55 protein-coding genes (1 of these 55 running past the window's edge) are annotated in these 57,671 nt (G+C 42.0%); 14 read left to right on the plus strand and 41 right to left on the minus strand.

The genetic code is table 11. From position 1 onward, the window contains the following. On the minus strand, window positions 1-1,135 hold the 5' portion of the coding sequence (locus tag V6W81_RS16095) for a Gfo/Idh/MocA family oxidoreductase (RefSeq protein WP_338539719.1). It extends 302 nt beyond the left edge of the window; 1,135 of the gene's 1,437 nt are visible here — the first part of the coding sequence; the start codon lies at window positions 1,133-1,135; its stop codon lies off the left edge, out of view. A 255-nt stretch (window positions 1,136-1,390) separates the two neighbouring features. Between V6W81_RS16095 and V6W81_RS16100 the strand changes: the two genes are divergently transcribed. Further along, a complete protein-coding gene (locus V6W81_RS16100) occupies window positions 1,391-1,909 on the plus strand; it encodes a hypothetical protein (protein ID WP_338539720.1) in 519 nt (172 codons plus the stop codon). A 113-nt stretch (window positions 1,910-2,022) separates the two neighbouring features. On the opposite strand, the gene V6W81_RS16105 is transcribed toward V6W81_RS16100, so the two are convergent. From V6W81_RS16105 to V6W81_RS16120, 4 genes are all read right to left on the minus strand, one after another. Then, window positions 2,023-2,907, minus strand: a complete 885-nt coding sequence (locus V6W81_RS16105) for an AraC family transcriptional regulator (protein ID WP_338539721.1) — start codon at window positions 2,905-2,907, stop codon at window positions 2,023-2,025. 79 nt (window positions 2,908-2,986) lie between these two features. Beyond that, on the minus strand, window positions 2,987-3,904 hold the full coding sequence (locus tag V6W81_RS16110) for an alpha/beta hydrolase (RefSeq protein ID WP_338539722.1): 918 nt from the start codon (window positions 3,902-3,904) through the stop codon (window positions 2,987-2,989). A gap of 66 nt (window positions 3,905-3,970) precedes the next feature. Beyond that, complete coding sequence (locus V6W81_RS16115) at window positions 3,971-4,312, minus strand: hypothetical protein (protein ID WP_338539723.1); 342 nt, start codon at window positions 4,310-4,312, stop codon at window positions 3,971-3,973. A gap of 40 nt (window positions 4,313-4,352) precedes the next feature. Then, complete coding sequence (locus V6W81_RS16120; protein ID WP_338539724.1) at window positions 4,353-4,991, minus strand: hypothetical protein; 639 nt, start codon at window positions 4,989-4,991, stop codon at window positions 4,353-4,355. 327 nt (window positions 4,992-5,318) lie between these two features. Between V6W81_RS16120 and V6W81_RS16125 the strand changes: the two genes are divergently transcribed. From V6W81_RS16125 to V6W81_RS16135, 3 genes are all read left to right on the plus strand, one after another. After that, a complete protein-coding gene (locus V6W81_RS16125) occupies window positions 5,319-5,765 on the plus strand; it encodes a hypothetical protein (RefSeq protein WP_145048954.1) in 447 nt (148 codons plus the stop codon). A gap of 35 nt (window positions 5,766-5,800) precedes the next feature. Beyond that, window positions 5,801-6,253: a hypothetical protein gene (locus tag V6W81_RS16130; RefSeq protein WP_145048952.1), complete on the plus strand. Its 453-nt coding sequence runs from the start codon at window positions 5,801-5,803 to the stop codon at window positions 6,251-6,253. Window positions 6,254-6,603: 350 nt separating this feature from the next. Then, window positions 6,604-7,755 (plus strand): MBL fold metallo-hydrolase, encoded by a 1,152-nt coding sequence (locus tag V6W81_RS16135; RefSeq protein WP_260985438.1) that lies wholly within the window; start codon window positions 6,604-6,606, stop codon window positions 7,753-7,755. Between the two features lie 91 nt (window positions 7,756-7,846). Here V6W81_RS16135 and V6W81_RS16140 read toward each other — a convergent pair whose 3' ends face one another. From V6W81_RS16140 to V6W81_RS16155, 4 genes are all read right to left on the minus strand, one after another. After that, a complete protein-coding gene (locus V6W81_RS16140; protein WP_338539725.1) occupies window positions 7,847-9,019 on the minus strand; it encodes an FAD-dependent oxidoreductase in 1,173 nt (390 codons plus the stop codon). 433 nt (window positions 9,020-9,452) lie between these two features. After that, a complete protein-coding gene (locus V6W81_RS16145; protein WP_338539726.1) occupies window positions 9,453-10,694 on the minus strand; it encodes a DUF418 domain-containing protein in 1,242 nt (413 codons plus the stop codon). A gap of 188 nt (window positions 10,695-10,882) precedes the next feature. Then, window positions 10,883-11,773 (minus strand): UDP-N-acetylmuramate dehydrogenase, encoded by an 891-nt coding sequence (gene murB / locus V6W81_RS16150; protein ID WP_338539727.1) that lies wholly within the window; start codon window positions 11,771-11,773, stop codon window positions 10,883-10,885. Window positions 11,774-12,172: 399 nt separating this feature from the next. Beyond that, a complete protein-coding gene (locus V6W81_RS16155) occupies window positions 12,173-13,030 on the minus strand; it encodes an aldo/keto reductase (RefSeq protein WP_338539728.1) in 858 nt (285 codons plus the stop codon). Window positions 13,031-13,306: 276 nt separating this feature from the next. On the opposite strand from V6W81_RS16155, the gene V6W81_RS16160 reads away from it, so the two are divergent. Further along, complete coding sequence (locus V6W81_RS16160) at window positions 13,307-14,203, plus strand: LysR family transcriptional regulator (RefSeq protein WP_145048946.1); 897 nt, start codon at window positions 13,307-13,309, stop codon at window positions 14,201-14,203. Between the two features lie 63 nt (window positions 14,204-14,266). Here V6W81_RS16160 and V6W81_RS16165 read toward each other — a convergent pair whose 3' ends face one another. Then, complete coding sequence (locus V6W81_RS16165; protein WP_338539729.1) at window positions 14,267-15,445, minus strand: MFS transporter; 1,179 nt, start codon at window positions 15,443-15,445, stop codon at window positions 14,267-14,269. A 698-nt stretch (window positions 15,446-16,143) separates the two neighbouring features. Next, a complete protein-coding gene (locus V6W81_RS16170; protein WP_338539730.1) occupies window positions 16,144-17,028 on the minus strand; it encodes an SDR family oxidoreductase in 885 nt (294 codons plus the stop codon). A gap of 145 nt (window positions 17,029-17,173) precedes the next feature. Here V6W81_RS16170 and V6W81_RS16175 point away from each other — a divergent pair, with 145 nt between their 5' ends. Then, window positions 17,174-17,521: a winged helix-turn-helix transcriptional regulator gene (locus tag V6W81_RS16175; protein ID WP_338539731.1), complete on the plus strand. Its 348-nt coding sequence runs from the start codon at window positions 17,174-17,176 to the stop codon at window positions 17,519-17,521. A gap of 175 nt (window positions 17,522-17,696) precedes the next feature. Here V6W81_RS16175 and V6W81_RS16180 read toward each other — a convergent pair whose 3' ends face one another. Continuing rightward, window positions 17,697-18,473 carry an IclR family transcriptional regulator gene (locus tag V6W81_RS16180; RefSeq protein ID WP_145048940.1) on the minus strand — a complete coding sequence of 259 codons (777 nt, stop codon included), beginning with the start codon at window positions 18,471-18,473 and terminating at the stop codon, window positions 17,697-17,699. A gap of 202 nt (window positions 18,474-18,675) precedes the next feature. On the opposite strand from V6W81_RS16180, the gene V6W81_RS16185 reads away from it, so the two are divergent. The 3 genes from V6W81_RS16185 to V6W81_RS16195 all read left to right on the plus strand — a co-directional run bounded on the left by V6W81_RS16185 (window position 18,676) and on the right by V6W81_RS16195 (window position 22,650). Next, window positions 18,676-19,911 carry an MFS transporter gene (locus V6W81_RS16185; RefSeq protein ID WP_338539732.1) on the plus strand — a complete coding sequence of 412 codons (1,236 nt, stop codon included), beginning with the start codon at window positions 18,676-18,678 and terminating at the stop codon, window positions 19,909-19,911. Window positions 19,912-19,940: 29 nt separating this feature from the next. Continuing rightward, window positions 19,941-21,647 (plus strand): CocE/NonD family hydrolase, encoded by a 1,707-nt coding sequence (locus tag V6W81_RS16190; protein WP_338539733.1) that lies wholly within the window; start codon window positions 19,941-19,943, stop codon window positions 21,645-21,647. Window positions 21,648-21,738: 91 nt separating this feature from the next. Continuing rightward, window positions 21,739-22,650: an ROK family protein gene (locus V6W81_RS16195; RefSeq protein WP_338539734.1), complete on the plus strand. Its 912-nt coding sequence runs from the start codon at window positions 21,739-21,741 to the stop codon at window positions 22,648-22,650. A gap of 65 nt (window positions 22,651-22,715) precedes the next feature. On the opposite strand, the gene V6W81_RS16200 is transcribed toward V6W81_RS16195, so the two are convergent. The 6 genes from V6W81_RS16200 to V6W81_RS16225 all read right to left on the minus strand — a co-directional run bounded on the left by V6W81_RS16200 (window position 22,716) and on the right by V6W81_RS16225 (window position 30,252). Beyond that, on the minus strand, window positions 22,716-23,357 hold the full coding sequence (locus V6W81_RS16200) for a YdcF family protein (RefSeq protein WP_338539735.1): 642 nt from the start codon (window positions 23,355-23,357) through the stop codon (window positions 22,716-22,718). 104 nt (window positions 23,358-23,461) lie between these two features. Beyond that, window positions 23,462-24,655, minus strand: coding sequence for a chromate transporter (locus tag V6W81_RS16205; RefSeq protein WP_338539736.1), 1,194 nt, complete (start codon window positions 24,653-24,655; stop codon window positions 23,462-23,464). 205 nt (window positions 24,656-24,860) lie between these two features. After that, window positions 24,861-25,406, minus strand: a complete 546-nt coding sequence (locus tag V6W81_RS16210; RefSeq protein ID WP_338539737.1) for a GNAT family N-acetyltransferase — start codon at window positions 25,404-25,406, stop codon at window positions 24,861-24,863. Window positions 25,407-25,441: 35 nt separating this feature from the next. Next, window positions 25,442-26,428: an AraC family transcriptional regulator gene (locus V6W81_RS16215; protein ID WP_310135712.1), complete on the minus strand. Its 987-nt coding sequence runs from the start codon at window positions 26,426-26,428 to the stop codon at window positions 25,442-25,444. Between the two features lie 176 nt (window positions 26,429-26,604). Further along, window positions 26,605-28,821, minus strand: coding sequence for a beta-glucosidase BglX (gene bglX, locus V6W81_RS16220; protein WP_338539738.1), 2,217 nt, complete (start codon window positions 28,819-28,821; stop codon window positions 26,605-26,607). Window positions 28,822-28,842: 21 nt separating this feature from the next. Further along, on the minus strand, window positions 28,843-30,252 hold the full coding sequence (locus tag V6W81_RS16225) for a PTS transporter subunit EIIC (RefSeq protein ID WP_145048921.1): 1,410 nt from the start codon (window positions 30,250-30,252) through the stop codon (window positions 28,843-28,845). Window positions 30,253-30,425: 173 nt separating this feature from the next. Here V6W81_RS16225 and V6W81_RS16230 point away from each other — a divergent pair, with 173 nt between their 5' ends. Then, window positions 30,426-31,949, plus strand: a complete 1,524-nt coding sequence (locus V6W81_RS16230) for a glycoside hydrolase family 43 protein (RefSeq protein ID WP_338539739.1) — start codon at window positions 30,426-30,428, stop codon at window positions 31,947-31,949. Window positions 31,950-32,006: 57 nt separating this feature from the next. Here V6W81_RS16230 and V6W81_RS16235 read toward each other — a convergent pair whose 3' ends face one another. The 14 genes from V6W81_RS16235 to V6W81_RS16300 form a co-directional block, all read right to left on the minus strand. Then, window positions 32,007-32,507, minus strand: coding sequence for a PTS sugar transporter subunit IIA (locus V6W81_RS16235; RefSeq protein ID WP_260985433.1), 501 nt, complete (start codon window positions 32,505-32,507; stop codon window positions 32,007-32,009). An 89-nt stretch (window positions 32,508-32,596) separates the two neighbouring features. Then, a complete protein-coding gene (locus V6W81_RS16240) occupies window positions 32,597-33,022 on the minus strand; it encodes a VOC family protein (RefSeq protein ID WP_338539740.1) in 426 nt (141 codons plus the stop codon). 48 nt (window positions 33,023-33,070) lie between these two features. Continuing rightward, complete coding sequence (locus V6W81_RS16245) at window positions 33,071-34,207, minus strand: Gfo/Idh/MocA family protein (RefSeq protein ID WP_338539741.1); 1,137 nt, start codon at window positions 34,205-34,207, stop codon at window positions 33,071-33,073. An 18-nt stretch (window positions 34,208-34,225) separates the two neighbouring features. Beyond that, window positions 34,226-34,711 (minus strand): heme-binding protein, encoded by a 486-nt coding sequence (locus V6W81_RS16250; RefSeq protein WP_338539742.1) that lies wholly within the window; start codon window positions 34,709-34,711, stop codon window positions 34,226-34,228. Window positions 34,712-35,001: 290 nt separating this feature from the next. Further along, window positions 35,002-35,880, minus strand: coding sequence for an EamA family transporter RarD (gene rarD, locus V6W81_RS16255; RefSeq protein WP_338539743.1), 879 nt, complete (start codon window positions 35,878-35,880; stop codon window positions 35,002-35,004). Between the two features lie 461 nt (window positions 35,881-36,341). Further along, a complete protein-coding gene (locus V6W81_RS16260; protein WP_056690678.1) occupies window positions 36,342-37,553 on the minus strand; it encodes a multidrug effflux MFS transporter in 1,212 nt (403 codons plus the stop codon). A 199-nt stretch (window positions 37,554-37,752) separates the two neighbouring features. After that, window positions 37,753-38,748, minus strand: coding sequence for an alpha/beta fold hydrolase (locus tag V6W81_RS16265; RefSeq protein ID WP_430700881.1), 996 nt, complete (start codon window positions 38,746-38,748; stop codon window positions 37,753-37,755). A 206-nt stretch (window positions 38,749-38,954) separates the two neighbouring features. Beyond that, window positions 38,955-39,938 carry an alpha/beta hydrolase gene (locus tag V6W81_RS16270; RefSeq protein ID WP_430700882.1) on the minus strand — a complete coding sequence of 328 codons (984 nt, stop codon included), beginning with the start codon at window positions 39,936-39,938 and terminating at the stop codon, window positions 38,955-38,957. Between the two features lie 281 nt (window positions 39,939-40,219). After that, complete coding sequence (locus tag V6W81_RS16275; protein WP_145048902.1) at window positions 40,220-41,518, minus strand: NCS2 family permease; 1,299 nt, start codon at window positions 41,516-41,518, stop codon at window positions 40,220-40,222. A 279-nt stretch (window positions 41,519-41,797) separates the two neighbouring features. After that, window positions 41,798-42,808 (minus strand): alpha/beta hydrolase family protein, encoded by a 1,011-nt coding sequence (locus V6W81_RS16280; RefSeq protein ID WP_338539746.1) that lies wholly within the window; start codon window positions 42,806-42,808, stop codon window positions 41,798-41,800. 4 nt (window positions 42,809-42,812) lie between these two features. Next, a complete protein-coding gene (locus V6W81_RS16285) occupies window positions 42,813-43,469 on the minus strand; it encodes a GNAT family N-acetyltransferase (protein ID WP_338539747.1) in 657 nt (218 codons plus the stop codon). Window positions 43,470-43,471: 2 nt separating this feature from the next. Continuing rightward, entirely contained in the window at window positions 43,472-44,272 is an 801-nt protein-coding gene (locus V6W81_RS16290) for a MerR family transcriptional regulator (protein ID WP_338539748.1), read from the minus strand. A gap of 212 nt (window positions 44,273-44,484) precedes the next feature. Next, the gene (locus tag V6W81_RS16295; RefSeq protein ID WP_338544012.1) at window positions 44,485-44,949 is read right to left on the minus strand and encodes a GNAT family N-acetyltransferase; all 465 of its coding nucleotides are present in this window, start codon (window positions 44,947-44,949) and stop codon (window positions 44,485-44,487) included. A 131-nt stretch (window positions 44,950-45,080) separates the two neighbouring features. Further along, the gene (locus tag V6W81_RS16300; protein WP_338539749.1) at window positions 45,081-45,686 is read right to left on the minus strand and encodes an acetylglutamate kinase; all 606 of its coding nucleotides are present in this window, start codon (window positions 45,684-45,686) and stop codon (window positions 45,081-45,083) included. A gap of 264 nt (window positions 45,687-45,950) precedes the next feature. On the opposite strand from V6W81_RS16300, the gene V6W81_RS16305 reads away from it, so the two are divergent. The 3 genes from V6W81_RS16305 (at window position 45,951) to V6W81_RS16315 (ending at window position 48,947) form a co-directional block, all read left to right on the plus strand. Then, complete coding sequence (locus V6W81_RS16305; protein WP_338539750.1) at window positions 45,951-46,388, plus strand: CPBP family intramembrane glutamic endopeptidase; 438 nt, start codon at window positions 45,951-45,953, stop codon at window positions 46,386-46,388. A gap of 111 nt (window positions 46,389-46,499) precedes the next feature. Then, complete coding sequence (locus tag V6W81_RS16310; protein ID WP_338539751.1) at window positions 46,500-47,639, plus strand: GerAB/ArcD/ProY family transporter; 1,140 nt, start codon at window positions 46,500-46,502, stop codon at window positions 47,637-47,639. 90 nt (window positions 47,640-47,729) lie between these two features. Continuing rightward, window positions 47,730-48,947, plus strand: a complete 1,218-nt coding sequence (locus V6W81_RS16315; protein ID WP_338539752.1) for an NAD(P)/FAD-dependent oxidoreductase — start codon at window positions 47,730-47,732, stop codon at window positions 48,945-48,947. A 68-nt stretch (window positions 48,948-49,015) separates the two neighbouring features. Here V6W81_RS16315 and V6W81_RS16320 read toward each other — a convergent pair whose 3' ends face one another. Then, window positions 49,016-49,780 carry an alpha/beta hydrolase gene (locus V6W81_RS16320; protein ID WP_338539753.1) on the minus strand — a complete coding sequence of 255 codons (765 nt, stop codon included), beginning with the start codon at window positions 49,778-49,780 and terminating at the stop codon, window positions 49,016-49,018. 130 nt (window positions 49,781-49,910) lie between these two features. Here V6W81_RS16320 and V6W81_RS16325 point away from each other — a divergent pair, with 130 nt between their 5' ends. After that, complete coding sequence (locus V6W81_RS16325; RefSeq protein ID WP_338539754.1) at window positions 49,911-50,528, plus strand: TetR/AcrR family transcriptional regulator; 618 nt, start codon at window positions 49,911-49,913, stop codon at window positions 50,526-50,528. A gap of 289 nt (window positions 50,529-50,817) precedes the next feature. On the opposite strand, the gene V6W81_RS16330 is transcribed toward V6W81_RS16325, so the two are convergent. The 8 genes from V6W81_RS16330 to V6W81_RS16365 all read right to left on the minus strand — a co-directional run bounded on the left by V6W81_RS16330 (window position 50,818) and on the right by V6W81_RS16365 (window position 57,520). Then, window positions 50,818-51,006, minus strand: coding sequence for a hypothetical protein (locus V6W81_RS16330; protein ID WP_056690632.1), 189 nt, complete (start codon window positions 51,004-51,006; stop codon window positions 50,818-50,820). 66 nt (window positions 51,007-51,072) lie between these two features. Then, entirely contained in the window at window positions 51,073-52,032 is a 960-nt protein-coding gene (locus V6W81_RS16335) for a helix-turn-helix transcriptional regulator (RefSeq protein ID WP_338539755.1), read from the minus strand. A 44-nt stretch (window positions 52,033-52,076) separates the two neighbouring features. Continuing rightward, the gene (locus V6W81_RS16340) at window positions 52,077-52,517 is read right to left on the minus strand and encodes a hypothetical protein (RefSeq protein ID WP_338539756.1); all 441 of its coding nucleotides are present in this window, start codon (window positions 52,515-52,517) and stop codon (window positions 52,077-52,079) included. A 233-nt stretch (window positions 52,518-52,750) separates the two neighbouring features. After that, the gene (locus V6W81_RS16345; protein ID WP_338539757.1) at window positions 52,751-54,019 is read right to left on the minus strand and encodes a cytosine deaminase; all 1,269 of its coding nucleotides are present in this window, start codon (window positions 54,017-54,019) and stop codon (window positions 52,751-52,753) included. Then, window positions 53,988-55,265 carry a cytosine permease gene (gene codB, locus V6W81_RS16350; protein WP_338539758.1) on the minus strand — a complete coding sequence of 426 codons (1,278 nt, stop codon included), beginning with the start codon at window positions 55,263-55,265 and terminating at the stop codon, window positions 53,988-53,990. The genes V6W81_RS16345 and codB overlap by 32 nt, the downstream gene beginning before the upstream one ends. A 307-nt stretch (window positions 55,266-55,572) precedes the next feature. Then, window positions 55,573-55,956 (minus strand): hypothetical protein, encoded by a 384-nt coding sequence (locus V6W81_RS16355; RefSeq protein WP_338539759.1) that lies wholly within the window; start codon window positions 55,954-55,956, stop codon window positions 55,573-55,575. Next, window positions 55,953-56,831, minus strand: coding sequence for an aminoglycoside phosphotransferase family protein (locus V6W81_RS16360; protein ID WP_338539760.1), 879 nt, complete (start codon window positions 56,829-56,831; stop codon window positions 55,953-55,955). Before V6W81_RS16360 ends, V6W81_RS16355 begins: the two co-directional genes overlap by 4 nt. 38 nt (window positions 56,832-56,869) lie before the next feature. Next, window positions 56,870-57,520, minus strand: a complete 651-nt coding sequence (locus V6W81_RS16365) for a hypothetical protein (protein ID WP_338539761.1) — start codon at window positions 57,518-57,520, stop codon at window positions 56,870-56,872. Window positions 57,521-57,671 lie beyond the last annotated feature (151 nt).

Below are 57,671 nucleotides of genomic sequence, written 5' to 3' on the forward strand. Positions count from 1 at the left end.
TATCCATCATATATTGGAACAAGACAAGTTCGTCACTCTCTCTAATAATCGAAACAGCAATCTCACGATCGTATTCTTTAGCTAGTTCTGCAATGATATTCCCCAGTTTTAAAGCCTCTGCAGCTCCAAAATGGTCATATCGAAGCGTCTCTTCTTGCTCCTTTAATACGTCTAAGCATTCTGGAGTGTACGACAGACCCGCACGGATGGTATCCAGAATTTCAGCACAGCGCAGAGAAGCGGTCAGTGACATGATGTCACTTTCAGTCCGTCCATTCTTAAGACATTCTACGAAATGATGGATCTCACTGTAGAAATCATCAAACTCATAAGGAATTTCAACCTTCTCCGGTTCATAACCATCCCGAAGAACGAGCATTCTGACAGGTCGATGGAGATCTTCGACAACAATACTGCCACGTTCTCCCTGTAGCACAACTTTTCGTTCCTTTTGGCGATCAAATGCACACTCTAATTGCGCTTTGACATGACCTACATGGAGCTTCGCATCAATATAATAATCTATTGAATCCTTCTGAGATGCTGCCACAGTTTCAAGTTTAATGCTACCTTTGGAGAAATCTTCAATCCAACTTGCACAATACGTGCCAACATCTAACAATGAACCTCCAGGACCTGGCTGAACATGATATGTGTTCATTCCTTCAGGCATTTGGTTGCATAAGCTCGCTTGTATAGAAGTGATCGTGCCAATTTCACCCGCTTCCACTCTTCGACGCAGATCTATGTATAGTGGCACAAAGCGTTGCTTCATAGCTTCCATAAAAAGAACGTTTTCGCTTCTAGCTGTTTCTGCAATATCTTGCATTTCTTTCAAACTCAACGATGCAGGCTTTTCACATAATACGGCCTTTCCTGCATGCAGCGCTTTAATTGCCCACTCATGGTGCAAGTGATGGGGTAATGCGAGATAGATCGCATCCACATTAGGGTCTAATAACATCTCATCATGTGATACATACTGTCGATCTGTTGCGTATTTATCTGCAAAGTCTTCTAACTTCGATTCACTGCGGCCACTAATAGCATATAGTTTGCTGCTAGGTTCGTGTTGTAGTGCAGTGGCAAATCGAGTTGCGATATACCCTGCGCCGAGAATTCCCCATCGTATCATCCTGTAATCCCCCATTATTGTAGTTTCACTCTTTGGTGCGCGTTCAGCTTACTAAAGAATATAAGAACTGCGCCTGCAAATGCAAGCACGGTTCCTCTTAGCTGTAGTAAAGGTGCCGAGAAGCTTGCATAGAACAAACTTCTCTATATATATCATTTATTCGAGCAAGCAGATTGGTAAATTGTACCTATAGAACAATCCCTTTACGTCATGGTAATATCGCTACTTACACATACGTCAACTGGGGGCAATTTTATGAAGAAAAGATATACTAAACTCATCACCTGGGCTGCTGTTATACTGTCAATTGCCACAATTGTTGTACTCATTAATAATTATAACAACAATAAAAACGCTGAGATCAATTCACGGTATTATCAAGGTCTCGTTTCGAGAGTACAGAAGCTGGATCAGACACTGGATAAGATCAAAGAGTCAGAGGCAAACGGTAATGCTGTGCCGGAATTTGATGTGCTTCTTGATATTAATTTTGTAAATGACTTTTTCACTACTATAAAAGAACAAACAAGAGGTTTTCCTGATGTAGATGTTCTACGAAATGATTTTACATTATTCAGATTTGAATACGCCAATGTTGTGAGAAAACAGTTAGAAAGTAATGAACAAGATACGGAGATACAATTAAAAGTAGCCCATCAGATCAAGCTTTTTCTAGACGAATTACTTGAAGAATATGAGGATTCTATACTATTCTCGGATCAATTTAATGCAGCAGCTCAGCATATCAAACCACTAATCCATCTTAACTTTTGATCATCATCCGTTCCCATCGTTTATAGGTTATATTCAACTCATACATTTGACGCTCAGTTTAATGCAAACGCAAAAAGCCGCTGGATTTCAGCGGCATTCAATCTCAATGCAAATTATGATAATTTTCTAACAGCAAACCACAGCTCTACAAAGTTCAAACCATCCTTCTCACCCGTAATTTCGAACTCCAATCCATCCACTTGTTCATACCCTGTAGTAGGAAGCCACTCTGAGTAGAATCGTTTGTATAGCGTTTCAATCGTGTCATTGAATTGATCCCATGTAAAGAGATCGGATGAGAAAATTGCCCATGTATGAGCTGGAATCATAACGCTAGCGTAGCCTTCCGTTTTACTCATTTCGTTTTTGAAGGCACATAACATGTATGGAAAGGTATCTTCTCCGGTTTTTTGATAGCTACAAGCAGCGTGTACTTTATGATAATGCTCATTCAAGAAATCAGGATGGTCACCCGCATTCGCAGCGAGCTTCTCAACCTCCCCGTTCTCGTGGCTGTGCTTCCATAGGTTCGCCGGAGTGTCTACTCCGTTTACTTGAAACACCTTCGCTATTCCGAATATTTGAAAGGCCTCTTTGGTTTCGATACGATAGTTCATAGCCGTCTCCCCTTTAATTGAAATAAGGAAGGATAACCGAGGATAGGCTTTGAGGGCAGTTCCTTCTTCACGAGCCATTGCTGGATTAACACCGTGTAGTGACTGAAACGCCCGCGCGAATGAAACCGGAGATTCATAACCATACTTTAAGGCAATGTCTACAACTTTTGTTTTGCTATTCTGCAATTCAATGGCAGCGAGCGTAAGCCGTCTTCTTCTGATATACTCTGCAAGTGATACATTGGTAATAAATGAGAACATTCGCTGAAACTGATGTGAAGAACAACAAGCCTGCTCAGCAACTTCCTTCAGTTCAATCTCGCCGCTTAAATTGACTTCAATGTAATCTAGTGCCCGATTCATGCGCATAAGCCAATCCATCTGATCCCTCCTCTTATCCAAAGTATAGGTGTACCAACGTTTCGCATCGCAACCATCTGTGCACAAAAAAGTTTCGTCTTTACAACGAAGCCGTCATATTCGCTTGTTCAACATGCTGCCAATTGGTATTGTGCATCATCTCCGCCGCATCTCCATGAAATGCCTGCATGGCTTGCTGATCATTGAGAAGACGATATCTCATCCAAGCCGTCAAATACCCCCTGTGATTGCCACCATTACCTTCAATCGCTGTATGCGCTGCCCCTTTTGCCATTCCCATCATCACAGGTGTGTTGCTCGCCGTATGTTGTAAAGCCAATTGATTCGTTGATACGGGTGAAATTAGAAAATCTCGTGTGCCACCCATGATGAAGAAGGGTACTGTAATCTGCGATGTATCGTATACATCTTCTGGATCACAATGTTTCAAGTCCGGGAGAGCGATAGATACAATCGTCTTGATCTTTGAACCACTTGTATAGTTGGTATGAGCATTAATAACTCCCGTAGAACCTTGCGAATGTCCAGCAACACCTATTTGTTCTTTTTGTATTTTCTCGTAAAAGATACTGCCCGACCGTTCGTTCTCCTGTGTTAAATAATCAATCGCTTCCACAATCTCTTGGCCTGTTCCTGTGGTCCTGCTATAAGAGTCGATGACAACAAAACCCCAGCTAGCAAGATGAGTTAAGAGCTCATTGTAATGATCTGGAGTAGCGCCTGTTCCATTCCCCCACGAAATGATAGGATAGGATTCATCTTTTTGAAATGCTGGATAGTAGATTCGGTATACAGGGTCATCCGTAGGACTCATCACTTCTTCGACCTGGACAAGATGACTCCCGGGCTGCGCATAATGCTGTTCAATGCTTCCCTCTGAAAGATTCGGTACATTAGAGTGTGTAATTATCTGTAAGAAAACTGTCACTGACACAGCAATGATAAGAACGATCGCTAACAACCATACCAACCACGTTCGTTTTCTCCGAATCATCATATACATGACCTCTACATTCATGAATAGGCTAATAATAAGTTATGTTGTCTTTTAACATCTTGGGGGTTACAGCATTAATATAAAAACAAGGGACGAGATAAAGCTTATTAACGCAGTGGTAATAAGCAGACAACTGAATAAGATTTTCTCAAGCAAGTTTCCCCGAAGTTTTCTCCGAATCAGGTACAAGTAAATTAACACCATAATCACAACCGGTAGATATTGATGAAGATCCGATCCGTCTGTACTTGGTAATACAGTAGAAATAATACCTCTCATCGTGTCATTATCAATCATTAGTCCATATGAGACGCCGAATAGTGCTGAAACCAAAAAATGAGATACGACCTGAACTCGTTTGTGCGTCAGAAAATAAAAGCGTGGTTTACGGTACAATTCGTTGACCATGAATACTGTACCTCCTCAAATTTTAGAGAATGTAAAGTATCTATTTAAGCGGATATCTGATCTGAATGTTATGTACGGATTGTAATCCCTCGTAAAGTGCATGGTTATGATCAGCCCCCACAATACATAGAATTCGTGCATTTGTATTGTCTTTGATGGCATTTTTGATCCGTTGCAGCATGATTTCATGCCTGCATTCCCATCTCACCGCATGCGATCTCGAATCCAATTGAGCGATCCACTGATACTTAAGCTTCGTGACATCATCAAACGCTTGATTATTAAACGGGATTCCCCCTTCACTTGATGCTGCGAGCTGTTTCTGCCACCAATTCTCCAATTCATGATCTAACTCTTCTTTTTGAGCGTCTGTATAACTCCGCAATGGATCAAAATCGTTCCAGATATCCAGTTCAACCCAATCGATGGGAACAAATTTGTAGTTTTGCTCCTCGCACAGTGTAAATATAAGATCATAATATTCGCTTGGAGGTTCTCCCCAGTACCCTCTTTCTATTGGATTTATTGTGTATTTCTCAAAACTAGAAGGTAGTACCTCACCACATATGACGTCTGGTTTAAAATCCAAAATCAACTCCTTCAGGATATCCAGTGTTAAATGATGCTGAATTCGCAATGCATTATCGTGCACAACGCCTAAGATCCCTACAACTGTCATACATACATCCCCTTCAAATCATAGTACTTATGCCTTTTTTTCGTTTTACAGTAACAACATCCATACTTTGTATATCGTATCACATATATTATGTTATCTCTTAAATTAGGAGGTGAAGCAACAACATTTTCGAGATTACGAGTACACACAGATTGGAAGTTTGGCCAACTCTAGTTCTGTGCAGATTGAAGTTTATGAACAAGTCTCAACTGCTCCGCTAGTTCAGGCTATGGACTGTAGAGATTGGGACAAACTCTTGTGCCATTGTATTTGTTATTCTCGTCGGATTAAATCAAGAAAATAGGATGATAGATTGGAGGAATCATCATGGTACGTACGTTAGATGCCCGTACTTCGCTTGGATCAAACGGTGTTGCTCCACTTAACATTAATCTACCTGCCAATACACCTACGCTCGTTGGTATCCTCGGACTTAACATCATCAATCCAGGACTATTAATCCGCACACAGTTTAATGGAACCTATCGCATCTCTGTGGCTAACTTGTCCTCGATCCCTTCTGCTGTTCGATTCGAAATCTATAGAGGCTCCACGAATACAGGTACACCGATCTACGTTGTCCAAAATCCGGTATTTCCTTCGGTAGGGAGCATTATAGCCAGTTTTGAAGGTTCGGATTACAATGTGCCTCCTCCTCCTTCAGGACAATTAATCTATTCATGTTATGTGACATTTGTTCCGGCATCGCCTACAGAAGTAGCTACGCGTGTAGGGCCGGAATGTTTCAATGCTGTCACATACAGTGATGACTAAATCCCAACTCTGATGAATTAGAAAGGAGGATGACTATGGTCAGAACGTTAGACGCACGGACATCTCAAGGTTCTAATGGACTGTACAGCCTAACTCCCAGCTTCACGAATGGTGTTCCGATCTTATTTGCTCAGGTTGCATTACAAGTTAATAATCCAGGTCCATTCGTGCGGACACTTTTCGCTGGAATAGTCGAACTTACTGCCAATGTGCTGCCTGTGAATGGGGATTTGGTTATCGAAGTATACCGAGGATTGGGTGCTTCGCAGCAATTGGTTTATCGTGCAGGCACTATTGTAGTAGCGGATCAATTTTTCAGCCCATGTGTATTCAGTTTTACCGGCTCTGAGTATAATGTGCCAACCGCAGGTAGTAGTCAGATTATCTATTCCGTATATGCTACGTTCAGCTATAATCCTTTGTATAATGTGAGTGGTATTAGATTAGGGCCTGAAAGCTTTAACGCAACCCTCTACTCCGATGATTAGAAGGTTCGCATCGACTTGGAAATTCCGTTTGAGTTAAACACAAAAACAGCCAGACACCTGAACTATCCCTTCGTTGTAGAGGTTTATAAGCAATGGGGTTCGTTTTATAGGCTGAATGGCTGTTTTTGTTGTTCGTGAAGCGTTAAGCTAGCGTCTCTCAAAAATTAGTCTTTCAGTTTAAATAATGATCAAAAATCTATAGATCACTTCACCCTTTGGGAGATAGTATATATCGTTCATTGAATATCGTTTACTACTCGTCCATCTAAGTGTATGCTAAGATCACTTCCGATCTATCTTTCTGAGGAAAAACAAGGTTAGGAGTATTATCGCTACGTCAGGAGGCGAATATGAAAAGAAAAGGAAGATTGAAGAAAATGGTAATCTACATAGTAAGTTCTCTACTCATGGTCATCGTTGGAGCTCTATTATTTATGCTACTTTACCCGAGCTTTGGCGGTAATCCATCCAAAGAACAAAAGGAAACCTATAAGCAGCTTGAAAATTATACAAACGGAAAGTTTGTGAACGAAGTATCAGGCAAGTCTGACTTAGATTCCTGGAAAACCTTGTTCGAAGGTACAACAGATGGCGCGACGCGGAAAGAGAAAAAGCCTTCCAGCCCACAACCCGTTGCAGAGATCGATTGGAATAAGGTTAACAACGATGAAGACAGCATCACTTGGTTGGGACATTCCACATACCTGCTAAGTATGGATAACCGCAAAATGTTGGTAGACCCTATGTTGGAGTCGGTCGCGTCCCCTGTTTCATTTGTAGGTTCGAAGCGATATCCGTATAGTACAGACATTTACAGCACCATTGTTTCTGAAATGCCCACCATCGATGCGGTATTAATCACACATGATCACTACGACCATTTAGATTACGCAACGGTTGTTGAACTGAAAGACAAGGTGTCACGCTTCATTGTTCCTCTTGGAGTTAGTGGTCATCTTGTACGTTGGGGAGTCCCTGCAAGTCAAATAACGGAATTAAACTGGTGGGACGAAATAGAATTCGAAGGAATGACCCTTGCGTTAGGACCTGCCCGACATTTTTCTGGTAGAAGCTTGTTCAATATGAACAGTACGTTATGGGGAAGTTGGGTTATCTCAGGTACTGAGAATCGCTTGTTTATTAGTGGTGACGGAGGATATGGAGCACATTTCGAGGAAATTGGCCGCAAGTATGGACCGTTCGACTTAGCTGTAATTGAGGGAGGACAGTATGACAAGAAATGGTCTGATATTCATATGATTCCCGAACAATCTATTCAAGCTAGCCTAGACGTTAACACGACCAAAATGATGCTTAGTCACTGGGGCGCATTCACGCTAGCCAGTCATGACTGGAGAGATCCGATTCAACGAGCTATTAAGGCGGCAAAAGAAAAAGACGTCGATATTGTCGTTCCTCAAATAGGCGAAACCCTCTCGATCTCAGCGCTTAAACCTGCGTTACCTTCCTGGTGGGATGAAAACTCGGAAATAGAAGGTTAAACAAAACGTAACATAATTATTCCAATAGATACACCCCATTGATTAGAACATTTCTATACCAATGGGGTGTTTTTTCTTTATTTCTTTCTTTTTATAGACACTCTGTTTCCCAATGAATCGTATAATTGGCATCAATCTTCGATCCGCTAAATAGTCCAATATCAAAACCATTACTGAAATCAAATCCTTTACTCACGTCAAAAATATCTAAACTGCCCAGAATAGCTCGAATACGTTCTTTACGATCAGCTTCCAAATAATATAGCGCATCTGTATAATGATGTTTCTTTAACATTTTAGCTAAGTACATCGCGTCTTCCAGCGCAACAGAGCAGCCATATCCAGTGTTCGGGTTGATCGTGTGCGCGGCATCTCCAATGACAACCGCTCGTCCTTTAGACCAGCTAGGGATGGGATCCACGCTATATATTTGTTTCGGAATAATATGAGCAGAATTTCGGATGATCTCTGATAACGCTCCATTCCCACCATATTCCTGAATGAGATCAGATTTAATTTCATCCAGCGTTCTGAACTCAAATTCCTCTTTTGAACGTTTTCTTTCCTGATATCCAGAAGCTTGCCATGAGAGATTAAGTTCATGCGTAGGATTGCTTTTGGAAACGAGAAAATTCGCATTTTGTGTAAAATAAAACAGTTCATCGCCATCCATCAGATGACGGATTGGATCACTATTCATATCCTTAAATGAGGCAAGTCCATATAATCCCCAGGATTTAGCATAACTCAACACATGGCTAGGGAATAGTTGGTTTCTTACCGTTGAATGTAAACCATCTGCACCAACTAATAACGTGCCCGTCTCCTGATGACCATCTTCAAAGTAGGCCGTGATGTTCGAAGCATCCTGGGTGAAGTGGGTAAGCTTTTTATTATAATGAATTTCAACACCATCCAATTCAGCTTGTCTCATCAGTATTTCAACTAAGTCCGACCGTTGCATGTATATAGATCGTCTGCTAAAAACAGAATCCTGCATCAGATTGATTGAAGCAATCTCCATATCGTCAGTCGTCAAGATCCGCATGCGATCAGCAGAGTGACTGTTCTGTTGAGCCTGATCTTCTATTCCTAACTCCTTCATTACGTGCACACCGCTCTTGTTAATACGGAAGCTGGATCCTTCCACTCTTTTGTATGGGAAATTCTCATATACCGCACAATCCATTCCTGCCTTTTTCAAGAACATAGCTAATGTAAGACCACTAATACCTGCTCCGATAATCATGACTTTTTGATTCATAAACCTTCCTCCTCATATTTCACTAATTTTTTAGTAGGGCTGACCACTCTGAAAAAATGCATTAAAGGATAGAAATTGTATTTCCTCCAACTGGAGAAACCTCATCGCGACTTTATTTTGTTTCTGTAGAAAACATTCATATTAATCACCTCCTCTATTAAAATATAGATTTTTATATCTTTTGATAGTATAATATATCATAAATACACTCAAATCAAATTTCTAATTTTTATTATCAGAGCGCGCTTCACTTCTCTTAACTAGTTCACATGGCTGTAACAATGTCTAACCTTCTCGCCTTATGGCCTTATAGCCAGCACAACAAAAAAACCGCGATCATTATGATCAGCGGTTTTAGGCTACTAAAGTTTATGGCATTCCAATTTGTTAATCGTACATCTTCACACGTGATGATCTTGTAGATTTAATTCATTCAGTTTATACCCGGTGCATTATCTGAAGTCATTTGCTTAGAGCTTTTCTTCTTTCGTGGCTGCCCTTTCCATGAAAGGTATGTCCATATCCGTAGAATGTGTTCCACAGGACCGCTACGAAACCTCTTGAGATAAAGTGGACTGATCCACAATTGTAACCCATAGACCGCAAGCGCAATAAGCGCACCCACAAATACGCCAGCACGGCCAAAGAGCCCTAGACCGTATCCATAAAAAATCATCGTGCAAATGACGCTCTGCATCAGGTAATTTGTTAGTGACAGACGACCCACGGCTTCGAACCTACTGAGCAGATTCACGCGGCTATCTCTCGTATATAATAGTGCAAAAGCGTAAATATAACCAAGGGCTAACAAAGAGCCCCCAATCGCTTCCCCAATTCCGATCGCGAACCATTCCTCTTCCCCACGAATGAGTTGCACGATTACACTGTAGGCTTTGAGCACCAAACCAACAGGTATGAGCAACTTAGCACGACGAATATAAACTTGTCGCATAGCTTGTGGATCGTCAAAAGTCCCCCTTCTTGCAGCGTGCATACCTAGAAGAAACATCGGGACAGTCATAAGTGGAGTAAACACCAGAAGCAGGAGAATCGAAGCCGGATTCAATTCATCGCCAAACGGATCACCATGATTATTGAAATCCTTAATCTCTGCATAACTTCCACTTCCGAAAACTTCTTGACTCTGAATAATATAAGTTTCCATCTGCGAGGTTGGGTTAGCTAGCGGATTCATGGGATTGGAACCTGGCAGACCCGATAAACCAGCTACAACCAGTAGCATAATCGCCCAGATTAGCAATGTCTTCGGCTTTCGATTCAGAAACATTAATAAGAAGAATCCAAGTACACCGTAAAACGCAAGGATGTCTCCTTCCCAGACATAATTGATATGTAACAATCCGATACCAAACAAGAGCAAAAAACGGCGAGACAGATGACACTTTGGTCGTAATTCTCGGGATTGCAGGCTTTCTGTCAGTTTAATCATACCGAAGCCAAACATAAATGCAAAAATTGGCATGAAGCTGCCCACCACAGCAATCTTTAACAATGAGTAGACAGCTCGATCTATGCCTTCAACACCGAACAATTGAAGTTCATTCTGACCATATACCCCGTATTGGAACGCCAACATATTGGCCATTAATATGCCAGCCAAACTAAAACCACGCAATCCATCAATGAGCCTGATGCGCGTTGGAGATGTATTCAATCCGTTACCACCTACCTTTTTCCATATTAGTAAAAAAGTAATTCTAGCACATCTTTTCTAAAGAGTCATCTTAACTTTTCATGCTGGAAAAGTACAAAAAAAAGGATGCTCCGTAGCGTTATGCTAGGATACATCCTATTTATACGTTGAAACGCACTTCCTCTTTTCACTTTTTGGAAAATAATTATTTACTCCCCTAAAAAGATAACTTCTGTTTCTAATTGGACATTAAATTTAGCGTAAACTGTCTCTTTGATCAAGTTAATTAATTCTTGATAATCCTGAGCAGTCGCGTGATCAGCATTAATAATAAAACCCGCATGCTTCAATGAAATCTCTGCGCCTCCTATGCGAGTTCCTTGTAAGTTGCAGTCTTGAATAAGCTTACCGACAAAATGACCCTCTGGACGTTTAAACACGCTACCACAAGAAGGATATTCAAGAGGCTGTTTGGCTTCTCTCAACATCGTTAGTTCCTTCATCTTCGCAGCAATAGCTTCTTTATCGCCCTTTTGCAGTTTAAAGGTAACCTCAAGAATAATATATTCATTATCCTTAAAGATACTGTTACGATAACTCAGCTTCATCTCTTCGCGAGACATCGTCATCCGCTGTCCATCTCGCGTAATGACATCTGCACTTTCGACCACATCATCCACCTGGCCACCATAAGCACCTGCATTCATATATATGGCACCCCCTGTACTACCAGGGATTCCACATGCAAACTCTAGACCGGTGAAGCCGTGATCCAATGCAGTTCGTGAGACATCGATAATATTGGCACCACTTTGTGCAATAATGGTGTCCTCGTGCACTTTAATTTGATCAAAATGACTTAAAGACATAGTTATGCCTCGAATGCCCTTATCTTTTATGATTACATTCGACCCTTTTCCAATAATCGTGAGGGGAATCTGATGTGATTTGGCAATTTGTACAACGTTTACGATTTCTTCTGTCGTTGTTGGATGGATCAGTGTATCCGCATAACCACCTACTTTTACATAAGTGTGGTCTTTCAAAGGTTCATTTGATCTAAGTTTTTCTCTAGGTATTACATTTTCAAAAATGTCCATTTAACGTTCTCCCTACTACTGACTGGTTTTTAGATAAGACTTTAAGCATGCAGTGTACATGTATAGCAACAACTGTATTCCCTCATATTTCAGTATGAAATTTTATCGATAAATATACCGCGCGCATTACAATTCATCTGAAGAAGTTTATGATCGAATCCACAGTTGCTGCAGCTCCAGCTACCAAAATAACACGATACGTGTAATTACGCTATAATCTTAACCATCGTTTACATTCTGAAGTCGCATAACCATTATACAAAAATGTTTATAATACTTAAAATTAATTCTGAATATTAATTATTTCAGGTCGTAATGCTGACTCAAACAAAAAAAGCCGCGTGGTAGCGGCTTGGAAATATTCACGTATATTGTATACGATAATTGATAAAACGACTTTTATTTCCCACTGAATACAGGGAAGTAACTATGCTCACCATAGTCCTGAATGTGTGCTACATGTTTAAGATCGTCCATATCAGCATCAGTGATAACAAAATCAAGCTCAGCGTTCATTCTCATATGTTCTGGGTTGGCTGTCTTCGGAATTACGACAAGACCAAGCTGAATACAGTAACGTAGACAGAGCTGGGCAACAGATACGCCGTACTTTTCAGATATGACTTTGACCTCTGGATGATGAAGAACGGCCCCGTGGGCAATGGGAGAATACGCTTCGATCAGGATGTCATGTTGCTGACAGAACTCAATAAGCTCCAGTGGTGTGTTACTTACATGTGCTAAGATTTGGTTAACCATAGGCTTGATCTTACAGCTGGCAAGAATATTCTCGATATCATCCTGAAGAAAGTTAGAGAGGCCGATCGCTTTTACTTTTCCTGCTTGATATGCGTCCTCTAATGCTCTCCACACGTCTCTATTCTCATCAAAATAACGCTTTTGTTCACGGAATTCCTTCCACGGCTGCGGGCTATGAATAATCATGAGATCAAGGTAATCGAGTCCCATTTTGGCTAAGGATTCATCGATTGAATGCATAGCTTCATCATAGGTTTTGGCTTCAGCTATAATTTTCGTTGTGATGAACAGCTCTTCTCTTGCGACACCAGAGGCACGAATGCCTTCCCCTACACCCGTCTCATTGTTATATGCCTGAGCTGTATCAATATGACGATACCCGATTGATATTGCGTCATGTACAGCCTGCTGAGCTTGCTCATCAGTAAGTAACCAAGTCCCGAGCCCTAATTGATGAATGGATAAGCCGTTGGATAATTGGAACGTTTCTTTGTACATCGTATATTCTCCTTTTCTAGATGATTCTTACTTGCTTGCATCAACTTAAGATGCGTCACTTATAATGAATGAATTCAATTTCATTTGTTTAATCAACTCACGTCTATTATTATATAAGTTAGAAATTCATATTCAATAGTTAAAGCATTGCGATTTGTCGATTTATTAACAGATCCATTGGAGTTGTTCATTATCTCTATCGATATGAAGTATTCGCAGAAAATCCCGTTAAGATAATCTAGGTACATGCCATTGAGTCACCCAAAGGAGAATACTATGGACATTCGAGTACTACGCTATTTTCTAGCCATCGCTAGAGAAGGCAATATGACTAAGGCAGCGACACTGCTTCACCTGACACAGCCTACACTCTCCAGACAGATCAAGGAGCTTGAGCTACAACTGGGAAAGAAACTCTTTGTCAGAAGTAGTCACAGTATCCTTCTTACTGAGGAGGGTCAGCTACTCCGCAAAAGAGCCGAAGAAATCGTCGAAATGATGGAAAAGCTGGAGTCCGAATTTCATTCCATGGAAGAAACGATTCGTGGAGACGTCTATATTGGCGGCGGTGAGACTGATGCAATGAAGCAGATTGCCCGGATCGTGCGAAAAATACAAGCATCCTATCCCGAGATTCGATACCATCTCTATAGCGGAAATGAAGAAGATGTTACCGAGAGACTAGATAAAGGTTTAATCGACTTTGGAATCTTAATTCAACCGGCTGATCTATCTAAATACAATTACGTCAATATTCCGGCCAAGGATGTCTGGGGTGTAGTCATGAGAAAAGACAGCTCTCTGGCTGAGAAATCGAGTATCCAAGTGGAAGACCTACTGGATCTGCCTCTCATCTGCTCACGTCAGGCGATGAAACAGACCTTTACCACCAATGAATTTCGTAACTGGTTTGGTGAACATTTCGATAAGCTGAATGTGGTTACCACGTTTAATCTTGCGTATAATGCAGCGATTATGGTTGAAGAAGGTGTCGGTTATGCCATAACACTACATAAGATTGTGAACACCTCTTCCGACAGTAACCTATGCTTTAGACCGTTAACGCCGAAGCTTGAGTCTGGTTTAAATATTGTGTGGAAAAAACATCAACTATTCTCTGCTGCCGCTGGACAATTTCTGGAAGAAATTCAGTCAAGCTTCTCCGAATCTTAATGCGCAGCACAACGTAGAACAACCACCCCGTCAGAACTCGCGTGCAGACGAGGTGGTTGACTGTTATATGGAAGCCGATGTTTGCGCGGCCGAGCTCTTCAAGGTGCTTCTAATTACAATCAGGACTAAACCTAATACAACACTAAAGATACCGACCAATATGATGTATTGAACACCCATCGTGGAGATGAACACGCCACCCAGAGCTGATCCTACAGTGGTGCCTACATTACATGATGTTACAAATAAACCATTCGCAAAATCAGGTGCCTCAAGCGCCACGGATGAGATCAGGTATTGATTCACATTCGCCATAATTCCTCCAGCCAAGATTCCCCATACAATGGTCAGCAACATCACAGGCACTTGATACTCACCAATCGTGAAAAGCACGATGTAAACTACACCTAGCAACAGGGGGAACAACAAGATTGACTTGGCTGGATAATCTGTCAGTACTTTACCAGCAATAATGTTCCCCAGCATATTAGCGCCACCAAATAGTAATAGCGTTGTGCTAGTCCATTGTGGCGTCATCTGAGTCACTGTGTATAAATATTCAGATACATAACTGTACACGCCAAATACAGATGCATTTAGCAACAACACCGCGAACATCGAAACCCACAATACTGGTTTTCTCAGCACCGAGAATTGAGAACCATATGATTGTTTTTCCTTCACAGGCATAGAAGGTACAAATATCAACGTGGCCACAAACACAATTATATTTACGACTGCGATAAACGTCATGGCCATTTCATAAGAGAACGCTGTGTCAATAAAACTTACGATAGGTACACCAGCTACCATGCCGGCTGAAACGCCAATAAATACTTTGGCTACCGCTTTTGGTGCTTCTTCTTGACTGACAGATGATCCTGCGACGGTAAATGCCAGTGACATATAGATCGGGTGGAACAAAGCCGGTATAATCCGGGCGATCAGCAACACTGTGAAGCTGGTAGTGAATATGGAAACTACATTTCCTATCACGAAAATACCTAATACAAGTAACATCACGTTTCTTCGGTTCATACCCGAGAATACTAACGGTAGAATAGGCCCCGAGACAGCAATACCTAGTGCAAATAAGCTTACAAGCAAGCCAGCTTGTGTAACACTTACACCAAAGTTCTCAGCAATGGTAGGTAATATCCCTATCACCCCCATTTCCGTGTTCAGTATCCCAAAAACACCTACGGTAAGTATGAATATTAATAATTTATTATTTTTAAGCAAAAAAACCTCTCCTGTCGTTATTGTTAAGTTGTTAATTCAGGCAATAAGCCAACCTTTCTATCAAATACAGTGAAATATCAATGCAAATCATTTGTAACATTTCACTTGTTTTCAAAAATGGCAGCTCAAAACCGAGCTGAGTTCCTCTCCCCCAGCTAAAGTACTCATTATTAGAGACATCAACCTTCAAAACTAAACAAAGTGATCAGCATGTATGATGGAAGTATCTTGTTATGAATTCGTTGCTGTACAGCCGAATAACGTTCCTCCTGTATCTCTATTTTATGAAAAATTTCTTATATTTCAAATACCTATAACTGATATCATGATATACCCCAGAAGCATTTCATGAATACCGAACACTCATCATTTGACTCAAAAGTATGCCTTCTTATGTTTGTTGACTAAAAAGTACTCTTCCTCATCTAACTAATAATCAATCTTGTTTGATTAATCAACATATGTATATAATAATCAAATTTGAATTTGATTCAATCGTTAATTGTTGTTGATCCGTCGATTAGACAACACACCTATTTAAACTGTTCATTAATTCGAAAGTTCGGATGATTTCACTGACAAGGTAGATCCTTCTGCTAAAAAAAGACCCACTCGTACACCATCATGAGCCACGCTAATTCAAGCATAACTATGTGATCTACAAGCAGGTCAATTTTATTTCGGTCCAACCACCATTACTAATTCTTCAAAAAGGAAACACGAATCCAGTCCGATATCGTAGAAAGGTTCACATTGTTTTGTAGGTTTTCATCTACTTCGTTAAAGGTAGGAAGCTTGTCAATATTGCTGCTTATCCATTGATAAAGCCCCTTTAGTCCTTCTGCATTTTGTGATCCTAACATCGGACTAATCGCTGCCTCAAAGTGCTCAAAAGGCAAGGAGACAAATTGAATCTCTTGACCAAGCACTTCGCTAAATTTCGCTGCAATTTCATTCCCTGTGTAGCCTTCGAGACCCGGAGCACCGTAAATGCTTCCCGCTAATTCAGGATGAGTCAATGCATACACATGATACTGCGCAGCATCATCTAAGCTAATCCAGCTTATTTTTTGATCTGCAGGCACTGGATAAGCCAATACCCCTTCGTTTAGCACGCCAGGGATCATGAAGTTCTCCAGATAAACAATCGGTTCTACAATGATGTAAGGTAATCCACTTCCCTTAACCTCTCCAATTAATTTGCGATTAAGTTCTACGGCTAATGTATTCGTTATATCATCTTGAGGGACAAATCCTCCGGTGTTTACGACAAGTAATTCTACTTTTGCGTTAACCGCTGCTTCGATGGCATGATCAATATACATTTGAACTTTGGCTGTATCAAACTCAACCGGAATGTTTAAGAACACACGATCCACACCTTCGTGAGCCTGAGCCAGAACTTCAGTATCAGACATGTCGCCTACTACAGCTTCAATTCCTTTACTCTGTAGCAGATCTGCTGCTTCAGGGTTACGTGTAATGCTTCTTACCTTCTTGCCACTTACAAGTAAACGATTCGCTACGGCTCCTCCTTGTGCGCCCGATGCCCCATATACTAAATATAGATGATCTTGTTTCATTATGGTGAGTCCCCTTTGTGGTCAAATTAGAATTGAACCATTAGACTTTCTAATGATACTATCAATATAGCAAATCAGATTAGACCGCATAAGTACGCACATTTGAGATATTAAGTATCCCATAAGATACTTAAGGAGGGACGAAATGAAACATCACGTTGACGCTTCTGATGACAGGTGTCCAGTCGAGGCCAGTATTAATCTAATCGGTGGTAAATGGAAAATCCTAATCTTGTATCACTTGATCTCGGATAAGTCGAAACGATTTAATGAACTTCAAAAAACACTTTCAACCATTACTCATCGAACATTAACACGACAATTGCGTGAGCTTGAGGAAGATCGATTGATCCGCCGGATCATCCATCCTGAGGTTCCACCCAAAGTTGAATATATGCTAACAGATACGGGCAGAAGTTTGGTGCCGATTCTAATGGAATTGCAGAATTGGGGAACGAACTACTTACAAAACTCAGATTTAGATCAGGCTTAATTGCCAAACTGCTCCCAATGCTTTCAACATTTGTGCTTGCTCTCTAGACATTAGTAACAGTTAAAATGCAAAGTGAAAAGGAGCAGTCTGCTGGCTAGCAGATTGCTCCTTTTTTGCACCAGTTAGATTCTAGGTTAAATACTTGGTAAGATACCGCATCCCAAAAATTCACAAGTTATTTATCCTGTTTAGCTGCTCCAGAAGGGTGATTCAAACCAAGGTGGTAAGAGATTTCTCTTGCGGTCTCTAAGATTTTATCAATAGTTCCTTGTTTATTTTCCTCCTTATAGAGGCTTAGTGGAATTGCACAGATAATACTCCCCACAACCTGATTCGTTGCATCAAATATGGGTGCACCGAAACCGATGGATTCGTTCTTGCGTTCACTGAAGGTATATGAATATCCCACACTTCTTATTTTCTCCACATCAGACCAGATATGCTGTACATCCGTGGGTTGAACTTCTTCTTGTTCAAGAACCTCTCCAATCTTCTCATCGGACAAAAAGGCCAAAATCGCCTTTCCACTCGCACCAATATGAATCGGTTGAAGAACGCCTAATTCTAGGCGGTATTGAAGTATATTGGAGCTATGAATGCCCAGAATAAAGGATAACTTCCGATATTGCTCCTGGTACTGTGCCAAATATACCGATTGTCCGACGTCTTGAGATAACTTCTTCAGATAGGGTTCAGCCACGGATTTTAATCCGAAGTTAGCGCTGATAAAGGAAGAAAGCCTAACCCACTCGTTTCCAATCGTATATTTATTGGTCTCCGGAATGATGTGTAAAATGTTCTCTTCTCTTAATGTCTTCAAGATGCGGTGAATGGAACTAGGTGGGCTATTTAAATAACGCGCTAGGTCATTAACACCCCATACTGCCTGTTGATCAATAAAAGCCTTCATAATCGTTAATGTCTTTAAAGTTACGTTCGATTTGTTTGTCATTAAATTGCACCCTTCTTCATTTACGATCCTATCTTGATTATAATGTAAGCGTGTGCTATGATTCCAATCATATAACACATCCGTTCCACATTCAAGAATAACATTCCATTATTCGGAATGATTTTTTTATTCCACAATAGTTGAATGCCATTCCGTATAGTGGAATGATCATCGACGGGTGAATAACATCAGGGGGAAAAGTATGAAACTTCATTATGCTTGGATTATTTTTATCGGTTGCTGCATTATCTCGTTTGTTGGTTTTGGCTTAACCATCAATACCGCGGGTTTATTTTGGGGCGGAATGAGCGAGGACTTAAATTTGACTCGTGCTGAAATCGCTCTCAATGCTACTTTCAATGGTATTGCAGGTGCCGTATCATTATTATTTGCGGGTACGGTTTTCAAGAAGATCAACACTAAACTTTTACTCAGTCTCTCCTTTGGTCTAACCGGACTCTGCTTTATTGCTTGCTCTTTCATTCAGACCATCGGTCCTTTCTATGGTATCAAGGTGATTTTAGGTGTCGTTCAGAATATATCCATCGTGATCTCCATTCCTATTCTGCTCGGAAACTGGTTCGAAAAGAAATTGGGTATGTTATTCGGTATTACAGGTGCGTTAACCGCGGTAGGCGGCTCGTTCTTTAATCCGTTGATCAGCCACTTCATTCTCGAATACGGCTGGAGAACCACATACATCATCGTTGGTGTGATCTGCCTGGTTGTTCTTGTACCCGTTGCACTTCTTATGAAATTCAAACCGGAAAATGGAATGCTCCCATATGGTGCAGAAAGCACTGTTACAGTCTCCGAGGCAAATCAAGCAACACCGAGCGGTGTTTTGAAAGGGCTTACTATGAAAGATGCAATTCGTACGCCCATGTTCTACTGTTTTATCATAGCCATTATTTGTTTCCAATCCGCAGGATCCTTGGCACAGCATGTCCCGGCACTAATTCAAAGTCTTAACTTCAGCTTACAAGTGGGCGCAAGTGTAATGTCTGCCCTTCTCATTGGAGCTGCAGCAGGTAAATTGTTGATGGGTTTCATGCTAGACCATGTTAAACCAACGGTTGTTCTGCTAATCTTTACGATTGTTGGCGCTTCTGGGTGGTATAGTACCGGAGTGTTCAACGACACACTATTCCTAAATGGTTCTGGATTCTTTAGCGGTTTGGGACAAGCAATCGTACTAACTGCGATTCCTTTGTTAATTCGAGGATCTTTTGGAACGAAAGATTACAGTCAGATTCTCTCCATTATTCTCATGTTCGGCGCATTTTCAAACGCGATTTCTGTATATGTACACGGTTCCATTTTTGATCACACAAGTTCCTACTCTGCTTCGTTGATCTTAAACGTCACGACTTATGTGATCGGATTCCTTTGTCTCATCTTCGCAATTAAAATGAGCAATAAAATGAAAACGATATAATGAATTACGTTATAGGAAGGTGTTAGACGATGAAAGCATTCCACATTCAACCCCAATTCGAAGGTATAGCTTCAACTATAGAACAGGAAAACGCTGCGGGCGAGTTCGACATCCATGGTGTAAGCGAAATAATGGTGCCTATGCGAGACGGAGTTCATCTCCATACCCAAGTTTATCTACCGAACCACGGTGAGTCGTGGCCTTGCATTTTGGTGCGTAACCCTTATCCCAACAATCAAGCCATTCTTGAAGCTAGTTACACTCATTTTGTAAAACATGGTTATGTTCTAGTTATTCAATCCTGTAGAGGAACCGGTCTTTCTGAGGGGGACTGGTCTCCTTTCGTGAATGAACGTGAAGATGGCATTGATACATTGGATTGGTTGGTTAAACAACATTTCCAAGATGGAAACATAGCACTCTTTGGTCAATCCTACTGTTCGTTCACTACATGGATTATCGCTGATTCTTTTCCTAAGGAAGTGAAAACCGTCTTTTTGGATCTCTTCGGTGTAGATCGGTATGGACAGATGTATATGAATGGCATGTTCCGTCATGACATCTATACGTCTTGGGCTTTTGCCAATTCCGGAATCGAAACGTCCTCAGATCCAGGTAAGCTATATCAAGAGGCATTGCACGTTGTACCTCATGAACAAGCTGATGAGAAGCTCTTTGGTAGGAAGATGCCTTTCTACCAGAGCTATATTTCTGAGACAGATCGAAATTCAGCGTATTGGCAACAAGGATTATGGTCCGATCTACTCCGTATGCCCACCAAAATCAATATTCCAGTCTTCATGGTAGAAGGCTGGTTTGACCACCATCTAGAAGGAGCCTTCAAAGGCTATGAACTGCTTCCTGAACCAGTTAAGAAGAAGAGTAGATTTGTTGTTGGCCCTTGGGATCATGTCGGGAATTCACCTGGTGAACGTGCTTATCCTGATTCCAATCTGCTAGGTTCCTTTCGGATTAAAGCTGCTCTGGAATGGTTTGATATGCATCTTAAAGGGCAGGAATATACATTTCCTCCTGTCTCCTATTACCGGATCGGTTCTTCTCGCTGGGAGAAACGGGATACGACAGTGAATGAGGCTAAGCCATGGCGTTTGTATTTCGTGAATGACTTGGAGAAAAAGCTAACGGAGACACCATCCGTTTCTTCTCCTGTACAATACGTGTATGATCCAAATTCACCTATCCCCACCCATGGTGGAAGTGCTCTACTTGCTTGGATTATGCCTTCATTCAACGGGGCACCGCATGGCAGTCTATCCCAACCTAAGTATCCAGAGCGTCAGGATATTATCCAATTCGACTCTCCCGTGTTGGAAAAAGGGAAATCGATTACGGGTGGGATCAAGGTGAGCTTGGAAGTTAGCAGCGATGTGGAGGATACTGCGTTTAGCGTGAAAATTTGCGAAGTATTCCCTGATGGTCGCAGTTTTAACATTGTGGATGGTATTACTTCTTTAAGTTACCGAAATAACAGCGATACTCCGATGAGTTACACTCCGAATCAACCCGTTCAAGTCATTATTGAAATGTGGCCAACGGCTTGGGAGATTCAACCTGGTTCTTTTATTAGGGCAGAAGTTTCCTCTTCTAACTTTCCTGCCTATCATGTTCACGCGAATGCCAAAGGCCCATGGGCATCTATGAAGGAATATTGTGTTGCGACCCAAACCATATATACGGGTTCGGATCGTTGTAGTTATATTGATTTTCCTGAATAATGAAACGCAAATTATTTGCAGTTATGCACGACAAAAGCTATTTTAAATAGAGATCTAAGATAGATGAATTTTATGTTTAGGAGAAGGTAATATGTATTTGGTTATTGATATTGGTGGTACATTTGTGAAATATGCTTTGATGGATTCAGGCGGGGAAATCAGCTACAAAGATAAATCACCCGTAGGGAAGGCAAGTCTGCAAGAGATGTTAACTGGGCTATACGCGATTATAGATAAACAGGATCTTTCTGATATCAAAGGTATTGCTATAAGCTGTCCCGGAACAGTTGACGTTAGCACTGGCATGATATATCACGGTGGGTCTTTCCCTTTCTTACATGAAGTCAATCTAACTCAATTGATTCGGGATCGCTACGGTAAAGAGGTTTCGATTGAGAATGATGGAAAATGTGCTGCACTCGCTGAGTTGTGGTTAGGTAGTGTGAAGCATGCGCAAAGCTCAATTGTTATGGTACTCGGCACTGCTGTAGGTGCCGGCATTATTGTAGATGGGAAGCTTATGCGCGGAGTCAACTTATCTGCCGGAGAAGTTAGCTATGTGATGAGTCATGTGAACTCTATAACGGGTGAGGCGAATTTCTTCGGTCTAGACTGCTCAGCTGTAGCCATGGTTCAGAAGATAGGTGAAATGAAACAACTGGAAGATCCATCAGACGGTGAAGCGGTCTTCAATATGATTAATGCAGGCGATATAGAAGCCAACCAAGTGTTCGATGAGTACTGTCTTATGGTAGCTGCGCAAATTATGAACCTTCAGTATATTCTTGATCCAGAATTATTCGCCATTGGTGGCGGCATTAGTGCTCAACCATTACTCATTGAAAGGCTTCAGCAGGCTATAGAAAAGATTAAACGGATCAATCCACTTCATATGGCTCATCCGATCATTACACCATGTACTTTCCGAAGCGACGCTAATCTATACGGCGCGTTGTATAACTTCTTTGTTGAACAAGAAAAAATGCTGCGTGTTAAACACTAATGGGTAGCTAATGATAAAGAGAAGGAAACCTCAATAAGGTTTACCTTCTCTTATTACTTTCCTTTTTAGATCCGAAGACGTTCTTCTAACATTTCAATATCGCCTCGATCACCGTACTTACAGATTCGCAGATACTCCCCGTATACACGAGACCTTCCAATCTCTGTTTCTGCCCAATTTTGTCTATTGATCTCGACGTTCTTGTATACTGTGTCAAAAAGTGCGGGCATATAGACAACGTCAGGATGAAGGTGCTTTTTCAACGTACGATATTGCCTTCCAGCGGCATGACTCTTACATACCATGAGTATTGAGCGAGTGTTGGTGAAATCGAATACTTCCTTCGCGAACAATACGTTCTCTAACGTATTAACGGACTTACTTTCTACATAAATGACGTCGGACGGGATGCCTGCTTCTATCAAATGCTGCCTAATTACATGTGACTCTGGAACTTGGTTCTCTCTTGCCTGCTGAAGACTAACCCAACTGCACCTGCCTGTCACAACAATCTGTTTGCCTAAGCCTAGTCTATACGCAGCGATCGTTCTCGTCCAGTGACCAGCATGTGTACCTCCAAAAACAAAAATAACATCACACGAAATATCCTCGTCAACGCTATGCATGAACACCGCTTCTGTTATTCTATTGATTTGATCCTGAGTTAGGTTCGGAACAGCCGGCTCTTTCGCAATTTCACTATTCATGTTCGCTTCTGCTCCCTTACTTTCAGATCAAGTTACTTGTAAAATCTCCCTCAAGTATACCATCTGATCCACATATAACGGGAGACTTAAACTTGTACCAATACCTAGAGTAAAGAAATCAGAGCTCCGCCAATTGCGCCTGTCAACACGATCAGCCATGGTGGCAACTTCCAGTAGACTAACATGCTAAATAAGATTGCTGCAAACGCAAAATCAAGCGGATTCACAATTGTACTTGTCCATATGGGCTGATAAAATGCAGCAATTAAGATGCCGACTACCGCTGCGTTTACGCCCATAAAAGCCGCTTTGGCTTTGGGATTACGACGCACTACATCCCAGAAAGGAAGGGTTCCTACAATTAATAAGAATGCAGGTAGGAAAATTGCAAAGGTTGCTAATACGCCTCCACCCCATCCATACATCACTGCACCTAGATAAGAAGCAAAGGTAAATAACGGTCCGGGAACGGCTTGAGTTGCCCCATATCCTGCGAGAAATGCCTCTTCGCTAAGCCAGCCAGTGGATACAAATTCACGTTCAAGTAAGGGTAGGACAACGTGCCCTCCACCAAATACGAGAGAGCCAGAACGGTAGAAGCTGTCAAACATCGCAATCCATTGTATGGAAGTTATTTCTCTTAGAATAGGAAGTAAAATTAATAAGCCTATAAATGACACTAAACAGACCACGGCAATACTACGTTTAACCGGAAAACGAACCTGATCATCTGACTCCACTTCATGTTGAATATGATCCCGATATAATAGGAAACCCATAATTGCCGCGCCAACAATCATTACGACTTGAGAATACGCGGTTTGCCACAATAATGTAATGACCATAGCGAGTATGGCAATGGCTTTTCTTCTTAGATCCGGAGTTAATTTCTGTGCCATGCCTATGATCGCGTGTGCAACGACGGCAACAGCAACAATTTTCAACCCATGAATCCAACCGGCTCCGCTCACATCCACACCTTGGAGGATCAAGGCAAATAGAATTAACACTAAGACAGAGGGTAAGGTGAAACCAAGAAATGAAACAATGCCTCCCAACACGCCAGCTCGCATAACCCCCATCCCAATTCCCACTTGGCTACTGGCAGGCCCGGGCAAGAATTGGCACAAAGCAACGAGGTCAGCATAACTCTTTTCGTCCATCCATTTTCGCTTTCGGACATATTCTTCATGAAAGTAACCTAAGTGAGCAACAGGCCCACCAAATGACGTAAAACCTAACTTCGTCGATACCCATAGAATTTCAAGTAATGCTGTAAATAAACCTCGCTCGTTCATGGTTGGTCCACGCACTCTTTCTATACGTATTTCATGTCTATATGGGATGCTAACATATACCGATAAGCGCTCTCAACACATCTTCAAAAAAATTACAATGCGATAACATTTCTTATACAAGGTAATGGATTTCAAGAAGAAAAATATAAAAAACAGCCATTCCGATGTTGGAACGACTGTACTGTGTATTCCGCTTAAGCGCCTGTTACTGGAACAACTTATACCAGTATAACGTGGTTTCAATATTAGGAGTATAGGACTGCTTAAGTGTGTCAACTCCTCCGAGTATGAATCCTTGTTTCACATAAAATCGGCATGCACCAAGATTATCATCTTGTGCTTCCAAGGACATACCTATCAGTTTTCTCTCTTTTGCCCACTCTTCTGCTTGATTTAAGAGCAACTTTCCGACTCCACTGCCTCTATAATCTTTTTTGGTAGCAATGTTTTCAATATAACAAAAGCGATTCCAATCCTTAATAATTCTAATTTGTCCTATACAAGTATTGTCCATGTACGCCAAAAACAAAGCTTTATCGTCTTGATTTATATATTGGCTCCAATCGAGCTTCTCATCTGGAAAACGTATTTCTCTGGCTTCGTCAAAAAGAACTTCTGTATAAGACCATTTTCCTGATTGGAAGCTGGGGACAACTCTACCATATAATTCAAAGTAATCATTTGTCGTATTGATATCCTCTATGAAGTCATTATTTAATGGTGAAATAATGATGTTATTTTCATGACTCAATATTACACACTTCCTTTTATAAAAGATTGCTTCCATTATATAGTGCGATATTCCTTCGGCGAACACCCGCATATAGAGTTGAATTTCTTATAAAAGAAACTAACATTCTCGTAACCCACATAATTAGCTACTTCCGTGACGCTCATATTACTGCTAATCAGTAGTGTTTTGGCAAAACGAATCTTCTGTTGATGAAGCAATCCCATAAACGACATACCTGTATGCTTTTTCAGTTGTGAGGAGAGATAGTTAGCATTGATATTGAAATGAGCTGCAGTCGAACTTAACGTGCAGTTTTTGTAATTCTCTTCAATATAACGCAAGATCGGCACAATGGGACTTTTCTTTAGGCGATTGTCCTGCTTATCCGAATCGTTCTCGTAGACATGGATCAGCTCCATCATAATTAATGAGAAAAGAGAGTCCAGCATCTCGCCAGAACGAGAGCATGGGTCGAACCATTCACAGAAAAACTCGTTCATAAACACGGGGAGTCTTCTACTATTCTCCGAGGGAAACAGAATAAAGCTGTCATGCGCATTGCCTTCAGTTATGGAATTAATAAAAAAGCTAGACAATGGACTATCAGCTGAGATTCGATTAAAAAAATTACTGTTGAAATATTCTTTACGAATAATAATATTGATCAGGATATCCGACTCTCCAAGGGGTTCGATCCGATGGACAGTGTCCGAATCTACAAGTAGAATCTGCCCCTTTTGTAAAGAGTAAATATTGTTGTTAATAATCTGAGTGCAAGATCCATCATACATATAGTTGATTTCAATCCAGTCATGAAAATGTAAGGGATAGGACTGAAACCGCGAGTGCTTCTTCACAACGATATCTGGCGAAATCGTAAACAACTCGGTATGGTCTTTAATTAATAGCTTGGCAACTCGCTTACGATCTTTGAACATATATAGAAACTCAAGCGGTTTAGGAGAAGGGATGCCCTGACGATACAACTCTTCACTTGGGGTCAATGCCCGCAAAGATGTATCTAAGTCTTGTGGAGTCATAGCCAGTTTCTCCTTTCATGATGAATTACAATACGAACTACGATGTAAAAAACCTATTTCGTTCGTGCTTTTACGATTATAAAATGCTTTAGTTCAATTTGTATATAATGAAATACGATAAACGAAGAAGCAGTCGTTTTGTTATCGTCACAAAACCCTGCTTCTTCAGATTGCCTCTATTCTAATTGAAATTGAGCACACATGTCACTGTCCGAGCTATTTCCAATATAAACTTCAAAATAACCCGGTTCTGCCTCATACCTCATACTCTTGGTATGGAATTTCAGCAGTTCTTCTGTGATTATAAAGCTGATCTGTTTGGTCTCACCAGGGAGCAGATGAATCTTCTGAAAGCCTCGCAATTCCTTGACCGGTCGCACGACACTTCCTACAAGATCACGAATGTAGAGCTGAACCACTTCTTCTCCTTCAACATCACTCGTGTTGTGAACCTCAATCGTAGCTTCAATTTCTTGATCGGCTCGCATATTCGTATGACTTAGCTTCAAGTTAGTGTACTCCGCAACGTGGTATGACAAGCCGAACCCAAAAGGATATAACGGTTCATTCGGACTGTCCAAATAACGCGAAGTAAAGCGAAGGCTGTGTGTAGAGCCTTTTGGCGGTCTTCCCGTGTTAAATCCGTTGTAATAGACTGGAACCTGACCTACGGTATAGGGAAAACTCATCGTTAATCGGCCCGATGGATTCACATGCCCCATGACCAAATCTACAATAGCATGTCCGCCTTCTGTACCCGGGAACCAGCATTCCAGTATCGCATCTACTCGATCTTTGATGTCCGTGAGCACTAAAGGTCTGCCATTGAAGAGCAGAAGTACGGAACGTTTAACCCATGGCAGCACTTCATTGATAAAATCGGTTTGAATTTTAGGTAAAGTTAGATCCGTTCTGCTTCCCGCCTCACCGCTTTGCAAGGTATGTTCTCCCATCGCAAAAATGACAACATCAGCCCATTTTGTAAGTTCGATAGCCTTGTTTTTTTCCGCTTCTCTAGCCTCGTCGGTATTCAGTGCATTCGCTTCGGAAGCAAAGAAACCAAAATCACCAAGTCCATCCAAACTCTCTAGTACGGCACATCCTTGTGTATACTTGAAGCAATCTGAAGGCATGATTTCTTCAAAAGCCTTTTTCACCGTAATGACCTGACTTTTGTCTCCATACACGGCCCATAATCCATTTAATTCCTGACTATTCGCATACGGCCCAATTAGAGCCACTTTAGTTGCTTTAGTGAGTGGTAATGTGTTCTTCGAATTCTGAAGCAAGACAAGAGATTCGGTTGCTGCTTTTCTGGACAAGCTTTTGCTTTCATAACTTTCCTTCAGCTCTTGTTCTTTCGCTATGCTGGCACCTCTGAAAGGATCCTCGAACAATCCTAGCTTATTTTTCAATTTTAATACACGAAGTACAGCTTCATCTAGCTTCTGCTGACTAATTGCTCCGTCCTCCAGCAAAGGCTTAAGCTGATTAGCATAACAGGATGTCTTCATATCAATATCCACGCTAGCCTCCATCGCTAGTCTGGCAGCGTGCTTCTCGTTCTCCGCTACACCATGGGCAATGAGTTCAGATATGGCTGCATAATCTGTGATCAAAACCCTATCGAAGCCCCATTCCTGGCGTAACACTTCGTCCATTAACCATTGATTCGCGGTAGCTGGAATCTCGTCAACGGTGTTAAAGGAGGTCATAACCAATTCACAGCCTGCATCTACCGCGGCTTTATATGGCGGTAGATACTCTTCACGGAGCCTTCTTTCGGACATATCCACTGTGTTATAGTCACGTCCACCTTCAGGAGCCCCATACGCAGCATAATGCTTCACACAGGAAGCTAAGCTCTCGCCAGGTGTAAAATCACCTTGGAATCCTTCAACCATGGCCTTGGCAAATACACTATTCAAATAAGTATCTTCTCCAGTAGACTCCATGCTCCGTCCCCATCTTGCATCACGAACCACATCTACCATTGGCGCAAAGGTTACATGCGCACCTGCTGCGCATGCTTCCTTTGCTGTAAGGCGATTACACCCTTTCACAAGCTCAGGATTCCAACTACTCCCTAATGCCAGTGGGATGGGAAAAACCGTTTTGTAACCATATACGATATCAGCCATAAATAATAAAGGGATCTTGTGACGACTTTTTTCCATATAATCGCGTTGTATGGTAGTAACCTTCTCTGCCCCTAATACATTGAGTACAGACCCAGTCAGTTGAACCATCTCTTGCGTGATTCCCAGCTTCTCCATCGGCCCCACTGCCATTGCTCCTGCATTGAAGAAGTCTCCGGAAAGCTGAATAAGTTGTCCTATCTTTTCTTCTATGGTCAGTGTATTCAATAAATTCAGTAATTGCGTATTATCCATTTTTTTGTGTTCCCCATATCTTTAGTTTTCATCAAGCATCCGGTCGTTGTAGCCAAAGAGGTATGTTCCAGCGAATGCTCCAACAAAGCCAACGATTGCGGCAATCAGCATGGAGATGCCACCTTTCAGGACAGCGATAGCCGGAAGGGTCAACGCTGATACCGTGAACATCGCAGGATACTGGGCAGAAGCCAGACCTACAATAATGCCTCCTAGTCCAATGCTAGCGCAAGCAATATAGAAAGGTTTTTTGTACTTCAGATTGACGCCATAGATGGCAGGTTCGGTTACGCCTCCGACGATCGCTGAGAATGAAGATGATCCTGCAAATTCCTTCAATGTTCTATTCTTCGTTTTCAAGAATACAGCGAGAGCCGCTCCACCCATTGCAAAGTTGGTACCGATTGTAACCGGAAGCAACGTATCGTAGCCATAGACTGCAAAGTTGTTCATAACAATTGGCACGAGTCCCCAGTGTGCGCCGAAAATCACTAGGATTGGCCATAATACAGCCAAGATCAGACCTGCCACAGCTGGCATAAATTCATATAATGCTGTGTATCCGGCTGCCACCGAATCGCCTAGCAGACTTGTTAATGGCCCAATAACTATCAATGAAGCCGGTACCATAATGGCAATACACAGTACAGGCACGAAAATACCTTTAACTAACTGAGGCATAATTTTGTTCAAAAACTTCTCTAGCTTAGATAAGATATATACCGCCGCTATCACTGGAATAACGGATGATCCATAGTTAATGAGTTTGACTGGAATACCTATGAAAGAAATGGAGCTGCCTGCCGCTTGTAGAGCTACTAAGTTTGGATACAGGAATGCACCTGCAATCGCCAATGCGACCGATTGGTTAGCTCCGAATTTTTTAGCAGAAGTAACCGCCAATATCACTGGAAGGAAATAAAAGAATGCATCGGCAGCAGCATACAGAACGGCATACGTACCACTCTCTGCTGACATCCAACCCAAGGTGGTGCACATAACAAGTATTCCTTTGAGGATACCGGCACCCATCATACCTGCCATAATCGGTAGGAATATGCTTGAGATTGTATCTAGTAATAGAGACAATCCTTTTTTCTCGTTTTGTTCCGGTTGCTCGCTCTTTTCATTATTCTCGTTCTGACGAGGTGCAGCTTCTCCCTTCGAACCCCTAACATTCTCCACAGCATTAAATACATGCTCTACATGCGTCCCCACAATAACCTGATATTGTCCTCCAGACTGCAATACGTTTAGTACACCTTCGGTCTTCTTCAATTTCTCTGTTTCGGCCACGCTTTCATCTCTAAGTACAAAACGAAGTCTGGTCATGCAGTGAGTCAAGGACTGTATATTCTCTTCTCCACCTACCCCATCATATATCGTTTTGGCAAGGGTGCTGTAATCCCTTACATTTTGTTTATCTGCCATGTTGCTTCCCCCTACTTCTCAATATCAAAACTGTTAATATGTTTGATTGTATCGATATAGCGCGATCGGAATAATAACCAAATCACATGATTTCATTGACCATTTCACTGTATTTTATTTAAGCCATTTCAGTTATTCTAGGTGATATTCAATTTAATTCTAGGAGAACATATATGAAATTTAACAATCCCGTTATTTCAGGTTTCTATCCTGATCCCAGCATTTGTAGCGTAGGCGAAGATTATTATTTAGTGAACAGTTCGTTTCATTACTTTCCCGGTGTGCCTATTTTTCATAGTCGAGACTTGGTGAATTGGCAACAGATTGGTTATTGCTTAACTCGTCCAGAGCAGTTGAATCTCTCGAATCTCGAAAGCTCGATGGGCATTTTTGCCCCAACGATTCGTTATCACGAAGGAACCTTTTATATGGTTACGACACTAGTGTCAGGTAAAGGTGATGATGGCTTTCGGAATTTCTATGTCCATGCAAGCGATCCTTCAGGACCATGGTCTGAACCCATTTGGTTAGATTGGCAGGGCATAGATCCCTCTCTATTGTTTGATGGAGATGGACGTGTGTATATTACGGGAACCAATGCCTTTACTAATGAGGAACCAGGTATTTACCAAGCAGAAATCAACCTACAGACAGGAAAGTTATTGTCGGCTCGTCAACTCATATGGCGAGGAACCGGTGGGAAATCCCCGGAAGGCCCTCACCTTTACCATATCCATGATCAATACTATTTGATGATCTCCGAGGGGGGCACAGAGTATGGGCATATGGTTACCGTTGCACGTAGCGATACTCCATTTGGGCCTTACGAGAGTGCCCCTACCAATCCGGTGTTAAGCCATCGCAGCACTGGACATCCGATTCAGGCTACAGGTCATGCCGATCTGATCCAGGCTCATGACGGGAGCTGGTGGGCTGTTCTGCTGGGTATTCGCCCGATTTCAAGAAGACATCATTTGGGGAGAGAGACTATGCTGGCTCCAGTAACCTGGTCTGAGGATGGTTGGCCAATAATCGGAATAGATGGGCAGCTCCAAGCCAACATGACGGGTCCTGCTTTTGCCACAGAACAACTCCAAGTTCTTGAACCACTCGACCATTTTACTACACCCGAATTAAGTTATCGATGGAACTTCCTGCGTAATCCCGATTCTTCAGATTGGTCACTTACGTATCGTCCAGGTTGGTTAACATTAAACGGCTCTCCGCAAACATTGAATGATATAGATTCATCGGCATTTATTGGTTGTCGCCAAAAGCATTTTGATTGCACTGTATCTACGCTACTTGAGTTTGACCCGCAAGCGAATGAAGAAGCTGGACTTACCGTGTATATGAATGAAAAGCATCATTACGAATTGGCGCTCGCACATGTGAATGGTAAGCGCTCCGTCCTGCTTCGAACAAGAGCAGGTTCCATCTGTATGGTCGCAGCGATGCAAGAATATGTTGGAAAAGAGATTGTCTTAGAGATCCAGGCTACAAAAGCACAATATACATTCTCGTATCGCGCGCCTCATGATAAGCAATCCACACTACTAGGACATGCAGAAACCAGCTTGTTATCCACTGAGGTTACTGGCGGATTCACTGGTGTCTATTTCGGTCTCTATGCAACTGGAAACGGCAAAACATCCGAATCCTCAGCCTATTTTGATTGGTTTGAATATCAAGCTTAGATTGAACTTGAACGAAAAAAACAACGAATGGCAGACATTCGTTGTTTTTTCGTATGCTTACAGTTGGATACGCAGTAACTCACTGCTCAACTGTGTTTCTTGATCACTTTCTAGTAGAATATCGACTTGTTTAACCGAATCTTGCCCGACAGATACTACGATCGGAGTTATTATTGAAATGCCTTCTTGCTGAATTTGTTCGATATCAAACTCAAGCAATAGCTGACCCTTTTTAATTTTTGCTCCGGTAGCCACATGTAATGTAAATCCTTTTCCCTTAAGAGAAACCGTATTCATTCCGACATGTATCAACATCTGGACGCCTGACTTGTGCTCAAGCAGCATGGCATGCTTGCTCTTATCCATTATATAAGCCACAGTCCCGTCAAATGGCGCGAATACCTTCCCCTCACTCGGTAGAATTGCGACACCGTCACCCATCGATCTGGTAGCAAACGCTTCGTCTTCTACTTGCTCTAGCGGAACGATCTTTCCGATAATAGGTGCACCAACCAACACTTCGTTTACATTGTTTTTCTTTTTCCATCCCCAAAACACAGGCAACTTCTCCTTTAATCTGACTCATAATGATGAAGCTATGATATGAAGCACCAACTAATTTACAGTGATTGGCTCTTATCCATTGCTTATGTACCAACCAACTGAAATGACTTCTCCGTATATTGCATAATCTCTAGCTCATTTCCATCGGGATCCACAATCCATAACTGCCACGTGTGATCAGGTCCTAGTAAAGGCTCGCTTTTAAGGGGAATGCCTTTGGCTCTGAATTGCTGAGCAGCTTCATGAATATCGTCAACGACTAGTGCAAGATGATACATCGCATAGTACGCTTTCAGATTAGGACGTTCTTTTCTCTCCTCATAGCTATAGAACAGTTCTACAAACTGTTTGTCTCCGAATTCAAGATACTCAATCCATGGCTGGGATTGTTCTTCATCTCGATACAATGTGAATTTACGTTTAAATCCTAATCCATCACAATAAAATTGCAGTGATCTTTCCATATCTTTTACCTTCATTCCAGCATGAGCAATACTTAACACGTTCATCTACTTCTCTCCTTTCATGTGTGAATTAAGATAGATTAGAGGGGAAGATCACATTAAAGCAGCCTCTTGGCTTCTCCCCAAATAATGATCGAGATAGCCCTCTGGCAATCCTGGCAACCGCTCGAATTCCGTTTCCATCGTCTGGGTCACACCTGTCTCCGAAGATTGAACGATACCATTCAAAATTTCAACGGCGTGACAAGCCATATCCATACTTGCCCGATGGGGTCTTCCCTGCCTGATAGCCCATGCCATTTCTGCGACACCAAGACCTCTGGAATTCTCACTGTATCCGTACATGTGTGGAATCTCGATGGGCTCTGACATTCCTTTCTTCTGTAACAGAACTTTGCCTCCGAATCGATCTGGATCAGGCAGATACAATATACCCTCTGTTCCGTAGATCGTTAAGACAGGGACTTGCGGCCATATGGTATTGGCATTAAAATTCACTGTTCCATACACACCATTCTTATATCTCATGCTTGCAATCATGATATTCTCGTTCTGGGTCTCCAAGGTTTCACCAAAATGAGGTGATGATGGGTTCTCAACAACATATGTTGATTGCATATTATCAGCGAATCCGCTTACCTTTTCAACTGGGCCAAGAATACTTAGGAGTGCTGTGATATAGTAGATGCCTACATCAAAACCGATACCACCGCCAGGCTTCGTTGTAAAAGCTCCTGGTTCATATAAGAAGCCCATATCGCGGTTAACTGCGGCATGACATGTCATCACTTTGCCAATCCCACCATGATCAATCACATGACGAGCCGTTTGGATCGCAGCTCCGAGGAATGTATCTGGGGCACATCCGAGTCTCAGGTTTTGTCTCTCGGCAAGTGCCTTTAATTCGAGGGCTTCCGCTAGACTCGGGGTCACAATTTTCTCTGTATAGACATGCTTGCCTGCTTCTAATGCCTGCTTAATAATCCCATAATGAGCTGTTGCAGGGGTTAGATTAACAACCATCTCAATCTCCGGGTCCTGTAAAATCTCATCCATATGCATCCCTTTTATCCCATAAGAGCTTGCCTTCTCTTCAGCCTTCTGAATGTCGGTTCCGCCACAACTGACGACATCCAAGATTTCGAATTGATTGATCATATTTTCCAAATATATTCCACTTATTTGCCCATATCCTATAACGGCTGTTTTCATTTTCTGGAGGTTGGTCATCTGCTCACTCCTATACTTTTATTTCATTTGTTGAAAATATCGGTCTAATGCTTCTATTACAAGGTTGTGATCTACATCATCATGAAGACCTGATACACATAGGGAGCCCACTAATAACCCGTTCTTCAGTTTCAAAGGGAAACCACCACCGCTCAGAACAAATCTGCCTGGATCTAAGTCGGAAAAGGATTGTCCTGGCTTCAATCCCTTATCAATCATCTTCAACATGGCATGTTTACTGCTAATTCCAAATGCCATGACCGTATTTCGCTTCCCAGAAATCCAAGTCTCTTCATACACCCCTCTGCCTTCCGGGTAGAACCTAAACACAACAAAGTTGCCTAAGGCAGCTTCAACGGCCATCGGCTTATCCTGTTTCATGCTTATTTCCTTCAAGTATTCGCCTAACTGACAGATATCTTGTTGTCTAAGCTCATCAAACCGATATTTAGCCTCTTGCTCCTTACACAATAACAACTGAGCATTCTGAGCATGATCTAACATCTGTGCACTCCCTGTTTTTTTTGAAATAGTAAAATTCGACTTATAACGTTTAGTGCAAATAGAATAACACCATTCAACGCTCAACATAATATCGAAACCACAGACATTTATTGACCAAATCGTTGTTTTTCTAGATGGATCATAAATATGACGCTAATCAAAAAAGCCGCTCCGATTAAAAGAACGACATGGTTGACTGTTTATTTCTCAATTTAGTTGATAACAACAAAAAATGACTCACTTCGCTGACTAGGCGGAGTGAGCCATGAGATGTTAACGTGCAATTCGTCTTAACTTGCCTTAGCAAGTTTCGTGGCACGAATCGATGCCGTAGCATAAACGATAAGTGCAATCCAGATGAATCCGAAACCAACAAGTAGAACCGGCGATACGGATTCTTTGAACACAAATACGCTGAGTACCAGCATGATCGTTGGGCCAATATATTGTACGAATCCAAGTGTAGATAGTGACAACCGTGCAGCTGCCCGGGCGAAGAACAACAACGGCAACGCCGTTACTACCCCAGAAAGAAGTAATTCAAGGAACATCGGTGTCGGCAGCGTCCAAGCCGTCGTTTTCCCTACAATCCCCAGGTAGATCCAGTAACCAAGTGCAATGGGTAGAACTACCGCTGTCTCTGACAGCAAGCCTACCGAAGCATCCTGTGCAATCTTCTTCTTCGCTAGACCGTATAAGCCAAAGGATACAGCAAGTGAGATCGCGACCCAAGGGAACCGTCCGTAGTCGATTGCAATGATAAGCACTGCTATCCCAGCAATAGCAATGGCAAGCCATTGACCCCGATTGGGCTTCTCACGTAGGAACATTACCGCTAACAATACATTTAGTAGCGGGTTCAAATAATAACCAAGGCTAGTCTCGACAACATGCCCGTTGTTGACTGCCCAGATGAAGATTAGCCAGTTGGCAGCGATCAACAATCCACTGGCGGTGAGGGCTAGCAGTTGTGTCCGATTAGCCAGAATTCGTTTCATCTCACCCCAGCGACGCTGGATCGCGACCAGAATGCCCATGAAGACAAATGACCAGACTACCCGATGCGACAGAATCTCACCTGCCGGCACATGATTAAATAACTTCCAATAAAGCGGGAGAACTCCCCACATGATATACGCGATTATAGCGTTAACCAACCCGTTGTTCATAATGTATGAATTCCTCTTTTCTCTCTATGATGTCTGAACGGATTATACGCCTCATTCCATATGTAAGTAAAGACAATAATCGAACAGCAGAAAAGACCCTATGATTCAACTGCGTTACATATTGCACTGTACAACTAGTCGATTAGGAGGGAAATGTCTGTACAAACGATTGGAGCGTATTCGTAAAATAGATGCCTAGGGTCTTCCGAATTAAGCTCTTAGTAAAACGAATGTTCGTGGGAAATCAGTTTAAATGAAAAGCATACTCTTTCCTATGTAGTGAGATGGTTAGAGGTAGTGTATCGAGTTTATGGATCAGTCTATGTTTTTAACTTCCATTAAATATGTGCGGATAAAGAATCAACCCTTCACTTATCATTGATTCATTTATCCGCATAATTACATATCCATTTTCTAAATCGATTTATCGTTCAGTGTTCATATAATATAACGCACAACGCTTAATGCGTCTGAGCGGAGTTCTGATCTTTCTTAGCCACGAGTAAAAAATAAGTAACGACCGCGACAATACTCGTTCCTAACAAAGTAAGTCCGAGCGGAACAGCCGTGTCCTCTCCCGCAATACCAACGATTGGAGCAACCAAAGCTCCTAATACAAAAGGTACGACACCTAGAAGCGCTGCTGCACTACCAGCCATTTTGGATTGACTTTCCATAGCGAGTGGAAATGCGGCAGTTGACGTAATACCAATTGAACATACGAAGAAGAACAATGGAAGAACCAGAGCAAACAGTGGCCCTTGAGCAATCGTTACCACTACAACGACAACACTCGATATGAGCGCAAGCCACAGTCCGGATAACAGGAGCGTCTGCTCAGGAATGCGGTGTGACATGCGTCCCACAATCTGCGAGCCAATGATTAAGCTAATTCCATTAGATGCAAACAATATGGAGAATACCGTCGGACTTACGCCGTATATATTCTGGTAAATAAACGGTGTACCTGCCACATAAGCGAATACACCCGCAGTCATAATGCCCTGTGCCAGCATGTAACCAACAAACTTTCGATCACGGAGCATTGTACCATAACCACGAAGTTGAAGTTTAAAATTCGGCGCGACGCGCTTTTCAGGAGGATTCGTTTCTTTAAGACGCCATTGCGTCATAATGTACAAGAAAACGCCTAGGATCGCGAGGGAAATAAACACACCCGGCCACGATGTGAACGTAAGCACCCCACTACCTGCAATTGGAGCTGCCAAAGGGCCGAGATTTCCTACAAGCAACAGTAGAGAGAAAAATTTAGTTAATTCATGGCCACTATACAAGTCACGAGCAATAGCGCGAGAAATAACGATCCCTGCGGAAGCTGCAAATCCTTGTGTGAAACGGAACAAGATTAACATACCAATATTAGGCGAGTACGCACACGCTAAGGAGCAGATGATATAAGCAACCATAGAGATTAGCAAAGGTTTACGTCTGCCATGAGCATCACTGATTGGCCCCACAACGAGCTGACCCATACCTAATCCCAATAAACAAGCTGTAAGACTGAACTGAACCAGCGATGCATTAGTATTGAACATCGCTGCAATTTCAGGAAATGCCGGTAAATACATATCGATTGTAAATGGTCCTAACGTTGAAAATACGCCCAATAATAGAGCTAGACCAATCACATTCCATTGCTTTCTTTTTGTCATGATTCCTAGAGTCTCCACTTCATCTATATTTTTAAATAAATTGATACACATCGTTATATTTTAAAGTTGAACCTATCAAAATTACAATCATTAATTTTAAATGCAAAGAACGAACGAGCCGCAAGTGAAGATATGCGAGCCGTCCGTTCCTATTTGTTGCCTATTCAACTGGGTTCAACATATTCCACATTCACTAGATTCATTGCGTAGTTAATGCTCCAGTAAACTCTCTTACTTTTTCAGCGATTTCTTTGGCATGGGTTCGATATAGATAATGATCTGCCTCCAGTAAAACCATCTCTGCATGAACAGAATTCGCTAGTTGCTTCTCGTGTTCGGGTGCCCATTCAGGCGTTACCGGATGCTTGGCCTGAACAAAGAACTGGACAGGGAGATTGGGTGGAAAAGATAATTGCGCTGCTGATTGGAAATTCGAATACATACTCACAGCTTCATTTAATTGCGTCGTGTTATACATATTTTCTTGTCTTAATATTTGCAATTGTTCTTTCGTCACTTCATCATAAGGCAGTTCATCATACGGGTCATCGCTCAGCATCAATTGGATGCGGGGAAAGCCCAAATTACGGAACCATTTAATCTGCTGAGTCACGGATGAATCAATTTTCTGTTCGCTCAGTGTTGGAACACTGCTATCAAGCCCGATATATGCGCTCACTTCCTCAGGATATTGGTTCACATAATCCAAACTGTACAATCCAGAAATGGAGTGAGCCATCAGCATATAACGATCAATCTGGAGACTCTGTAAGGCTTGATGAATTTCACTTACAATCTGTTCCGTGGAACGTTCTTTATCGGTTTGATCACTCAATCCGTAACCAAAAGGCTCCACCACAACTACTTTATAATAAGGGGTTAATTCTGATAGCAATGGCTCAAAATCAAGTCCAGGTGCCGCATTGCCGTAACCAGGCAGGATGACTACTGTCTCCTCGCCTTCCCCTTGAATGAGCACATTCATCTGTTTTCCATCTACAGACACATATTGACCATAAGGCTCAATTCTTTTTTGTTCTGAATGACTAGCGATTTGATTATACGTATACACACCAGCGATAAACAGTAATATGGCTATAAGGATCGCAGCGAATATTTTAAGTAAAATATGTAGCACTCTCTTCGTTTTACTGCGCTTTCTTCCTTCCTTCACTATGGTTGGTTTCAAACTCATCAACTCCTCTATATATCTGTGCAACTTGTCTTGTAAGTCTCTAAACTATTCTACCGAACGAAGTTGTCCTCTCTATGAATACAATATGAACGCAATATGAACTAAGTTGTTGAGCTACTCAGATATCAGGCGAAAATAAAGAAACCGCTAATCGCATACCTACGATTAACGGTCAGATTGCTATAGTTCTGACTTCCACATATTAATTATAGTTGAATCTCTTTCATATACGCTTTGAACTCCGCAGCGATCTCTTTGAATTTCGTATGATGCAGGTAATGAGAACCTTCCATCGGAATCATTTTGCCCTGTGCAGATTGTTTCACCTGTTCCTCATGTAGCGGAATCCACTGTGGATTGTGCTCGTTATTGGATTGCACAAAGAGTAGCACGGGTAGATCACGCGGATAGGTGAGTTTTTCGCTATTTTTGAAATTAGAACCTAGATGCTTGAGCTCGTCCATCATTGTATCATTACTCGAGACTTGATTCGAGATTAGATTCATCTGCTCCTTGGTATGTTCATCGAATGCAAGCGATTTATAGGAATCCCCGCTTACTTTTTTGATTAATCTCATTATCCCTGATGTTTGAAGGAACTGCATCGATTTCAATGGCAATTTGACATCCATACCAGGTTGATTCGGTACACTGCTATCGATACCAATAAAAGCAAGCACCTCATCCGGATAATTGTTCACATAAGTAACCCCGTAGAGTCCTGTGATCGAATGCCCCATCAACACATAACGGTCAATACCGAGCTGTTGCACTGCCTCATGAATTTCACTGACGATATTCGCTGTCGTCCGCTCCTTCTCGGTTTCATCACTCAATCCATAACCAAAGGGCTCAATCGCCACCACTTTGTAACTCGGTGTTAATTCATCAATCAACAATTTGAAATCTAGCACAGGGGATGGAGTTCCTTGACCGGGCAAGAGTACAATCGTTTGTTCACCGCTGCCTTGAATAGAAACATTCATTTTCTTCCCATCAACTTCAACATATTGACCATAGGATTCAATGTTATCTTTCTCCATATTGGTACTGATTACATTTACGATAAACGTAATACCTAAGAATAGTACAAACGCTCCAACGATTCCTCCAATGATTTTCAACCATAATTTCCGTTTCTTCCGTCCCTTTGTTCCAACATTACTCTCTACCGTTTCTGCCACGTTCATCTTCTCCTGTCCTTATATCTGTCATGCCGCCATGGCAACATTATGTAAACAATGGATTCAAAAGGTATTTTGAACCTACACACCAAGTATAAGCAAACAAGATGTCCCCTTCATGACGGGAATATGAACTGAATATGAACAAACGAATTATGAATGAATTTAAAAAAAGAGAACTGCTGTTATAAGCAATTCTCCTTATGCATTACATCGTTTCTTGTTGAGTTATGATCATCATGCTTCTTGATCTAGAATCATCGTTCGTTATTCTAGGCTCGTCAGTCTTAGTGATCGAGGAACACGAGCTGGATGAAGAACAATACTGCAAAAATGTAGAATATCGGGTGTACGTCTTTGCCTTTACCGCGAAGCAGCTTGAGTACTGGATAGAAGATAAAACCGATACCAATACCTGTCGCAATACTATGTGTTAGCGGAGTCAAAATGATAATCAGGAAGGCAGGGAATGCTTCTTCGAGATCCTTCCAATCAATTTTACTGATTACATTAATCATAAAGTACCCGACAATAATGAGTGCTGGCGAAGTAATCGCTGGAATGCCGGAGATCACACTTACGATTGGTGCAAAGAACAACGTCACGGCAAGCAACACACTCACTGTAATTGCAGTCAGTCCTGTTCTTCCTCCTGCCGCTACTCCTGTGCTGGACTCAATATATGCGGATGTTGGACTTGTTCCGAGTAATGAACCCGTTGTCGTACCTACCGCATCTGCCAGTAACGCTCCGCGTGAACGTGGGAATTTGCCATCCTTGAGCAACCCTGCTTGTTCAGCCACACCAAGCATTGTACCCGTTGTATCAAACAACGTGATCAATAGGAATGTGAATATAATCGTGTACAAACCATTGGAGAAGACCCCTGCCAGATCCAGTTGGAACGCTGTCGTTCCAAGCCCTTGCGGCATAGATACGATCGATTCTGGCATTTGGAATAGTCCTAAGATCCAGGCTAGTATCGCGGTAACCACCATTCCGATGAATAGATAGCCTTTTACATTGTAAGCCATCAGAACAACTGTGATAATTAATCCGATGATTGTCAGGTACGTCATTGGCTCTGCTAAGTTCCCGATCGTAATCAGATTCGATTCTGAATCGGTAATGATGCCCGAATTTTGCAAACCGACTGTTGTAATAAACAAACCAATCCCTGCTGTAATCGCATGTTTTAAGCTCGCTGGAATAGCATCCAGCAACATGTAACGGAACGAAGTGATTGATAAAATAATGAACAAAATCCCTGCAATGAATACCGCTCCAAGTGCAACCTGCCAAGAAACGCCATATCCAGAAACGACGCTGTAGGCAAAGAATGCATTAAGTCCCATTCCTGGTGCCAAGACAATCGGGTAGTTAGACCAGATTCCCATAATTAGAGTGGCAACAATACTCGCAAGCACGGTAGCAATGAATACGCCGTTAAAGTCCATGCCTGTACTGCTGAGAATTCCTGGGTTTACAATCACTATGTATACCATCGTGAAGAATGTGGTAATCCCTGCAATAATTTCTGTTGAAACAGTCGTGCCTCTTTCTTTCAGTTTGAACCAGTTGTCCATGGTAAAGCCAGCCTCCAACCTTCATAGTATTAACCTAAGCCACACATCAAAAAATCCTAATCTTCGTATAGGATTGTTAACTATTCGCTCCTATATTCGTCATTAGGATTTAACAGCTAAGCTTTTCACCAAAATAATCAAACTCATCTCTGTGTTAACCTGATGTCCATTTCGAATATTAATAAATTTAGCAGGCATTGTCAATGAATTATTCGATTTGTTCACAGTATTTACGAACTATTCAGTCTATTTTTTAATAAATTATTCGCTTTTTGGAGACTAATCTATATCTGCAAGAAATTCTGTAATGCTATCCATATAGCCCTGAACGGTGATGTTTCTTGGTGCAAACAAGCTGATCAATAGCGCCCGGAACGTCGAGTCCGCCGTTGCAGTAGACAGCATAGAGTGCTCGGTATCTGGCAACAGCTTCACATGTAATAGTTCCGGTGGCGAAACCTGCTCCCTGTACACCTTCTCCGTTTCGTTCACATCAACATTAATGTCATGGTCACCAAGCATAAGCAGAATCGGGGAGTCAAAATGGGCGATATCTTCTGTTGCATCTGCGGTGTAGTTCTTACTAACAAATATCCAGCGATCTCTAGACATCGCTTCTTTGGGATTAGTCATATTCACATAATCTTCGTAAGACCCACCTGCCTTCAACAAGTCTTTGACACGGTTATCAGCATTTACCTGTTCTTCAATTTCATTCGGACTTTTGCCTTCTTGCTGCAATTGACTTCGCGTATTGTATTCGCCCTGTGTCAGCCAGTTGATCGCGGGAGAGACAAGAATGCTGAACGCGAGAGGCTCTTTACCTGCCAATTTGGGAATAACCCAACCCGCCTGACTTGCTCCCCATACACCCATTCGATTCGAATCAATCATCGGCTGTTGTCTAGCCCAGGCCAGTGCTTGCTGTGCTTCTTCCACTCGGTCATCTATACTTTGATCTAACCAATTACCTTCCGAACCACCAATACCTCTCTTGTCCAACGAAAGTGAAGCATATCCTAATGTAGCAAGGCGTTCCCAGAGCGGTTTGTACCCATCATCGTGGGTCGCATTAATTGGTCCATCCCCATGAATGAATAACACTAAACCTACCTTGTCATTGGATTGCTGGGGTAAGGTGAGAACCCCGGTTAATTTTCCTTGAGGTGTGTTAATCTCGACTTCCTGCTGGACCATGGCAAAATTATTCTGCTCTATAACATAAGCTGTCATTCCTCCAACAATAAGCAGGAAGATTAATAGCGCAATTCCCCATTTTCTTTTCCACATCCCTTTACATTCCTTTCTTCTTATCACGAACTTCGCGTATCATATAATTCCATTCCTGTTGACCGAGCAACCAACCCATGAATGTGCTGCGCTGAGTCTCAAGTGTGCGGTAGCCAAGCCTTTCATACAAATGCTTAGCTCGAATATTACGACTAGAGACGTGTAGGCTCGTATACTCGATTCCTGGCTTGGATGCGGCTTCGCGCATAACCCATTCAAGCATCATTCTCCCCACACCTACTCCCCGTAAATTTTGGTGCACTGCTACATCAGCAATATACATTTCTCCTTTTGCCGGTTGATGACTCAGACAAGCGATTCGTAGAGCAAACTGCAAGCCTTTAAACCAACCAATCTGACGAATTCCTTTCCAAATAGGTAGCAGCTCACGCGCTGAGTGATTTCGTTGCCCATTTCCTGAATGGCTTGGAAGCAGCCAGGACAAACTGCCAATTACGGTATTTCCCTGGAGGGCAACAATACGTTCGCTTGTTCCACTTTGTTCATCAAGTGCAATAATCTGACTCAATAAAAACGGATACTGTGTGTTATAAACTCCTGCTTTAAGCTGGAACTTCTCCCGAAATCCATCTAACAATAGCTCACTAACGGACAAGTTCTGATCTTCGCTCATTCGTTCAATGTATATATTGGAGGACATGTTCATCGGATCTCCTTCCGTCGTCCATGACCACTACCCTCACGATCAACATGTGCAAGTAATTCGTAATGTAAGCTCTCTTGGGTAAACAGAGACAGATAAGATTTCTCCACCAAAATTCTTGTCCCAGTTAAATGCAGAAGTCTATCATCAGCGAAGCTCTGAAATGTATTGAAGTGTTGTTGCAATTCTTCTTCACTACCGATGGAGAATTGATAAGTAAGGTACTCTCCAGCCGGCAATATTACATCTCCTTCTCGATCATGCGCTTCCGTGCACAGCAATAGTCGTTGATCCCCTTCATATATGTAATGAATATCTGCTTCAAATAAATCCGGTAACGTACAACCTTGTCGAGCCAACAACCGGGCGTCAAGTTCAGTGTCAACGTGTGTTTCGAACCAAGAGGACAACACAAGCCGATCACGTTTAATAAGCTGAAAGGAAGCATTATTCCCTGTAAAGAGTTCATTCTCATCTAAAATTTTCCCAATAAATCCACTTAACGCTCGTAGGCGCTCTATCTCAGCTTCGAGCGTAGAAATAGACTGTGTTAACATCCGCTTCATATCATCCGGCGTGCCTTCATCACTCCAGTCCCGGATCGCTTGTACCGATAACCCTGCCTTGCGCAACAGCAAAATATGAGCTAGCCGGTAAATCTCATCTATACCATACATACGATATTGATTGTCATCTATATAAGCTGGAAACAATACACCTTTTTCTTCAAAATATCGAATCTGATGAACGGATACGTTCATTAGTTTGGCGAACTCGCCTATCGTAATTTCCTTCTTCATCGTCGTCCCTCCAGTCTCTCACACAGACTAAGCATATACCTTAGGTCTGACCTAAGGTCAAGGGTTGCTATATGCAAAAGACGAAAAACACCTTCAAGGTGATCACCAATGTCGTTAGACAGAGATTTTTCGCTTAAAGGTGTTTCTCTTCATATTCATAATAAATAGGTAATTGAATGCAAGCATAAGTCAATTCTAGCGAACAGTGCATGTTAAAGCTTCATTTTCATGCCTTCATGCGTCGCTACAAATCCTAATCGCTCGTAAAAGCGCAATGCATCTTCCCGTTTCTTATCTGTCGTTAACTGAATCAGATGGCAATTCCGTGCTTTGGCACGTTCTACTGCCCATAGAATCAACTTACTTCCGAGACCTTTTCCTCTTTCCGTTGAGACCGTTCGAATCCCCTCGACAGTCGCTCTCCAACCGCCTTGATGAGTGATATACGGAGTAAATGTTATTTGAAGTACACCCACAATCTCTTCACCAAGACATGCGACAATCAGTTCATTATTAGGGTCGGAGTCAATAGCTTCGAACGCCTTCACGTAGCGATCAGGAAGCGGTGTTTCGTAACGTTCCCTGATCTTACCTAACTCATCATCCGCGAGCATTTGTACAATTTTACTCAAATCTCCCAATGTAGCTTCTCTAAAATCCACGATATCCCCCTCCATCTCACCAAAATAATATAGACCCATTATAGCCTTTAGTTTTGCTGCCTATCAAATCACATCACAAAAAGTTGACGCCCAGATGGACACCAACTTTTCAAAACGCATTACTTAAAAGAACTCAGTATAGTATATTAAGCTTGAAACACCATCGGAAATTGCTGAACGATTCCGGTTGTCATCATGTCTGCCATCTCTAATGCTTGTTGTTCAATTGAATCACTGAGTGCTACATTCATGGTGTAATCCTTCGCAATACGAGTAGCTACTGCTTCACTTAACAATCTTAAATGTTCGTACATCATCCGTTGCCATTCCTCTTTGGACCAATATGGATTGATTCTGGCAAAAAACTGAGCAATGTCATCTGCATTCGCATACCAACGCTTCTGGGCGTCCTCCGCTGCTGAAGTATTCCCTGCTTTTAGTGCGGTAACAAGCTCTGCCGCAATGGTTAGATGTTCACTGAGCAGCTTCTCAAACTCATTAGCAATGCCTGAGCCATAGATCGGTGCGAGCACCTCTGCAAAGTCTCGTGGATTACGAAGAAGTCTTGCCGCTGTCTGGTCTACATCTCCAAGCCCATCTACGATACTGTTCACAGTTAACCTTGTCCAGAAAACATGTTGTTCCCAAAGTGTCCGCAGTTTTCTGTTTAGCTCTACACTGGTTGGTGTCCAATGCACAGAGTGCTCTTGTCGAAATACAGGATAATAATAAACGGGATAATACGTGTACATCTATCCGTCAACTCCTCTTTTTCAACAATATATAGGCGAAACACCATATTGGTGCATGAAAATTGGGTAATATGTGATCTAAGGAGGGAGAACTATGGAACCGCATAAGGAAAAGCCAACTAACTCAACAAAGGATTTCAGTCCAAGAGACGCTGGATTAGTGTTTCTTTCATTTTCTTTCATTTGTGCAGCTATTACTTTGCCCTTGTCATTAATGATGTACTGACACTTCAACATTTTTTATCCATGGATTCACCCTTGGAAATGATTGGGATTATCGTCTTTTCTACGATTGGTTTACTGTTGTTCGGCGTCATTTTGAGTTTATATATCCCCGCAAAATATATCGATGACACGAATAAAAGCTATCCGGATTCCTCAATCCCTACCCTCTTGCTATTTATGTTTGTAGGCGCATTATTTGAGGAAATGTTATTTAGAGGAATTGTGCAAAATGTACTATACCTATTCATTGAAAGTAACTGGATTGCAATCCTGACAACCACATTGTTGTTCATCGGCTTTCATATTCAATATTTCAAGAAACCGATCATGCTTATCAACATTACCATTCCAAGTTTAGTTTTTGGATGGATTTATACAGAAACGAACAATCTCGCCGTTCCAGTTCTTGTCCATTTCCTTATGAATGTAGGTATAACGCTGTTATTTAAATACAATATCATCCGTCTCGAACGTTAAAACGTAACGAAGCCCATAGATCATGGAGGGATACCGTCAACGCCTGCATTTACATAAAACAACTCGACTGGGGAATGCTACAAAAAAATTCTCCAGTTTGGAGTGAAATTGATGAAACAATCCGGATCGAAGATCAGCACATCCGAAGTAGTCATTGTCGTTATTAATTCGATCCTTGGAGCCGGGATATTGACACTACCTCGAACGATTAGTAAAGCAGTGGAAACACCAGATGTGTGGATCTCCGTCATCGTGTCAGGTGTATTGGTCGCGCTGATTAGTATCCTACTCGTTACCTTGTGTCGCAGATTCCCTGGCAAAACGGTATTTGAATTTGTTCCTGAAATTACAGGCAAATGGATTTCATATTTTGTGGGACTTTTGATCATTATCTATTTTGTCATTCTGTGTTCATTCGAGGTCAGAGTCATGGCTGAGATTACAAGCATGTACATACTTGAGCGTACACCGAGTTGGGTTACCATCATGGTCAGCTTATGGGTTGGCATTTATATGATTAGTGGTGGTCTTAAAGTAATCATTCGCGTTTTTGAAATCGTATTACCTGTCACTCTCTTATTGTTAGCCGTGGTGTTCCTTTTAAGTAGCAGAATGTTTGAATTAAGTAATCTTAGACCTCTATTGGGTGAAGGTCTTCTCCCTGTATTAAAAGGCATTAAACCTTCATTTCTCTCCTACTCCGGATATGAAGTGTTATTAATCATTACAGCCATGATGACGGATGTCAAATCAAGTAATAAAGCTGTGATCTATAGCATCCTCACCTGCACGATCATATACCTGGTTACCATCGTCATGGTTGTTGGGAATTTATCATTACCCGGCATTGAAACGCGAACCTGGCCTACATTAGATATGGTACGAAGCTTCGAAATTGAAGGAGTATTCTTTGAACGCTACGAATCACTCTTTATCGTTTTTTGGCTCATGCAAATTTTTGCGACCTATGCGTTTAAGCACTATTTTGCCGCCGTGGGTATCCGAGATTTGTTTAGTCTCCGAAAAATCACAGGTATAGAATATGCATTGCTGCCTGTACTCTATCTCATTGCTTATTTGCCAAAAAATCTGGAAGAAACGTTAGCCTTGGGGGATTTTCTAGGAAATATATCTGTCTTTCTATTCGGTTTATTGCCACTCCTGTTGCTGATTATCAGCATGATCCGTAAAAAGGGCGGTAAGCACGCTTCTAACGAAGGCTCAGAATTACAATCCGTTCAGAGTCAATAAACACCTAACCTTCATGGTCTTTGCATCATTGAATCGAGTTAGATCATTATGCTCATACTACACACGGAATATATATAAGGGAGACTTGGTATGGATCTGCAAAGCGGAAAATTGTACTGGCCGACAACGGTTGTTAACCCACCCTCTTATCCTAAACTGCAAGAAGATATATCCTGTGATGTACTCATTATTGGCGCCGGCAGTTCAGGTGCTCAGTGTGCCAACATCCTTAGTGAGCAAGGCTTGAAAGTAGTCATTGTAGACAAAAGAAAAGCCGGAGAAGGTAGCACCAGCACCAATACAGCTCTGATTCAATATGCCGGTGAGAAGAGCTTTGTATCGCTCAGCAATTCCTTTGGCGAAGAAGTGGCTGCTCGTCACCTTAAGCTATGTGAACAAGCGATCAATGACATTGAGCGAGTCAGTAGCGAGCTACCTATTCATCCGGATTTTATAAGACGTGACAGCTTGTATTATGCAAGTTACAAGGAAGATGTCTCTGTTCTAACCGATGAGTATGCCCTACTTCAAAAATACGGATTCAAGGTAGATCTGTGGGATGAACAACATATCAAGCAGTCGTATCCTTTTCAAAAAGCAGGCGCTCTGTACTATTATGATGATGCTGAGATGAATCCGCTAAAATTCGTATATGGACTTCTTGAGAAAGTAAGATCTCATGGTGGCTTCATGTATGAGAACACCGAAATCACGGGAAAACGATTCGAACAGGACTACGCTGTTTTCTACACCAAGGAACGGCATGAAATTCAGGCCAAACATGTCATCATCGCCGCTGGTTATGAAGATCGTGAGTTTAAAGTCGAGAAAAATGCGACGCTCGCGAGCTCATACGCTGTAATAACGAAACCTATTGACGACTGGTCGAGCTGGTACAAACGAACATTAATATGGGAAACCGCCCGTCCCTATGTCTACATGCGTACCACTCCAGACAATCGAATCATTATAGGAGGTATGGACAAGGATACGGAGTACGCAACTACACGAGATTCTAAGCTCTTAGCGAGCAAAGACAAACTCATTCAGGAGTTTAACAAATTGTTCCCTGACATCCCGGTAGAACCCGAGTTTTATTTGGGAGCTTTCTACGGGGGAACGCATGACGGGTTACCTGTAATCGGCCAATATGATACCTATCCTCATTGTTATGTCATCATGGCTTACGGAGACAATGGGACGGTGTATAATGGTGTATTAGCTAAAATAGTTGCGGATAAAATCGTTACAGGGTCAAGCCCTGATTGGGATCTGTATCTGCAAACCAGACCACTTATCAATCACTAGACCAGATTTAATCATACAAAAGGCTCGATCGAGTAACCGTAATGGTTAATGATTCGAGCCTCTTTGCTTTACTTGTTCAACGAGTTAAACCAGTTATCCAGTGCTTGAACGACTTGCTTGAGCTGCTCATCCTCGGTAATTTCAGGTGTACGGTCTCCCTTTTGCATGCCGTACGATCCAAACTGTCCGTGGTTGCCTCCGTCTATACTGACAAATGTCGTATCCTTCGGAAGATTAGTTTTGGTTTTCTCCCATTCTTCCCAGTTCAATACGCCATCATTGGATCCTGTAATTTGTAGTGCAGATAAGTTGGTATCCTTCAAGCTCCCACCGTCATCAGCGTAAGATGCCAAGTAGAAAATTCCCTCAAGTTGATCAGCATGCTCCGCAGCATACCGTGAAGCAAATGCGCCGCCAAGCGAATGACCACCGATGACATAAGCTTCATCAGGATGTTCAGCGATAAATGAATCTGCTTTGTTCAGTCCAAAAATGGCTAGATTCAAAGGCATCTTGGCAATGTATACCCTGTGGCCATGTTCAGCCATTGTTCTGGCTAATGGGGAGTAACTGGATGGCTCCACCAGACCTCCGGGATAAAAAACGATATTGGGCTCCACGGCCTCGGTTCCCTGGGGTTCGAAGCGGTATCCTTGCTTCACCTCGGTAACCAATACCTGTCCGTCACTTTGCATAGCTGCTTCAGCTTGTTCGGATGGGCTGTATGTAACCGATGATAGGTATACAAACAATCCAACCACAAGGGCAACAACGACCACGCTTATCCATATCAGTATTTTTTTCCATCTGCTCATGCGTTGCGCCGTTTTCAATATAATACCACCTTTACTTGTTACGAATTGAATTACATTTAAATTATATTTACCGGTAAGTAAAATTACAAGAGGATTTTGCTAATGATCGAAATTTGTCATAAAATATTCATGTGAAGGAGCGAATGCAATGCCAGAGAAACCAGCAAAACGGCTACGGGGAAGACCCAGACAGGCTGACAATGATATATCCATACAGCAGACCATTATTTATACAGCGTCCACACTGTTTGAAGAATACGGCTACGAAGCGGTCTCGCTCCAACAGATCGGGAAACAATGCGGGGTATCCAAACCAACTATATATTATCATTTCGCGAGTAAACCCGAACTATTCAAGGTGGCAATGACAACGATGCTTAACAACGTTCGGAAGGTCACTTCACATTTGTTGAACGAAGTTGACCATCTGGAGCACGGTTTAGTACGATTGGCTGAGGCCAGATTAGCGAATCCTCATGCAGAGATCGAAACAATGATGAGAGAAGCTGAGTCTTTTCTTGATGAAAAGCAAGTTCGTGAAATCCGTGAAGCTGAGCAGAAGATCCATGAATTGCTAGCTGAACATTTCAGGCTCGCTATGGATCAGCAGATTCTTCGTGAAGAAGATCCCATGTTCTTGGCGGAGACCTTCTCGACGCTAATGTTAATGGGAAATCGTGAGAATAATCCACAAAAGTATGAATCACACCTTGCTCTCGCCCAAAAGGTGGTATCCCTCTTCCTGCAGGGCGCAAAGGCAACTTGAAGAAATAAATTAATAAATCAATGTTATGCGATGTCGTGCAATTAGCAGCTCAATAGGATAGGATTTAACTCAAGCAGGGTCTTAAGCGCAATAGCTAGCTTGTTCATCAACGGGAGCTTTCGTTCTTGGAACGGAGTTTCTCGTTGTTCCGCTTTTCATAAAAGCTGTAGTGTGTGGTTCTTATGTAAATTCTAAATGTACAGCAAAAAAGCCGCTCCGTGAGCGACTTCGAATGAATCTATGATTTCAATCTGAATATGGCTACCAGTGGTTAAGCGAGTGTATAATTTTATTTTTTCAACTTTTCCGGGTTCTTCACTTTAATGGATACAACCTCACCGCAATCAAGACAGATGGTGTACACTCGCTCCGAACCAAGCGACATCTTTTGATTCACTGGGCGCAGATTAATGAAATCCATCGCTTCAACGAACGAAGTTCCTCCACAATCTTTACATGTTCTCTCCGATGCTTGCATTGAATTATTCCCCTTTCTGTCATCACTCATCCTTCATTTACATTTTACTGGAACAACTAGCTTCGATCAAATGGTTCGATAGCGATTTAGAATTCGGTTGGCCTCTTCTTGTATTCGTTCACACAAAGACTGAGGTTCAATCACCTCAACGTCGCCCCCCCAGCCTAAGATATAGGGTACCAACTCTTCTGGATCGTGGACAAGATAAGTTACCAGAAGACTATCGTCCTTTTTCTCAATAGCCTCGATATAAAAGTGACCCGTCTCCGCGATTTTGTCAGCTATTTCAACATTCGCTCTAACCGTTATTCGTTGATTTCTCTTATTGTGCGGACGATAGTTACTAAGATGAAATTCCGGCGGCATAACATAATGTGATTCCAACACAACCAGTTCTGTCATTCGTGACAAACGAAAGTGTCGAATATCCTTACGGGTCTCACAATGTCCGATCAACGTCCAATTTCCTTGAACGAGTGTCAAACCGTAAGGATCAACCTCTCGTATGCTCTTACGAGTTCCATCAGAATCAGCAATTTTTTTCAGATAGGTCATACGTATTTTTCGTCTTTCCAAAATAGCTTGACGCACCTGACTTAAATAACTCTTCACCTTATCATCAATCTGCGGTTCACCCGCATGAATCACTCTCATCGTTTCACGAATACGAGTCGACTCATCACGTACCCCTTCTGGCAAAACGGCTTCAATCTTTCGCTGTACTTGTTCAACTACATCACTGTATTTGTTATCAAGCCTCTGTGAGATAAAATCCGTACCCAACAATAGCGTTACAGCCTCTTCTGCAGTGAAAGTAACTGGCGGGAGAAAATACCCATCCATCAAGGCATAACCTTGTCCGGGGGCTCCAAAAATAGGCACTCCCACTTCACTTAAAGCCTGCATATCTCGATATATCGTTCTTATACTAGTCTCGAATTGAGCAGCCAAATCCTCCGCCCTCAACATCTTATTATTGCGCTGAAGTTCGAGCGTTATTGCGAGCTGCCGTTCCGTTTTGTTCACTGTTCTTCCCCCATTAACCATGTAAGAAACATACTTTGATTCATTTAGTTACATTGCTCTTTGACACTAACATTGTTATTCGTAACAATGACATTGGAGTAACCTGACAATGATTCGGTGTAAGAACATATCATTTTATTGGTAGTCTCACCATTTGAATCAGTGATCTTTAGATAAATCCCACCTTCTCCAGACAAACTTAGGTTAGGACGAATTTTGATTACTTCACCACTTTTTATTTCTGCACCATACACATCTTTGGATCCACTTTCAACTATCACTCCTTGAGCTCCAGTTACTAATACACCCGTCTCTACAGATGATAGATTAAAATCAGATTGGTTATCAATAGTCACCGTAAAGCTACGGAACTGATTTAAGAATGAAGAAGCATTACTTTTTACTAAACTTAAAACTACAATAGTAATTCCAACAACCATAATAATGCAGATTGTCACCAGCAATATAAGGTTCTTGTTTGTCATTTAATCACCTCATTCGACTATTGTTCCAATATAACCCATTCTAATTCCTAAGTATAGCAGATCGGTTTTAGGCTCAATCCATGGTTCGCTTCATAAAAAAATCCCCTTATCGTAGCAAGATTAAGTCCGTCTTAACATTGACTTTTCTCTTGTCTACTAAAGGGGAAAATAATTAAAAATTGATTATTTAAAATAGTGCTGACTCTATTTCAACCATAATCATGCCATGTTTATTATTTGTTGAACGTAACCTTTTCCGAACCACCATCCAATAGAATGGACGTTTCCCGCGGCTTCGTCTCTGCGATTTTACGACCATTTCTGAAGGAATACAGCACACCAGCTTGTTTGCGAATGGCTTCATATTCATTCTCTGCTTCAAGCACGATGAAGTTGGCAGGTTTACCTTCCTCAATACCGTATACATCCTCAATGTGCAGCGTTCTTGCACTATTGCTAGTAATAAGATCGATTGAATTCACGATCTGGTCATAACCGAGCAATTGTGAAGCATGGATGCCCATATGCAGCACCTGAAGCATGTTGCCTGTACCAAGTGGGTACCACGGGTCGAAGATATCATCATGACCGAAACATACATTCAAGCCCGCTTCCTGAAGCTCCTTCACCCGTGTCAGTCCTCTTCTCTTCGGATACGTGTCAAAGCGCCCTTGCAAGTGAATGTTAACGAGTGGGTTGGACACAAAGTTCAGATCAGCCATCTTCAATAGGCGGAACAATTTATACGTATAAGCATCATTATATGACCCCATCGCGGTTGTGTGGCTAGCCGTAGTTCGGGAGCCTAGTCCTCGTTCGTAAGCTTCCTTCGCCACAACCTCTATGAATCGAGATTGCTCATCATCGATCTCATCACAGTGAATATCGATCAGTCGGTCATATTTCTCAGCAAGATCAAACGCAACTTTCATGGACTCAACGCCATATTCACGTGTGAATTCAAAGTGCGGAATGCCGCCAACCACATCAACGCCCATTTTGAGTGACTCTTCCAGCAATTCCGCGCCGTTTGGATACGAGTGAATACCTTCCTGCGGGAAAGCAACAAGCTGGATGTCCATATATGGAGCCATTTCTTCTTTTACTTCGAGCATCGCTTTTACTGCAATTAAGCTTGGATCAGTCACATCGACATGTGTCCGCACATGCTGGATGCCTTGAGCCAGTTGCCATTTTAATGCTGTTTTGGAACGGGTTTTGACATCCTCATGAGTTAAGAAGGCCTTGCGCTCAGACCAACGTTGAATCCCTTCGAACAGTGTACCGCTTAGATTCCACTCTGGCTCCCCTGCCGTAAGTGTTGTATCCAGATGGATATGTGGTTCAATAAATGGTGGCAGTACAAGTGAGCCGTTGACATTAATGACTTCGTCATTAGCTGTCGTCTCCAGCGTTTCTGTGATCTGCACAAACTTTCCGTCTTTTACCACAATATTCCAAAGGCCTTCTTTACCCCGCAATTTTGCGTTCTGTATAATCATTCAAATTCCCCTTTTCTTTGTTTTCTTTCGCTGGAACAATCATCATGAGCAAGACATAGGCTACCGCTGTTCCGAGTAATGCGTTCAGTGGTGTTACCCCTGGTGCAAGCTGTGCAAATGCAACGCCGATGGCCCAAGCAATCATCGCTATCCAGTTTACATTTTTGAAGTTCATTTCAGCAAAAGGCTTATACGATCTGCGTTTCACAATAAAGTAATCTGCAATAATAATGGCTCCAATCGATGGAACAGCTGCACCCAGCACATTCAGGAAACCAACGAAGTTGTTATACATCCACATGGCAAACACTGTACCTACGATACCATTTACGATCACGAAGAATTTCTTCGATATTTTGGTGATGTTGGCAAACCCGAGCCCAGAAGCATATAGCGCATTATCATTAGTCGTCCAGATATTCAGCCCCAGAACGATAATGGCTGGGATGATCAGTCCTTGCAGGAACATAACTTCTGAGATATCTGCTAGATTATAAGCCATCGCTCCTACAGCACCAAATAGAAACATGAGTGAATTCCCCAAGAAGAATGCAATAACTGTCGCCGTAACCGCTTGTTTGGAAGTACGGGAGAATCGAGCAAAATCGGGCGTTAGTGTTCCACCGCTAATAAATGAGCCAATGCAGATCGTCAATGCTGCCGCCGCAGTAAGCGTCTGTGTTGGTGTGTAGTCAAGTAATCCCTGCAAACCGCCTAGCGTGTTAGCTCCTTCAAACATGGAGTAGCTACCCAGAATAGCAATTGCGGGAACTGCAATATAACCAAGAATGATAAGTGACTTCATACCGTAAATAGCGGATGCGGTCATCGCAAGACCAAACACAATGATCAACAGATATACGTTCCAGTCCATCGCTTTAGCGACCGGGATGGCAAACATCGCTACGCCGACACCGAACCATCCAACCTGTGTAAATCCAAGCAGAAATGATGGAAGATACGACCCTTTCGCACCAAACGCATATTTTGCAAGCAAGTGCGTAGATAGTCCTGTCTTGGCAGCAATATGTGCCAACGCTCCTGTGTAGATACCGAGCACTAGGTTACCTGCGAGTACAATGCCGATGAATTCCATGAATGTCAGACTGACGCCCAGTGTTCCCCCTGCCAACATACTTGCTGAGAAAAATGTGAACCCAAGCATAACGGATAACGTCTTCCAAAAATGGTTTCGTTGTGCCTTTGGTACCTCTTGCCATGAAAATTCTTGATCTTGTTTGCTCATCAGAATACCTCCAAATAAAGTGTTCTGATACCATAAAAAAGCAGAAAAAAGAGGCTACTCGTCAAGTTATACACTGACAAGTAGCCTCTTCTTGCATTACAATCCGCGCGAAGACGCAGAGCATCCCTGATGGATATGCCCCGATTCCTGCGTGATTATAAAATCCGCTGCCCTTGCCAGCCTCTCTGGACTGAATTAAAGGTACCAGTATTCAATTAAACTCTATTATTTTGGAAAACGTCGAAGATGTCAATGTCATTATTATCCATTCATTATTAATTATTAATTTTTCATCACTACTTTTAGGCTATAAACCCTCTTCATAAGAGTTTTCCAAAATACCGTAAATCGTCATATGGATTTTGCCAAAACGTACTTCACAGAGTTCAGCAGGAGCAAAATTCAGACTCACGATACACTCTTTCAATCGACCTAGATTATATTCCAAAACTTCATCTTCCAATTCAAAAATTAGGCTAGATACATCATAACTGAGTTGATCGAGTTGATTGTTACAAGAGAAGGTTAGTTTATTTATTTTCTTATTTGCAACCATCGCTGGTTCGTCTAGTTCAATGTTGCCCTGAGCACCATTTAGTGCATTCTTAAACGCTTCAATAAGATCATTAACGCCATGTTGATCGAAGACAATCGTCAAGGCGTATTTCCCATCTCTAGCCAACTTGATCATAAGTCTAAACCTCCCTCATTCCTGCATTGAAGTACGATATTCCTCCAATACTGCCAAGATACCAGATACGAATCCAGATCGCTCGGATGATGCTTGATGGCAGTTCCAATTCTCAGGTATAAGCCGATGAGGACTTTCTCGTAGATCGTCGATACGGATGCCTCACCTTTGAAGCGAATCTGATCCAAGATTGAATGGAATGTTTCTATCGTTAGATCGTCTGGTGATGAACAAAATGCATAAATTACATCATACAAGGGATCTCCAATGACAGGTGCAGGGTCAATCACACCCTTTAATTGTCCGTCCTCAAATATAAAATTATGTACGCCACAATCCCCATGTAATAAAAATGCTTCCTGCTCTTCCTCCATGTTTTGTACCAGATTACATACAAGTTCATGATCTTCATCAGCTAAGTGCACACCGATCATTATAGATTTCGCAGAGCGTTCATCTTCCAGGAAATCACGCCATGATTTACTCGGTTGATCCGCCCATCCCCAACCTTGTTGAGTGCTTACTTGCTTATAATCATTAACAAGCCCATGAATGAGCGTTTGCAGTATTTCTCTTTTATTCTCATTCGGATAATCCGTTGAACCGGTGATAAAAGAGTACACGAGATACGTATTTGAGGGTTCTAAAAATATAAGCTTCGGAAGTAAATGTGACGATTGATAATAGTTCAGGTAGATCGATTCAGACTTAACCACCTGAGGCTCATTTATTTTTATGACATATGGATTACCATCTGTGCGTTCTATAAAATATAGCTTACTCACTGTGCCTCCACTCAATCGCTTGGCTGGAATAGCGACAGAGTGTAACACATTATGATGGACTAAATCTTCCATAATTTGCTCTATGTTCATAAGTGACCACGCTACTTTCAGTGCTTAATATGTCGTGTTTAGAATACGATTTTAACAACTTCTGGATATAATCTTTCGTATTCTTTATAGAGCACATAATGATGAACACCCTTAGAGACATCAAGGGCTTCCTTCGCAAGCTGTATAGCAAGATCTCGTCGACCCGCTTTGAGCTCAATTCCTCCTAGCAGCGCGGATCTCATCCAATGTTTCTTAATAGACTTCAGTCGTTCTCGTGCTTGCTCGCTATTGCCCTCCTCCATCAGAAGATACGTTTCATAATATGCCTGGTAATCTGATTCACGAATATGTGGGATAGCTTCCCGAATAGCATTCATGTCCTTGTTATAGATTCCATACGCTGCCTTGAAGGATGACTGTGCTGCTTTCTGTTTGTATTTGAGCAATACTTGCTCCATAACAACCTCTGCTTCGTCATCCAGCTTATTCGCTAGAACATAATTGATGTACAGCCCAGGTGTCTTTTTCTGCTTACGTAAACAAGACTCAATCCGATCTATGTTCTTATCGAACACTAACGGATATATTGTGAAACTTAGAAACGCAATAAGTGTGGCTGTGAAGACAACAATTATCGTTAACACTGTGGAATAATCATTCCATGCCATGAAAAAGACAAAGAAAAAAACGATGATTCCCATAACAACTTCCCAACGTAGCTTCCGCATAACCAATCTCCCCCGAATGATGTAAATAACAAAAAAGTAACAACAAGTGAATCGATTTCAGCATACCTTTAGCTGTTTTAGCTGCTTAAATCAAGGCTAGATATAGTTCTAAAACGGTTTAATCCGTCTATATCTAGTTACATAAAACACG

The sequence above is a fragment of the Paenibacillus tundrae genome (genome assembly GCF_036884255.1).
In the GTDB taxonomy this organism is placed as follows: domain Bacteria; phylum Bacillota; class Bacilli; order Paenibacillales; family Paenibacillaceae; genus Paenibacillus.

What these genes read in the sequence shown, in the direction of transcription:
- V6W81_RS16365 (WP_338539761.1), bottom strand. Translation starts at nt 57,520, where the DNA reads ATGCGGAAGCTACGTTGGGAAGTTGTTATGGGAATCATCGTTTTTTTC.
- V6W81_RS16230 (WP_338539739.1), top strand. Translation starts at nt 30,426, where the DNA reads ATGAAATTTAACAATCCCGTTATTTCAGGTTTCTATCCTGATCCCAGC.
- V6W81_RS16120 (WP_338539724.1), bottom strand. Translation starts at nt 4,991, where the DNA reads ATGACAGTTGTAGGGATCTTAGGCGTTGTGCACGATAATGCATTGCGA.
- V6W81_RS16340 (WP_338539756.1), bottom strand. Translation starts at nt 52,517, where the DNA reads ATGACAAACAAGAACCTTATATTGCTGGTGACAATCTGCATTATTATG.
- V6W81_RS16345 (WP_338539757.1), bottom strand. Translation starts at nt 54,019, where the DNA reads ATGATTATACAGAACGCAAAATTGCGGGGTAAAGAAGGCCTTTGGAAT.
- V6W81_RS16300 (WP_338539749.1), bottom strand. Translation starts at nt 45,686, where the DNA reads ATGTACACGTATTATCCCGTTTATTATTATCCTGTATTTCGACAAGAG.
- V6W81_RS16225 (WP_145048921.1), bottom strand. Translation starts at nt 30,252, where the DNA reads ATGGCAGATAAACAAAATGTAAGGGATTACAGCACCCTTGCCAAAACG.
- V6W81_RS16355 (WP_338539759.1), bottom strand. Translation starts at nt 55,956, where the DNA reads ATGATCAAGTTGGCTAGAGATGGGAAATACGCCTTGACGATTGTCTTC.
- V6W81_RS16250 (WP_338539742.1), bottom strand. Translation starts at nt 34,711, where the DNA reads ATGTTAGATCATGCTCAGAATGCTCAGTTGTTATTGTGTAAGGAGCAA.
- bglX (WP_338539738.1), bottom strand. Translation starts at nt 28,821, where the DNA reads ATGGATAATACGCAATTACTGAATTTATTGAATACACTGACCATAGAA.
- V6W81_RS16105 (WP_338539721.1), bottom strand. Translation starts at nt 2,907, where the DNA reads ATGGATTGGCTTATGCGCATGAATCGGGCACTAGATTACATTGAAGTC.
- V6W81_RS16175 (WP_338539731.1), top strand. Translation starts at nt 17,174, where the DNA reads ATGAAACATCACGTTGACGCTTCTGATGACAGGTGTCCAGTCGAGGCC.
- V6W81_RS16290 (WP_338539748.1), bottom strand. Translation starts at nt 44,272, where the DNA reads ATGAAGAAGGAAATTACGATAGGCGAGTTCGCCAAACTAATGAACGTA.
- V6W81_RS16305 (WP_338539750.1), top strand. Translation starts at nt 45,951, where the DNA reads ATGATTGGGATTATCGTCTTTTCTACGATTGGTTTACTGTTGTTCGGC.
- V6W81_RS16325 (WP_338539754.1), top strand. Translation starts at nt 49,911, where the DNA reads ATGCCAGAGAAACCAGCAAAACGGCTACGGGGAAGACCCAGACAGGCT.
- V6W81_RS16330 (WP_056690632.1), bottom strand. Translation starts at nt 51,006, where the DNA reads ATGCAAGCATCGGAGAGAACATGTAAAGATTGTGGAGGAACTTCGTTC.
- V6W81_RS16135 (WP_260985438.1), top strand. Translation starts at nt 6,604, where the DNA reads ATGAAAAGAAAAGGAAGATTGAAGAAAATGGTAATCTACATAGTAAGT.
- V6W81_RS16260 (WP_056690678.1), bottom strand. Translation starts at nt 37,553, where the DNA reads ATGACAAAAAGAAAGCAATGGAATGTGATTGGTCTAGCTCTATTATTG.
- V6W81_RS16155 (WP_338539728.1), bottom strand. Translation starts at nt 13,030, where the DNA reads ATGTACAAAGAAACGTTCCAATTATCCAACGGCTTATCCATTCATCAA.
- V6W81_RS16310 (WP_338539751.1), top strand. Translation starts at nt 46,500, where the DNA reads ATGAAACAATCCGGATCGAAGATCAGCACATCCGAAGTAGTCATTGTC.
- rarD (WP_338539743.1), bottom strand. Translation starts at nt 35,880, where the DNA reads ATGAACAACGGGTTGGTTAACGCTATAATCGCGTATATCATGTGGGGA.
- V6W81_RS16315 (WP_338539752.1), top strand. Translation starts at nt 47,730, where the DNA reads ATGGATCTGCAAAGCGGAAAATTGTACTGGCCGACAACGGTTGTTAAC.
- V6W81_RS16295 (WP_338544012.1), bottom strand. Translation starts at nt 44,949, where the DNA reads ATGGAGGGGGATATCGTGGATTTTAGAGAAGCTACATTGGGAGATTTG.
- V6W81_RS16285 (WP_338539747.1), bottom strand. Translation starts at nt 43,469, where the DNA reads ATGTCCTCCAATATATACATTGAACGAATGAGCGAAGATCAGAACTTG.
- V6W81_RS16185 (WP_338539732.1), top strand. Translation starts at nt 18,676, where the DNA reads ATGAAACTTCATTATGCTTGGATTATTTTTATCGGTTGCTGCATTATC.
- V6W81_RS16270 (WP_430700882.1), bottom strand. Translation starts at nt 39,938, where the DNA reads ATGAACGTGGCAGAAACGGTAGAGAGTAATGTTGGAACAAAGGGACGG.
- V6W81_RS16200 (WP_338539735.1), bottom strand. Translation starts at nt 23,357, where the DNA reads ATGAATAGTGAAATTGCGAAAGAGCCGGCTGTTCCGAACCTAACTCAG.
- V6W81_RS16130 (WP_145048952.1), top strand. Translation starts at nt 5,801, where the DNA reads ATGGTCAGAACGTTAGACGCACGGACATCTCAAGGTTCTAATGGACTG.
- V6W81_RS16265 (WP_430700881.1), bottom strand. Translation starts at nt 38,748, where the DNA reads ATGAGTTTGAAACCAACCATAGTGAAGGAAGGAAGAAAGCGCAGTAAA.
- codB (WP_338539758.1), bottom strand. Translation starts at nt 55,265, where the DNA reads ATGAGCAAACAAGATCAAGAATTTTCATGGCAAGAGGTACCAAAGGCA.
- V6W81_RS16190 (WP_338539733.1), top strand. Translation starts at nt 19,941, where the DNA reads ATGAAAGCATTCCACATTCAACCCCAATTCGAAGGTATAGCTTCAACT.
- V6W81_RS16195 (WP_338539734.1), top strand. Translation starts at nt 21,739, where the DNA reads ATGTATTTGGTTATTGATATTGGTGGTACATTTGTGAAATATGCTTTG.
- V6W81_RS16245 (WP_338539741.1), bottom strand. Translation starts at nt 34,207, where the DNA reads ATGACCAACCTCCAGAAAATGAAAACAGCCGTTATAGGATATGGGCAA.
- V6W81_RS16280 (WP_338539746.1), bottom strand. Translation starts at nt 42,808, where the DNA reads ATGTGGAAAAGAAAATGGGGAATTGCGCTATTAATCTTCCTGCTTATT.
- V6W81_RS16360 (WP_338539760.1), bottom strand. Translation starts at nt 56,831, where the DNA reads ATGAACATAGAGCAAATTATGGAAGATTTAGTCCATCATAATGTGTTA.
- V6W81_RS16240 (WP_338539740.1), bottom strand. Translation starts at nt 33,022, where the DNA reads ATGAACGTGTTAAGTATTGCTCATGCTGGAATGAAGGTAAAAGATATG.
- V6W81_RS16125 (WP_145048954.1), top strand. Translation starts at nt 5,319, where the DNA reads ATGGTACGTACGTTAGATGCCCGTACTTCGCTTGGATCAAACGGTGTT.
- V6W81_RS16170 (WP_338539730.1), bottom strand. Translation starts at nt 17,028, where the DNA reads ATGAAACAAGATCATCTATATTTAGTATATGGGGCATCGGGCGCACAA.
- V6W81_RS16110 (WP_338539722.1), bottom strand. Translation starts at nt 3,904, where the DNA reads ATGATGATTCGGAGAAAACGAACGTGGTTGGTATGGTTGTTAGCGATC.
- V6W81_RS16140 (WP_338539725.1), bottom strand. Translation starts at nt 9,019, where the DNA reads ATGAATCAAAAAGTCATGATTATCGGAGCAGGTATTAGTGGTCTTACA.
- V6W81_RS16115 (WP_338539723.1), bottom strand. Translation starts at nt 4,312, where the DNA reads ATGGTCAACGAATTGTACCGTAAACCACGCTTTTATTTTCTGACGCAC.
- V6W81_RS16205 (WP_338539736.1), bottom strand. Translation starts at nt 24,655, where the DNA reads ATGAACGAGCGAGGTTTATTTACAGCATTACTTGAAATTCTATGGGTA.
- V6W81_RS16215 (WP_310135712.1), bottom strand. Translation starts at nt 26,428, where the DNA reads ATGACTCCACAAGACTTAGATACATCTTTGCGGGCATTGACCCCAAGT.
- murB (WP_338539727.1), bottom strand. Translation starts at nt 11,773, where the DNA reads ATGGACATTTTTGAAAATGTAATACCTAGAGAAAAACTTAGATCAAAT.
- V6W81_RS16275 (WP_145048902.1), bottom strand. Translation starts at nt 41,518, where the DNA reads ATGGACAACTGGTTCAAACTGAAAGAAAGAGGCACGACTGTTTCAACA.
- V6W81_RS16180 (WP_145048940.1), bottom strand. Translation starts at nt 18,473, where the DNA reads ATGACAAACAAATCGAACGTAACTTTAAAGACATTAACGATTATGAAG.
- V6W81_RS16100 (WP_338539720.1), top strand. Translation starts at nt 1,391, where the DNA reads ATGAAGAAAAGATATACTAAACTCATCACCTGGGCTGCTGTTATACTG.
- V6W81_RS16160 (WP_145048946.1), top strand. Translation starts at nt 13,307, where the DNA reads ATGGACATTCGAGTACTACGCTATTTTCTAGCCATCGCTAGAGAAGGC.